Raw genomic sequence first — 57,671 nt, forward strand, 5'->3', positions numbered from 1 at the left:
TCAACGCGGGCAGTTCCTCGGCCACATAGTCCCACATGTTGAAATGTGGGACCCACGGGGTTTGCGTTGCGTTGACGTAGAAACCCGCGCCTTGGCCAAGATCATAGTCTTCGTGGTCCGCGACGCCTTCGCCGCGGGGCGATGTGTCGGGGAACACGATGGCGATGCCCTGTTCGGCGGCCCAGGCCTGTGCACCGGCCTTGGTCATCGCGTTTTCATGGGTGCAGGTCAGGCCAGACAGGTACCACAGGACCGGAACGGGGCCGTCCATGGCCTCGGCAGGCAGGAACAGGCCAAAGGTCATATCGCATTGGCAGGTGGTCGAGGCATGGCGGTAGACACCTTGCACACCACCAAAACAGGCATTTTCCGAAAGGGTTTCCATCTGGTCGAGTCCTTAGTCTATAGTCGCGCCATGGCTATCGCCCTATGGACGCGGCGTAAAGTGCGGCAGTCACCCTGTGCATGACTTTTTGGTGGGGTTGCACGCTCACAAAGCGGTAAGCCATCCGATGATCAGCGGAACCGTCAGAATACTGGCCGCCGTAGACAGCAGGATCGCCGCCGAGGCGCGATGAGGCGCGACCCCATAATGCGCCGCCAACATGTAGACGTTGCCCGCAACCGGTAGCGCAGCGGCGGCAATTGCAACCGTGGCTGAGAATGTATCGACTGGAACCAGCCACAGCAGGGCGACGGCGACACAGGCGGGGTGGACGATCAGCTTGCAAAAGCTCAGCCAGCCCGCGATTTGGACCCGTTCGGCCGATTTCCCAGCCAGCGAGGCGCCGATTGCGAACAGTGCTCCGGGCGTTGCGGCCCCACCCAGAATGGTCAGAAAATCATTCATCGGGCCGGGCACCGGAATCTGCAGCGCCGACCAGATCAATCCGGCCGAGATCGACACGATCATCGGATTCTTGAGCAACCCAAACCCGATCAGGCGCAGCGTTTTGACCGTTAGCTTTCCGTCCCGGCCGCCATTGATCAGGATCACGATGAGCGAGGAAAACACCACCAGATCCACCGCAAGGATCAGCATAACAGGCCCGATCGCGGCCTCGGACAGCAGCATGGCCAGCATGGGTAGGCCGAGAAACCCGACATTGCCTATTGCAGCACACTGTGCCTCAACCGCTGCGGTCGGGATGTCGAGGCCCCGTATCCAAGCCACCAGCGACGCCAGAGCATAGACCGCCAGTGTGCCGATCAGATAACCGACGATCAGCCGCCCATTGAAGATCTCGGCAAAGGGCAGTGTGGCGGCAAAGCGAAACAGCATGGCCGACAGGGCAAAGAAAAAGACGAATTTCGTCAGATAGGCGGTGGCTTCCTCTGTGAAAAACCGCGCGCGCCCGGCCCAGTAACCCAGGCCGATGATTACGAAGAAGGGAAGGGTGCGCAGAAAGATCTCGACCATATGTACCCTCCTAACATGGATTGCGCGACCTGCAAGTCACGGATCGAACGGCGTTTTGTGTGACGGCCCGTCAGAAAACACCAAGAATCCTTGTGTCTGAACAAATCGGTTTATAAATTCGTTCCACAACCCGCTGAAGGAGCCATCATGACCCAATCCGCCACCATCCTGCGCACCGGCCGAAAATTCGACCAGGTTCTGCGCGGGGCCCGAGAAGTTTTTCTCGCGGATGGGTTCGAGGGGGCCAGTGTGGATGACATCGCGCGGGCGGCGGGTGTCTCGAAGGCGACGCTATATAGCTATTTCCCCGACAAGCGCCTGCTGTTTATTGAGGTGGCGCAAACCGAATGCCGACGCATGGCCGAGCGTGTGATCTCGATGATCGACGAAACCAAACCCGTGCGTGAGGTTCTGACGATTACCGCGACGCAGTTGGTCAGCTTTTTCGTGTCGGATTTCAATCGCCAGATTTTCCGCGTTTGCGTGGCTGAACGGGATCGTTTCCCGGAACTTGGACGCGTCTTTTACGAAGCTGGGCCTCAGAACGGTCAGCGCAAGATGGTCGAGTATCTGGAAAAGGCCGTCGCCAAGGGCGAATTGGCAATCGAGGACGTGACGATCGCAGCAGAACAATTCGCCGAGCTGTGCAAAGTGCGACTATGGCTGCGCGCCGCCTTTGGCATTCAGGAAGAGTTCTCCCAGGCCGAGATCGACGAGGTTGCCCTGCAAGCTGTCGACATGTTCATGGCCCGCTACGGCGTTTGACAAAGTGAAATGGTCTGCAGCCCAATCTGCAGACCATTCCCACTGGTTAAAATTTTACTCGTTACCTGGGTACCCACTCACTCAATAAAGGTTTTGGCCAACCGGTCGCTGATGGGTTGTGACAGATAGGCGATCACGGCCCTCTCGCCGGTATTGACGAACAGATCAGCCGGCATACCGGGCACCAGATCCAGCGCTGCCACCGCTTCGGGCTGCTTGGCATCCAGTTTGACCCGCGCCTTGTAGTAGGGCTCGCCCGTGCGTTCGTCTTCTAAAGCGTCGGCCGATATGTCGAAGATCTTGCCGCTGGCCTCGGGGACGTCTGCCTGTGCAAATGCGGACAGGCGGATGCGGGTGGACTGGCCGATCCGCAGTTTGTCGATATCACCGGTTTTGACCCGCGCCTCGACAATCAGCGCCTGATCCGCCGGGACAATGTCCATGATGTGTTCGCCCGGACGAATGACGCCGCCCGTGGTTGAGGCCGCCAGATTGACCACGCGCCCGCTGGTCGGGGCCAACAGCTCGATCCGCTTGCGGCGCTCGGCGGTGCCTGCATATTGCGGGTGCACGAGATCAAGCTGCGCTTCGACCACTGCCAGCTCGCCCGCGATCACCTCATCCCGCAGCTTTTGCTGGCTGATCAGCGTCAGCTCCAATTCTCTGACCTGATTTTCGGCCTGCGCAATTTGGGTGCGCAGTGAGGCATCGACACCGTAGAGACGCTGCAGCTCAATCTGGCGTGAGCTGACGCGGGTAGCTGCCACCAGCCCTTTGTCCAGCAGGGTCTGCAGGTTGGTCAGTTCGATCAGAGTGATCTCGATCTGGTTTTGGGTTCTGACACGCTGTTCGGCCAGCCCCTGCGCCTCATCCTTCAGGCCCGAAATCCGCTGTTCGTTGATCCGGGTTTCTGTCTGGCGGGCGCGGGCTTCGGTGTCAAACAGCTGTTTCTGCGTCAGATAGGCGGATGCCCAGTGCAGCCGCTCCATGCCCGCCTGAAAACCAGCCATGGCCGAAGCCTCATCAAACCGGTCCTGACCGCTCATCTGTGCCAGCAGGCGGGCGCGGCGCACCGAAAGCTCACCCATCTGGCTGCCCAACACGTTCAGGTCGACGTCGATATCGGTGCTGTCCAGCCGGATCAGAGGTTGGCCTGCCTGAACGAAATCTCCGTCGGCAATCAGGATGTCGCGGATGATGCCACCGTCCAGATGCTCGACCGTTTTGCGATCGCCTTCGACCACGAATGAGGCAGGGGCAACCACCGCCCCGTCCAGTTTCGAGGCGAAAGCCCAGTAGGCGCTGCCTCCGACAAAGGCCATCAGGGTGATCACGCCGACCCAGACATAGCGTCCGATCCGGGGGGAGGCGTCCGAGATGTCGATGAACTCTGCCTCATTTAGCGACAGCGCATTGCGAGAGGCGTTGTGCGGGACAATCTGTGTCATTGGGCTGCTCCTGTGATTTGCGTTTCCGGGACGGGCTGAGGGGTCGGGCGAGTGCCCTTGCCCGAACTGTCCAGAACATTGCGGCGATTGACTTTCAGCACGTCATCCTTGTCGCCAAACTGGGTCTGGGACCCGTTGCGCATGACCATGACCTTGTTGGCGGCCTGCAAGGTTGCAGGGCGGTGGGTCATGACGATGGCGATGGAGCCGCGGGCCTGAGTGGCCAGGATGGCATCGCGCAAGGCCTGTTCCCCTTCGGCATCCAGATCCGAGTTCGGCTCATCCAGAACCAACACAAACGGGTCACCATAAAGCGCGCGGGCAAGGGCCAGACGTTGCCGCTGACCTCCGGACAGGAAGAACCCCTGACCGATGCGCGTTTCATAGCCTTCGGGCAGGGCGCTGATCATTTCGTGAATGCCAGCCTCCTGCGCGACGCGGAAAACCTCGGCGTCGTCGATGGCGACAGAAAAACGAGCGATGTTTTCGCGGATCGTGCCGTCGAACAGCTCGACATCCTGCGGCAGGTAGCCGATCTGTTTGCCCAGATCCTCGGCGTTCCATTTCGACATCGGGCTGCCATCCAGCAGAACCTCACCCCGTTGCGGGTGCCAGATCCCGGCCAGCATCTTGCCCAGCGTCGTCTTGCCCGAGCCGCTATGGCCGATGACAGCCAGAACGTCACCTGCAGACAGATTGAAGTCGATCCCCCGAATGGTGGCATTGATCGCGCGCGGCGGCCCGGCCTGAGCAATTTTCACGTCCAGCGTCTTGAAGGCGCGGGGCAGGTGCAGGTTGGGTGTTTCCTCGGCGAAATCCTCGGTCAGCGCTTTGATCTTGGCGTATGATCCGCGGGCGGCGAGAAAGCCACGCCATTGTCCGATGAGCTGATCAATCGGCGCCAACGCCCGCGCCAAGACGATGGTGGCGGCGATCATGACACCAGCGGTGGATTCGCCGGTAATGGCAAGGGCCGCGCCCAAACCCAGAATGGCCGATTGCAGCCCCATCCGGATGGTCTTGGACAGGACCGAAAAGCCAGCGATACGGTCAGCCGCGCGTGTTTTATGGGCGTGCGCGTCGATTTGCAGGGCGGTCCAGCGGCGCACCAGATCAGATTTCATGCCCAGCGCGTGGACCAGTTCGGCATTGCGATCCGAGGTCTTGAACAGCGCGTCCGAGCGCCCTCGGGCCTCGGCGGCGTTTCGCATCGGTTTTTGCGCGCGGGCGTTGTTTATCAGCGCCATGACGGTCAGGGTTACGGCTCCGGCCAGTCCTAGCAGGCCCAGCAGGGGATGCAGGACGTAGAGGACCAGCAGGTAGATCGGAATCCACGGCGCGTCGAAAAAGGCGGTCAGGGTCGAGCCCGAGATGAACTCACGAAATCCGTTGACGTCGTCGACCAGATTCTCGGCACTCCGCGCTTCGCCCTGAACCCGGCGGCGCATAGCGGCCCCCAGAACAGGCGCGCCGACGGCCATCTCGAACCGGGCGGCCAGGCGGCCCAGGATGCGCATCCGCATCAGGTCGAGGCAGGCGATCACGACAAAGACGCCACCCAGCAGAAGGGTCAGCGCGATCAGCGTGTCGACATTCTGGCTGGTCAGGACCCGGTCATAGACCTGCAGCATGTAGAGCGGCCCGGTCAGCATCAGCAGGTTGAGAAACAGGCTGAAGAAAGCGACGGCAACAAACCCTTTGCGCAACGAGGCCCATGCGGTTTGTACGGGGTTGGATTTCTGAAACATCGTCTTGCCCTTTTCCGGTTTGGCAAATGGGGCGGTGTGACCCGCCCCGTCCGTTTTCGATTAAGCGACGAAGTCGTCTTCGCTCAGGTCGGTTGTGTTGACGCCCGCCAGACGGACCGAACCTTCGGTTCCGAACGAGATCACAGCGTCGTTGCCATCCTGAGCAACATTCACCGCGCCGCCGAAATCGGGACCGAAATCGCCGAACTGCAGCTGGTCGAGGCCAACTTCGAAGTCCTGGATCACGTCGTTCCCGAAGTTCGCGCCGAAGGTGAAGGTATCCGCACCTGCACCGCCGATCAGGATGTCATTGCCACCCTCACCCGAGATCAGGTCGTCGCCGTCGCCGCCGCTGAGTTTGTTGTCCAGATCGCTGCCGATGATGATGTCACCATCGTCCGACCCGATCACATTCTCAATCGACTGCAGAACATCGACTTCGATCTGGTTGTCGATGACGTCCTGACCGATGACACCGGTGCCGCCTGTGGCGTTCACATCCAGCGTGGCGCCCGCATCCACCAGCGTATCCTGCACGACCGGGCCATTGTTGCCAGCCGGCGCGTTGTGCAGATGGATGGCCGAGACAACACCCGGGATCGGGGTGTTCAGGTCGGCCTCGCTCAGGCCCACAACGCTCAGCTCGCTGGAATAGGTCACTTCACCCGTGTGCAGGTTCTGCGTAATGACCAGAGAGGCCTCGCCGGTGGCTTCGCTGTCCGAGGTCGGCCCCGGTTCCTGCGCCGCGTCCAGACCGCCGCTGAGGGTGATAGTGCGGATGCCATGCTCGGTCTCGACACTGTCCACCAGAAGCTGCCCGCGGATTTCGCCGCCGGGGAAGTCCGATGTGTGGATGTTGTAGTACAGGTTGCCCTGAAGCGCCTGTTCCACAAAAGCCGCACCATTGGCGATGTTCGCGCCGAACTGACCGGGGGCAGAGACCACGGCGTCCTTGACCGAGACATTGAAGCCCGTATCGCGGGTTGCGGTGCCGTTGCCATTGGCGCCCAGGTGTACTACGACCGCGACATCCAGATCCGAGAAGTCGGCTGTGTCGATGCCGTCGCCACCGTCGATGAAGTCATTGCCCAGACCACCGGTCAGAACATTGTCCGCATCGCCAGCGATCAGAACGTCGTCGCCCGCGCCACCATCGATATTGCCGTTGGTGGTGCCCAGATCGACAAAGATGTCATCGCCAGCGCCCAGTAGAACGTTGCCGTTGATCACGCCTTCGTCGTCATTGACGATGGTCACGTCACCCGCATCTGAGGCGTCGATTGCATTGACCGTCCCGCGGATCTCACCTTCGTTCAGGATCGCCCCCAGAAGGTTCAGGCCACCGTCAACGCGGATACCTGCTGCTGCGTCCGAGGTCTCGGACCCTGCGATCAGGCCTTCATTGACGACCACCCCGGCAAATCCGGCCTCGGACTGGCTGGTGAACAGGCGCAGGCCATCGCCGACCTGATTGCCCTCAACCGCGTCGCCGCGACCTTGTAGGGTGCCTTCGTTCAGAATGGCTGCCGACACGATATCGCCTTCGACATCACCGGTTTGCAGCGAAACGGCCGAGCCGTTGTTGCCCAGACCCGCATCAACCAGACCGGTGTTGTTGAACGTGTAGTTGTCGGCAGTGCCATCGGCATAGACGGTGCCATTGCGCTGATCGCCGGAGCCGAGGATTTCGCCTTCGTTGACGACCTCAAGCCCCTCACCGTCGATATTCACCGCACGGCTGTCCGACGTGACTGTTCCACGGTTCACAAACGAGCCGCCGGTGTGATCGCCGGTGCCGAAGTAGACGCCGTTTTGCACCCCTGCGAATACGCCGCCTTCTTCGTTGACCAACTGGCCCTGGAAGTTGACGTTGTTCACCGCGCGAAACGCGCCAACGGTTCCGTTTGCACCTTCCGACAGGACGGTGCCCGCGTTGGTGATGGAGCCGGTGAACGTGCCAGCGTTGCCGACATTGCCGATGCGGATACCGTCGCCTGCGGCATTGGTGCCCGCTGCCGCGTTGCCGCGACCCTGGATCAGACCGTCATTGTTCAGCGTGAACGCGTTCTCGCCCGCGATCTCTGCGCCAAAGCCCGACCCTTCATTGCCTTCACCCGCATCGACGACGCCGGTTTCTTTGTTGTTGAAGGTGAAGTCTTGCGCGGTGCCATCGGCGTAGACGGTACCATTGCGCTGGCTGTCGGTGCCGACGATCTCGCCTGCGTTGTTCACTTCCAACCCGATGCCGTCGATATTGAACGCGCGGCTGTCGGACGAGATCACCCCGGTTTCGAGGTTGTTGAACACACCCCCGGTGTGATCCGCGCCTTCACCGGCGACCGGGTTGCCGAAATAGACACCGTTTTGAACGCCCGAAATCTGGCCCGAGTTGTTGAACTCACCCTGGAAGGACACACGGTTTACGAAACGGACACCCGCGACGGTGCCATTTGCGCCCTCGGAGTCGATAGTGCCCGAGTTGTTGATGACCGCATCGGTGACGCCGATGTTGCCCACATTGCCAACCCGGATACCGTCGCCTGCCGCGTTGGAGCCTGCCGCCGCATTGCCGCGACCCTGAATGGTGCCCGCATTGTCCAGCGTGAACGAAGATGCGCCATCCGCAGTTCCGCCGATCTCAACGCCAAAGCCCGACCCTTCATTGCCTTCACCGGCGTCGATCGTGCCTGTGACCAGGTTGTTGACTGCGAAATCATCAGCGGTGCCGTCGGCATAAACGGTGCCATTGCGCTGGCTGTCCGTACCAAGGATATCGCCGCCGTTCACAAGGTTTACACCCGTGCCGTCGATATTCACCGCGCGGCTGTCGGATTGGATCGTGCCGAAGTTCAGAACGTCCAGATCATGCGTGCCCTGACCGATGTAAAGCCCGTTTGCAGCACCCTCGATCACCCCGGTCGAGGTGTTCAGGATCTCGCCCTCGGCGCTTGCGCCATCCGCGATGCGGATACCGGCAGCTGTGCCTTGCGTGCTTTCCGATGTGATCAGCCCGCTGTTGAGGATCTCGGTCTCGAGGATTGTGCCCTCGGCCCCGTTGTTGATCCGGATACCGTCACCGGCCAGACCGGTGTTCGATGCCGCCTGACCACGGCCCTGAATGGTGCCGCCAAAACCGTTGAAGATATCGGTTTCCACACGGTCGCCGACCTCATCCCCGACCTGAAGCGAGACCCCGGCGCCCTGATTGCCTTCGCCAGCATCCACGGTTCCGCCCGTGAAGTTCGAGATCGAGATATCCTCGGCGGTGCTGTTGGTGTAGATCGTGCCGTTGCGCTGATCTCCGGTGCCAAGGATGTCGCCGAAGTTGCGCACATCAATGCCCTGGCCCTGAATGTCCACGGCACGACTGTCGGAGGAGATCACGCCGCCGCGGAAATTGTCCAGGCTGCCCGAGCTGTCGGGGCCTGCAAACTGAACACCGTTAAAGTCGCCCGAGATCTCACCGAAGTTGCGCACAGCGGCGCTGCCGGTGACCTGAACGCCGGTCGCCAGTGCATCAGGGCCGTTATTCGCCTCGATCACGCCCGTGCGGAAGTTGAACACGTCAACATCCTCGCCCTGCACTTGAACGGCGGCGACGGCATTGTTGGTGACGATCTCGCCAAAGTTCAGCAGGCGCGAAAAGTCGTTGGCCAGAACAAAGGCGGGCGTGTCATCCACGATCGTGTTCTGGAAGAAGTTGTTGAAAAGGGTTTGGCCGTCACGTGTGGTCTCTTGCGCCAGTGTTGACGTGGTCAAGAGACGGGCGCGCAGGCTTTCTACGAATTGGGACAGCATGGGTCACTCCGTCTGGTTTGTTGCGTGATGCAGGCGGCCCGTTCGATCGGGCAACCGACGCATCAAATCAGTAGGCCTGGCCCGTGGTCAGCGGAAATTCATGGTCCAAATTGGGGGTATAACCAACGCAAATACTCACGGGTTTCGTGAAGTCTTCGCTGGTCAGGGTCTTGATTCAAACGGCGATGCGATGGGAAAACGCAGGTCGCTCACTTATTTGATGACGAAGTTTCACCTATTTGTGACGAATTGTGGGGGTCAAATCCCCCTCAAACCGCTGTCCGGGCTTCTGAAACAGGGGGTCACCGCGTAGTGTCACAGGTATCTTGACCTATTTGATTGTTTGAATTGCCCCGCCATGAACCTCAGAGACTTGGAATACGTCATTGCCATCGCCAAACACGGTCAGTTCAGTCAGGCCGCATCGGCCTGCAACGTGTCTCAGCCTGCGATGTCCAACCAAATTAAGAAACTCGAACAGGAGCTGGGGGCCGAGCTGTTCCTGCGCCTGAACAATGAGGTCCGCCCAACCGCCTGCGGTGCGCGGATCGTCGACATCGCTACCCGGATGCTGAATGACGCGCAAAAGATCCGCGACACAGCGACCGAGTTCCGCGACCCCGAGGCTGTGCCTTTTACCATTGGTATGACGCCCACGCTGGCCCCTTATTTGACGCAGTACTTCTCAGAGCTGTTCAGCACTTTGTTCCCGCGCATGCGGGTGACGATGATCGAAGACCTGCCGCAAAACATGTTGCAGATGGTCGAAGACCACACGCTGGATCTGGCGCTCGTCGCCAAGATCAACAACAGCGACGCGCTGGATTTCACCTCGATCTGGTCCGAGCCTCTGTTTCTGGCGCTGCGCGAGGGGCATCCGCTGCATACTCTGCCTTCGATTTCTGCCGATGAGGTGCCAGTGCATGATTTCATCCGTTTGCCCCATAGCTTCGGCTATGCGCTGGAAGATCGGTTGCCCAAGCAGGATCCCTCCAGCCGTATCAGCAAACGCTTTGATCTGACCGCTTTGCGGTTCGAGACGATCTGCCGTCATATCTGCCATTCTGACGATTGTACGATTGTCTCTGCTCTGGCCGCAGAGCAGTTCAAGCGGGACAACTGGTCGCTTTGCTTTATTCCCTTCGAAGGGCCTGGCCATCTGCGCGATCTGGGGGCGGCGACGCGGCCCAATTGCCCGCGCAAACCGATGCTGGCGCGGATCGGAGAATACATCCGCGAAAAACCCCCGATCGGCGTGATCCCGACCTATCAACCCGAGCACGTTGATCCGCCGAAACAGCCTGTGACGGTCTGAGCGTTTTCGGCAAAGGGGTTAGTAGGTGGTCCGCATCTGATAACCTTGATGGAAGGTCATTCTGACGAATGTGACCGGTTTGCTTTGGAACCATGTCGTGCGTTCCAGTTGGAACAATGGTGTGCCCGGTGGCACTGACAGAAAGTCCTGCAACTGCCCGGTGGCCGGAACCGCCGAGAAGGCGATCTCGGCATTGGAAAAGGGAACCTCGGATAGCAGCCATTCATTGGGGCCGGTGGTCAGAAAGCTCTCGTTAACCACATGGGGTACGGCATCGACACTGATCCAGCGCTCTTCAAACTGAAAAGGGCGGTTGTCGGCGTGATGCATGCATTGAAGATGCAGGATTTGCACGCCTTCCTGCAGGCCCAGCTTGGCCTGCAGCCACGCTGGGCAGTCGATCTGCGTACGGCTGACAAGCGCATAGCGGTACTCGGCATTCATATCCTCGATCGTCTGGCGGACAACGGTGATCGGCAGTTTGGCCTGTTTGACTGGGGTCGTGACGACCCGGGTGCCGCCTTTGCGCTTGCGAGTGATGATGCCCTGTTCCGCCAATTCGCGCAGCGCGCGGTTCACGGTGGCGCGGGCGCAGCCGAACTCGGCGGCTAGTTCCAGCTCGGTCGGAAGCAAGCTGCCCTGAGGCCAGATGCGGCATTGGATACGGTTGATCACCTCGTCACGGATATCCTGAAAACCGATGTTCTTCTGTTCCGTCACGATCTGATCCTGTTTCCTCAATAAGCTTATTCATAATATGTATCGCAGGCGACCCTCGCGTAAAGAGGATGCCAAGCGTTACAAGTGAGGCAATATCTCGGCTATGGCTTTTCTGTACCGAGTCACGATCTTGTCGCGTGCTACGTGGCGCCCCTCCTTGACCTTATGCCGCCCGGCCGACCAGAGGTCGGTCACAACCCTGTCCTGTGCGGCAAACACAAGCCCGTCCAGCAATTGGTCCGGTTGCAAAGCGCACAGCGCCGGGTCACTGCTGTCGATGGCAACGAGGTCGGCCAAAGCGCCCTCCACGATCTGTCCTGCATTTCGACCCAGCGCTTGCGCTCCCCCCGTCGCGGCGCCGCAATAGAGAGTTTGTCCAACGGACCCTTCGCTGACCACCAGCACGTTGCGCGACAGGTCCCGCAGGCGTTGGGAGTATTCCAGCGTTCGAAGCTCCTCGGCAAGTGATATCCGGACATTGGAATCCGATCCCACGCCGAACGCACCGCCTGCAGTCAGGTAGACCGCGCCGTTGAATGGGCCGTCGCCCAGATTGGCCTCTGTGATTGGGCAAAGGCCAGCGACAGCGCCTGACGCCGCCAGTGCGCGCGTCTCTTCATCCGTCACGTGTGTGGCGTGGATCAGGCACCATTGTCTGTCCACCGGGGCGTTATCCAAAAGCCATTCGACCGGGCGCACGCCCAGGCCAGCCTGCACCTGCGCAACCTCTTTGGGCTGCTCGGCTATATGGATATGGACCAAACCAGTGTGATGGCTCAGCACTTCATTGAGATCCGAGGGTGAGGTCGCGCGCAGAGAATGTGGGGCAATACCGACCTGGATATCATCGGGAAGTGCCGCGCTGGCCGCTTTGGCCTCGTCTACCAGTCGGAGGAAACGGGTCACGTCGTTGCCGAACCGCTGTTGCCCGGGTTCCAAAGGCACTTCTCCGACCCCGGCATAGGAGTAGAGGACGGGCAGATGCGTCAGGCCGATGCCTGTTTCGACGGCGGCTTCCATGATGCGGTCGGACAGCTCGGCCAGCCGCTCATAGGGCGCGCCGCTGGGTTGATGGTGCAGATAGTGGAACTCTCCGACCGAGGCGAACCCGGCCTCCTGCATCTCCATATAGACTAGTGCCGTGATGGCCTGAATCTGATCGGGCGTCAGTTGGGCAGTGAAGCGATACATCACATCGCGCCACGTCCAGAAACTGTCGCACCCGGCGCGCCGGTATTCGGTCATCCCCGCCATGGCACGCTGAAAGGCATGGCTGTGCAGGTTGGCGAGCGCAGGCAACAGGGTGTCGACCGTGACATCTGCGTCCTGCGCTTTTGCGCCTGCGATCACAGTGGCGATATGCTCGTCTCTCAAATCCAGCCTGACATTTTCTGCCCAACCTGTTGGTAGCAATGCGCGCTTCGCGAAGATGGTCATGTAGCTCTCCATTTTATGGATAGACATAAAACATATTGGAATATACTAGAAAAGAGAGAATTGCATCCACTGTGAGAATCAAATGCCCACAACCCACATCCTGAAGGACTTGAGCGCCGCAACCATGGTGGAGAATGGCGCGCCTTATGGGGTGATCGAGTCAGCGGCAATTGTGATCGAGGGCGAAAAAATCGCATGGGTTGGGCCGCAGGCCGCCTTGCCCGAAGCCTATGCCGGGTTGTCTGAGAGGTCCTGTGCAGGCCGTCTGGTGACACCCGCTCTGATCGACTGCCACACGCATGTAATCCACGGCGGCCACCGCGCGGTCGAGTTCGAGATGCGCTTGAATGGGGCGAGCTATGAAGAGGTCGCGCGCGCCGGTGGCGGCATAATCTCAACGGTAACGGCCACGCGCGATGCCAGTTTTGATGACCTGATCGCTCAGGCGCTGCCGCGTGTGGATGCGATGCTGGCCGAAGGTGTCTCGGTAATCGAGGTGAAATCCGGTTACGGCTTGGATCGCAAGGCCGAATTGAACATGCTGCGCGCCGCGCGTGCTTTGCAAGACCACCGTCCGGTGCGGGTTGTGACCAGTTTTCTTGGCGCCCATGCCGTGCCGGTGGAGTACAAGGGCAATCCGGACGCATATATAACTGAGGTTTGCGTTCCAACCCTGCGCGCCGCCCATGCCGAGGGGCTGGTCGATGCGGTTGATGCCTTCTGCGAAGGGATTGCTTTTCTGCCCGACCAGCTCGTGCCGTTGTTTGATGTGGCGCGTGAGCTTGGCTTGACGATCAAACTGCACGCCGAACAGCTGTCCAATCTCGGCGGTGCAAAGCTGGCCGCCAGCTATGACGCGCTGTCAGCGGATCATATCGAGTATCTCGATGATGAGGGCGCAGCGGCGATGGCGCGCGCGGGCACGGTTGGTGTGATCCTGCCTGGTGCTTTCTATACACTGCGCGAAACGCAATCTCCGCCCATTGATCTGCTGCGCAAGCACAAGGTCCCGATGGCTTTGGCGACGGATTGTAATCCGGGTTCGGCCCCGATGACCTCACTGCTTTTGGCGATGAACATGGGCTGCACCCTGTTCCGCATGACGCCCGAAGAGGCGCTGAAAGGCGTGACCCTCAACGCGGCCCGCGCGCTGGGTTTGCACGATTGCGGCCAGATTGCACCCGGCATGCGCGCTGATCTGGCGATCTGGAACGTCACTCACCCGGCCGAGCTGTCCTATCGCATCGGCTTCAATTCGCTACACACTCGCATTATCGGAGGCGCAGTTTGACCACCCTGACCCTTACACCCGGCGCTGTTTCTCTGGCGCAGTTGGAGCAGGTGTTCTTAGACGAATGCGCCGTGCAGCTAAATCCGGTATGCCATCCCGGCATTCTGGCTGCCCACGCGCGCATCGCGGATGCCGCTGCGGGTGAGGCCGCAGTCTACGGTGTCAACACAGGCTTCGGCAAACTAGCCAGTGTCAAGATCGCGGCAGAGGATACGGCGACCTTGCAGCGCAATCTGATCCTGTCGCATTGCTGCGGCGTCGGCCCTGCGATCCCGCGGGCGCATGCACGGTTGATGATGGTCCTGAAGCTACTCAGCCTCGGTCGCGGAGCCTCGGGCGTGCGGCTGGAGTTGATCACGCTTCTCGAGGCTATGCTGGCCAAGGGCGTCACGCCTGTGATCCCAGCACAGGGCTCGGTCGGTGCCTCTGGTGATCTGGCGCCGCTGTCGCATATGGCGGCTGTCATGATGGGCGAGGGTGAGGCTGAATATGGCGGCGAGGTCTTGCCGGGTGCTGAGGCGTTGGCGGCAGCTGGCCTGACGCCGGTGGGGCTTGGCCCGAAAGAGGGTCTGGCGCTGATCAACGGCACCCAGTTTTCGACCGCTTTTGCTTTGGCGGGCCTGTTTGGCGCGTGGCAAGCGGCCCAGAGCGCGCTGGTTACTTCGGCGCTGACCACGGACGCTATCATGGGATCCACGGCACCGTTGCAGCCTGAAATCCACAGCCTCCGCGGCCATCGCGGCCAGATTGAAGCCGCAGCCACCATGCGCGCCCTGCTGGCCGGATCGGTGATCCGCGAAAGCCACCGCGACGGCGATACACGCGTGCAGGACCCGTATTGTATCCGCTGCCAACCGCAGGTCGTCGGTGCGGCAATGGACGTGATCCGACAAGCCGCTACGACGCTTGAGCTTGAGGCGAACGCCGCCACCGACAACCCTCTGGTCTTGTCAGAGGCCGGGCTGATCGTCTCGGGCGGTAACTTTCATGCCGAACCAGTTGGTTTCGCCGCCGACATGATCGCGCTGGCCGTGGCCGAGATTGGAGCCATCGCCCAACGTCGCATTGCGCTGATCGTCGATCCGGTGCTCAGTTTTGATCTGCCGCCGTTCCTGACGCCCAATCCGGGGCTGAACTCAGGCCTGATGATTGCCGAGGTCACGACGGCGGCTTTGATGAGCGAAAACAAGCATTTGGCCAATCCTTGCGTGACGGATTCGACGCCGACCTCTGCCAACCAGGAGGATCACGTCAGTATGGCCGCCCATGGCGCGCGGCGTTTGGGTCAGATGGTTACCAATCTGGAGCGCATTCTTGGGGTCGAACTGCTCTGCGCCACGCAAGGGATCGAATTCCGCGCGCCGTTGCCCACCAGTGAAACGTTGCAAGGCGTGATGGCCCAGTTGCGCGCTGTGGTGCCGCCTTTGGGGGACGACCGCTATACCGCGCCGGATATCGAGGCAGCCTCAATCCTGATTTCTGGTGGCGAGATAGCGCGAAACACAAGTGTTGCCATGCCAGAGCTGGGCGCGTGATGGATCCGTTTGAAGTCACCCGAGGCGACAGCCCCATCGTTCTGGGCCTGCCCCATTCGGGCACCTATGTACCGCCCGAGATTCAGGCCAAGCTGAACGCGCGGGGCAGGGCGCTGACGGATACGGATTGGCATATCCACACGCTCTACGACGGGTTGCTGCCCGGGGTGACGACGGTCCGCGCGAGTTTCCACCGATATGTGATTGATGCCAATCGTGATCCGTCGGGCGTATCGCTCTATCCCGGTCAGAACACTACAACACTGGTTCCGCTGACCGATTTCGATGGGAATGGGATCTGGGATCAGCCGCCATCCGATGCGGAAATCGCCGAACGCCTCGCTGCGTTTCATACGCCCTATCATGCCACGCTGATGGCCGAACTGGAGCGGGTCAGGGCGATCCACGGCATTGCGGTCCTCTATGACTGCCACTCGATCCGCAGCACCATTCCGTACCTCTTTGACGGAGTTTTGCCCGATATGAATCTGGGCACAAATAACGGCACGACCTGCGCGCCTGAAATCGAGACAGCGGCCCATGAGTTTGCCGCTTCATCACCCTATAGCACCGTCTTGAACGGAAGGTTCAAAGGCGGCTGGACGACGCGCCACTATGGCCGCCCGGCCGAGGGTCTCCACGCCATTCAGATGGAGCTGGCCCAATCCTCCTACCTGAAAACCGAGCGCCCGCCATGGTCCTATGACGACCGTAAAGCCGAACGTTTGCGCCGCTGGCTATTCGACAATCTGGACGCCGTCCAAGACACAGCATTGGAGCTTGCATCATGACCGACCCTCGCAAGAACACCCGTGATATCTATCCACCCACAGGCCCAGAGTTGAACACCAAAAGCTGGATGACCGAAGCGCCGCTCCGGATGTTGATGAATAACCTACATCCGGACGTGGCCGAAAACCCGCATGAGCTGGTTGTTTATGGCGGGATCGGGCGCGCGGCACGGACGTGGAGCGACTTTGATACGATCGTGGACAGTCTCAAGGATCTGGAAGAAGACGAGACACTGGTTGTGCAATCCGGCAAACCCGTGGCCATTGTGCGAACGCATGCTGATGCCCCTCGGGTGCTGATCGCGAATTCTAACCTCGTGCCGCATTGGGCCAACTGGGATCACTTTAACGAGCTCGATAAGAAGGGCCTGATGATGTACGGCCAGATGACCGCTGGCTCGTGGATCTATATCGGCACGCAAGGGATCGTGCAGGGCACCTACGAGACCTTTGCCGAGGCCGGGCGCCAGCACTATGGCGGCGACCTGACCGGCAAATGGATCCTGACCGGCGGCCTGGGGGGAATGGGCGGCGCGCAGCCCTTGGCGGCGGTTTTCGCCGGGGCCTGCTGTCTGGCGGTCGAGTGCAACCCGGACAGCATCGACTTCCGCCTGCGTACCAAATACCTGGACGAAAAGGCCGAAACGCTGGACGAAGCGCTTGAGATGATTGACCGCTGGACCAAGGCGGGTGAGGCGAAATCGGTCGGCCTGCTGGGCAATGCCGCCGATATCTTCCCCGAGATTTACGCCCGGATGCAGGCCGGTGGCATGCGTCCCGATATCGTCACTGACCAGACCAGCGCCCATGACCCGGTCAACGGCTATCTGCCGCTGGGCTGGACTATGGCGCAGTGGAAGGACAAACGCGAAAGCGATCCCAAAGCGGTTGAAACTGCCGCGCGCGACTCAATGAAGCAACATGTCGCTGCGATGGTCGATTTCTGGAACGCGGGCGTGCCAACGCTGGATTATGGCAACAACATTCGCCAGGTGGCGCAGGATGAAGGGCTGGAAAACGCCTTTGCTTTCCCCGGTTTCGTGCCAGCCTATATCCGCCCGCTGTTTTGCCGCGGGGTCGGCCCGTTCCGCTGGTGCGCCCTGTCCGGCGACCCTGAGGATATCTATAAAACTGACGCCAAGATGAAAGAGTTGTTCCCCGAGAACACCCATCTGCACAATTGGCTCGACATGGCGCAGGAGCGTATTGCCTTCCAGGGCCTGCCCGCGCGGATCTGCTGGATCGGTCTCGGGGATCGTCACAAGGCCGGGCTGGCCTTCAACGAAATGGTCCGCACCGGAGAGCTAAAGGCCCCGGTTGTCATTGGTCGGGATCACCTCGACAGCGGGTCTGTTGCGTCACCGAACCGTGAGACCGAGGCGATGAGGGATGGCTCGGACGCTGTTTCGGACTGGCCGTTGCTAAATGCCTTGGTGAACACGGCCTCGGGCGCCACATGGGTGTCTTTGCATCACGGCGGTGGGGTCGGCATGGGCTTTAGCCAACATGCGGGCGTGGTCATTTGCGCCGATGGTACCGATGCAGCGGCCAAACGGCTGGAGCGGGTTTTGTGGAACGACCCGGCCTCGGGCGTGTGGCGCCACGCAGATGCGGGGTACGAGGATGCCAAGGCCTGCGCCCGCGAACACGGGCTGCGGCTACCGGGTATTCTGGGATAGAGCTTCGGTCAGCGATCAGCGAATTGATGCGTCATATTGAACTTGTGATGCATGCCGGGTTGCGTCGTGACATTTTGTAGATAATAAACTCGACGCAATGCAAGCTGCCGAGAGTTTTATAGATAAAATGATCATCCCTCATTCCGGCTGGACCAAAAAATCCGCGCAAGCTGTTCATGATCTTCCGTTGATGGACCTGCTGTTCCGCGCGCAAACTGTCCATCGTGAGCATTTCGATCCCAACAAAATCCAGACCTCGAAACTGCTGTCGATCAAAACCGGAGGCTGCGCCGAGGATTGTGCCTATTGCTCGCAATCGGCGCGCAATGGCTCGACCCTACCTGCTTCCAAATTGATCGAGGTGCAGCGTGTTCTGACCGAGGCGAAGAAGGCCAAGGATGGCGGCGCGACGCGGTTCTGCATGGGCGCTGCCTGGCGTGAGCCCAAGGCGCGGGACATGGCAGCTTTGGTCGCGATGGTCGAAGGCGTCAAGGCCATGGGGATGGAGACTTGCATGACGTTGGGCATGCTGGACGACACACAGGTCGTGCAACTGCGCGATGCGGGGCTGGACTACTACAACCACAATATCGACACGTCCGAGCGCTACTACTCCGAGGTCATCACGACCCGCACCTTCGCCGACCGGATCGATACGATGAACCGAGTGCAGGAAGCGGGGATCAAGGTGTGTTCCGGCGGCATTCTGGGCATGGGTGAGCATACGGGCGACCGTATCGACATGCTGCTGACGCTGGCCACCATGCAGCCCGCGCCGGATTCGGTTCCGATCAACATGCTGATGCCGCAGGCCGACACACCTCTGGCCGACGCCGAGCCGATCGACCCGATCGACTTCGTGCGCATCATCGCGACGGCGCGTATCCTGATGCCAACCTCTTACGTTCGCCTGTCCGCTGGCCGCAGCGAAATGAGCGACGAGATGCAGGCGATGTGTTTCTTCGCTGGTGCGAACTCGATCTTCGTGGGCGAAACGCTGCTGACGGCCGAAAATCCCGAAGAGGATACCGATATGGTCCTGTTTGCCAAACTTGGTCTGCAGGCCGAGAAAGCCGGCGATCAGGCGGGCCGGGAAGCCGCTGAATGAAAGCTGCTGCTCGGCTCGAATCCATGCTCGACACCTTGCAGGCCCGGCATCGCCGCCGGGTCCTGACGCCCGCGTCGGGATTGGATTTCGCGTCGAATGACTATCTGGGCCTCGCCGGATCGCAGCTTCTGCAAGAGGCCGCGCAAGAGGCCTTGGCGCGCGGTGTTCCGGTTGGCTCTGGTGGCTCGCGGCTATTGCGCGGCAACCACACCGAGCATGAAGCGCTGGAGGCCGAGGCCGCCGCGTTCTTCGGGGCCGAGGCTGCCTTGTTCATGGGCGGCGGGTTTCAGGCCAATCAGGCGATTTTCGCAACCCTTCCTGCGGCTGAGGATCTGGTTCTCTATGACGCTCTGGTTCACGCCAGCGCGCATGAGGGCATGCGCTCTTGCCGGGCCGATCTGCGGTCGTTTCGGCACAATGATATCGAGGACGCGCGTGAAAAGGCGCAGGAGTGGCGGACCGAGGGCGGTCTGGGTCAAATTTGGATCGCGGTTGAAAGTGTCTATTCGATGGAGGGGGATCTTGCCCCTCTAGCCGATTTGGCGGGTTTGGCGCGGGAACAGGACGCCGTTTTGGTGGTCGACGAAGCCCATGCGACCGGCGTGTTCGGACCTCAGGGACGGGGGCTCGCACATGACCTCGACTGCCATCTGTTGACGCTGCACACCTGCGGCAAAGGTCTGGGCGTGGCCGGAGGGCTGATCTGCGGACCAAAAGTCATGATCGACACGCTGATCAACCGCGCACGCCCCTTCATCTTTGCCACCGCGCCGTCGCCTTTGAATGCCGCTTTGGTTCGCGCTGCTATTAGGGCGCTGGCCACTCAGACAGGTCTGGTCGACGCTGCCCAGCAGCGCATTGGCCATGCCCATGATGCGGCGCGCGCAATTGGAATTGCTGAGGCTGCGCTCAACAGCCAGATCATTCCTATCATTCTGGGCGACGACGCGCGCACGATGACGATGGCTCAGGGCTTGCAGACGCAAGGGTTCGACGTCAGGGGCATCCGCCCGCCAACCGTACCGCGTGGGACATCGCGGTTGCGGATTTCCATCACCGGCAATGTGGATTGCGCCGATATCTCGTCCCTGTTCAAAGCCTTAGCGGCACATCAATCGGAGGCCGCATGAGCGCGCTGATCATCACCGGAACCGACACGGGCGTCGGTAAGACTGTTTTCTCCGCCGGCCTGACCGCCGCCCTTGGAGCTACCTACTGGAAACCGGTGCAATCCGGGCTTGAGGATGCGACCGACACCGACATCGTGCGCGACCTGTCAGGGTCCTTGGTTCTGCCAGAGGCGTATCGCCTGAACATGCCCGCTTCGCCGCATCTGTCCGCCGAGGATATGGGCGTCGATATCGACCTTGCCCAACTGGCACTGCCGCAGGTCGATGGCCCTCTGGTCGTTGAAGGGGCAGGGGGGGTGATGGTCCCTCTGGACCGGCAGGTGTTCTATCTGGACCTCTTCCCGCAATGGAAAGCCCCGGTGGTTCTGGTTGCGCGCACCGCGCTTGGTACGATCAACCACACGGCGCTGTCCCTGATGGCGTTGCGCAATGCGGGGTGCGATGTCGTTGGCGTTGCATTTGTCGGCGACCCCGAGCCAGAGGTCGAACAAACCATCGCGCAGATGTGCAAGGTCCGGCATCTGGGGCGTTTGCCCTATCTCTCGGACCTGACCCGTGAAAACCTGGCCGATGCGTTCCAAAACATCGACCTTGATGCGATCCGGAGGGCTCTATGACCCCGCTGGAATTTGACGCCCGACACCTGTGGCACCCCTACACCCATGTGCTGGATCCGGGCCCGATGCATCTGATCACCGGCTCCGAGGGCGTCTGGTTGACGCGTGAGGACGGTGGGCAGATGATCGACGCCATGTCCTCCTGGTGGTGTACCGTTCACGGCCATCGTCACCCGGCTATTATAGAGGCGATGCAGGCCCAACTGGCGCAACTATCGCATGTCATGTTCGGAGGCCTGACTCACGCACCCGCCGTTGAGCTGGGTCGCAGGCTGATCGGACTGCTACCCGAGGGTCTGGATCGCATCTTCTACAGCGACAGCGGCTCGGTCGCCATCGAAGTCGCGTTGAAAATGGCGGTGCAGTACCAGATCGCAAAAGGCCGAAGCGCGCGGTCAGAGTTCGCCACCATTCGGGGCGGCTATCACGGTGATACGTGGAAAGCGATGAGCGTGTGCGACCCGGTCAATGGGATGCATGGGCTGTTCAAGGGGGCTCTGTCCATCCAGCATTTCCTGCCACGCCCGACCAACCGGTTCGATCAGGACTGGTCGGAGGATGCCGCCGAAAACGGGCTGATGGCACTTGAGCAGTTGTTGGACGAAAAAGGCGACAAGATCGCGGGACTGATCCTGGAGCCTGTCGTGCAGGGTGCGGGAGGGATGTATTTCTACCACCCGAATTGGCTGAAGGGAGCGCGGGCGCTGTGTGACGCGCATGACGTGCTGCTGATTTTCGATGAAATTGCCACCGGGTTTGGCCGCAGCGGAGAACTGTTTGCCATGGATCACGCAGGCGTGGTGCCCGACATACTGTGCCTCGGCAAGGCCCTGACCGGAGGACACATTACACTGGCCGCCACCATCGCGACCGAGGCAGTTGCGCAGGGCATAGGCGAAAGCGAGGCCGGGGTGCTGATGCATGGCCCAACCTATATGGCCAACCCTCTGGCCTGCGCTGCAGGTGTTGCCAGTCTCGATCAATTGGTCCAACGCGACTGGCGGGCGGAAGTCGCAGGGATTGCGCAACAGATGCAGGACGAACTCGCTCCGGCTCGTGAGTTGCCCGGTGTGGCGGATGTACGGGTTCTGGGCGCCATCGGCGTGATTGAGATGAAGGACCGTGTCAACCCTGCCGTGGCCCATGGCCTCGCCCCAAAAACCGGCGTCTGGTTGCGTCCGTTTGGGCATAATATTTACTGCATGCCGCCCTACATCATCTCGCCAGATGAGCTGAGCCGCGTCACCGCCGCCATGGTTGATCTCGCCGGAGGCGACGGATGAGACATCGCTGGCTGGCACGCTCGGATAGCCCCGATCTGATCCTCGTGTTCGGGGGGTGGGCGTTGGGTTCTGCGCCGTTTTCCTGCCTCACAGGTGGGGAAAATGTGCTGTTCGTTGAGGGTTATACCCAGCTGGATGACCCTCTGCCGGACTTTTCGCGGTTCGATCGCGTAGACTTACTGGCCTTCTCTTTCGGCGTCGCCACAGCTTCGCATTGGCTGAACCAAACGGGGATGCGTCCAGATCGCTTGGTTGCAGTCAGCGGCACGCTGAACCCTGCAAGTGCGGAGAATGGGATCGCACCCGACATGATCCGCGCAACGGCGGATCAATTGTCTCAGGCCAGCTTTGCCAAATTCTGCCGCCGCGCGGGCCTCAGCGGTGATGTTCCCGACTTGGATATCCCATCCGCTCGGGCCGAATTACACGCGGTGATCGACCGTGGCCCTGCTAAAGATCCGGGTTTTGATCGTATTTGGATCCCCACCCGCGACCGTATCGTTCCTACCAACGCACAACAGGCCGCTTGGGCCTCGCGCGCTGATAGGGTTCGGACTGTCAAAACCCCTCATGTCCCGTTCCGCGCGGGGCAAAGCTGGGCGGAGTGGCTGGCATGACAGTGCAACTCTCGGACCGGGTTCAGCGCAGCTTCAGCCGGAGCTTTCAGAGCTATCACGAGACCGCCTGCCAACAGGCCTGGGTGGCCGAGAAACTGATGGAAGAGATGCGCCGACACGGCGCTCCGGCGAAGTTTGAACGCGGATTTGAGCTGGGGTGCGGAACCGGGCATTTCACGCGGCTTCTGTGTCAGAACCATAGTTTCGCCAGCCTCACCCTGAATGATATCGCACCAGAGGCCCGCAAAACGGCAGATGAGCTTGGCGCGCAGTTCATTTGCGGCGATGCGCGGCAGGTGAGCTGGCCCGAGAAGACCGATCTCTTTGCCTCGGCGTCGATGATCCAGTGGATGGAAGACCCGCAGGCGCTTTTGGAACGAGCGGCGAGGTCTCTGGCGCCTGGCGGTTGGTTGGTGATTTCGGGCTTTGGGCCGCAACAATATAGGGAACTGAACCAAATCGGTACCTCGGCCCGTGCCCCCGGTTTGTGCGACCCTGACCAAATGGCCGCCGCCGTTAGGTCGCATCTGGAGGTGCTTTCGACAGGCGAGGCCCTTCGTCCCTCGTACTTCGCCACCCCGCGCCACGTTCTGCGCCATCTGCGTAAGACCGGCGTCAACGGGCGTGCGCAGAGCGTCTGGACAAAGTCCACACTCGCCCGGTTCGAGTCAGAGTACACGCGCCAGTTTCAGACCGAAAACGGCGTCTCTCTCAGCTATCATCCCGTCTGGATCGTCGCGCGCAAGCCGCTGGTCTGAGGCCGCGCAGCCTCCTCCTCGCGTTCGTGTTTTCAGTGTTTGCAGGCACTCAGGTGCAGATTGTGAAATCTCATACCGAAACGTCGCAATGATCTGTTGCGTTCGCGGTCACAGGTCGCCACGGTAGCATTTGAGATTTTGGCGTTGCTGTGGCCCGCCATCAGGAATTTGAAGGAGGGGGCAGAATGACCGCGACACTTACATTCGAACATCTCAAAACACAGGTATCAGCGGGTGAGGTAGACACCGTTCTGGTGTGCTTTGTCGACATGCAGGGCCGTCTGATGGGCAAGCGCTTTCACGCAGGTCATTTCGTTGCGGGCGCATGGGAAGAAACCCATTGCTGCAACTACTTGCTGGCCACTGATCTTGAGATGGGCACACCGGATGGCTACGCCTCGACCAGTTGGGAGCGGGGGTATGGCGACTACGTTATGAAGCCCGATCTTGCGACCCTGCGCCCGGTGCCGTGGCTTGAGGGCACTGTTATGGTGATGTGCGATATTCTCGATCATCACACGCATGAAGAGGTGCCGCATGCGCCTCGGGCGATGTTGAAGGCGCAGGTCAACCGCTTGAAGGCCATGGGCTACGAGGCGATGTGTGCGACAGAGCTGGAGTTTTTCCTTTTCGAGAAGAGTTTCGACGAAATCCGCAAAAACGGCTTTCGAGATCTGGAGCCGATTTCCGGTTACAACGAGGATTATCATATCCTCCAAACCACCAAGGAAGAGCATGTGATGCGCCCGATACGCAACCATTTGTGGGATGCGGGGATACCGGTTGAGAACTCGAAAGGTGAGGCCGAAACCGGGCAGGAAGAACTGAACATCAAATACGCGCCTGCTATGGACACGGCCGAGTACCACTCGATCGCCAAGAATGCGGTGAAAGAGATTGCCTGGCAGCATGGTCATGCGGCAACCTTCCTGCCGAAATGGCATCACGACAAGGTCGGCAGTTCCAGCCACGTGCATCAATCCCTGTGGAAGGACGGCGCGCCTGCTTTCTATGATGGAAGCGATCCACTTGGCATGTCGGATGTAATGAAAAGCTACTTGGCTGGCCTGCTGAAATATGCCCCGGATTATACGTATTTCATGGCCCCTTACATCAACAGTTACAAACGGTTCATAAAGGGTACCTTTGCGCCGACACGGATTATTTGGTCGGTGGATAATCGAACGGCTGGCTTCCGCCTGTGTGGAGATGGGACCAAGGCCATTCGGGTGGAATGTCGGATCCCCGGGTCAGACATGAACCCGTATCTGGTGATGGCTGGAATGCTGGCGGCGGGAATCGCCGGCATTGAAGAGAGACTAGAGTTGCGACCTGCGGCAACCGGTGACGTCTATCAGGGCGATACAGGGATGATCCCCGGCGACCTGGGCGCGGCATTGGGTGCTTTGCGTGGCTCAGCCATGTTGCGGGCCGCAATGGGTGATGAGGTGGTGGATCACTACGCTCGGGCCGCTGAGGTGGAGATCGAAGAGTTCGCGCGTGTGGTGACCGATTGGGAAGTTGCCCGTGGGTTTGAGCGGGCGTAAAGGACGGGAGTGAGGGGCCAGCCCCTCACGCTCCCCGGGATATTTTTTAGCCAGATGAAGCAGGGATCCTGTTTATTCGGAAATGGAGTGACTATGGGGCAGATGTTGAAGTGTGTCTCGCCGATTGATGGGTCGGTTTTTGCGGAGCGGGAGGTGCTATCTCGGAACGCGGCGTTTGAAGCGGCGGCTCGGGCGCGCGCCGCGCGGTCGACTTGGGCGGCGCGGTCCTTGCAGGAGCGGGTTGATCTGGTGATGGCCGGTGTGGCGGCTGTTGGTGCGATGAATGATGAGATCGTGCCGGAGCTTGCCCATATGATGGGTCGCCCTGTGCGCTATGGTGGTGAATTTGGTGGGTTTAATGAACGCGCCAGCCATATGTCGGGGATAGCCGAAAGCTCTCTCGCCGATATTGAGGTGGGTGAGGATGAGACATTTCGGCGGTACATCAAGCGCGTACCGCATGGGGTGGTCTTTGTGGTGGCCCCTTGGAACTATCCCTATATGACGGCGATCAACACGGTGGCTCCGGCGCTGATTGCCGGGAATACCGTGATCCTGAAACATGCCACCCAGACTTTGTTGGTGGGCGAGAGGATGGCGCAGGCGTTCCACGCGGCTGGTCTGCCCGAGGATGTGTTTCAGAATGTCTTCCTCAGCCACGATGTGACCAATGATCTGATTGCCGGAAATGCGTTGGATTTCGTGAACTTCACTGGCTCGGTCGGCGGCGGGCAGGCGATGGAACGTGCAGCCGCTGGCACCTTCACAGGCGTCGGGACCGAGCTTGGCGGAAAAGATCCGGGCTATGTGATGGAGGATGCCGATCTGGATGCCGCCGTGGATACTCTGATCGACGGGGCGATGTTCAATTCGGGTCAATGCTGTTGCGGGATTGAGCGGATTTATGTGCATGAGAGCCTGTATGACGATTTCGTTTCAAAGGCGGTTGAGATCGTGAAGGGCTACAAGCTGGGTAATCCTCTGGACCCTGAGACGACGCTGGGTCCGATGGCCAATGTGCGCTTTGCTGATGAGGTGCGCGCTCAGATTGCCGAGGCTGTAGCGGATGGCGCGATGGCCCATATTGAGACATTCCCCGAGGATGACGGTGGCGCCTATCTGACGCCTCAGATCCTCACCAATGTCACCCACGACATGCGCGTGATGCGGGATGAGAGTTTTGGGCCGGTCGTGGGAATTATGAAAGTGTCCTCGGATGCCGAGGCCATCGCGCTAATGAATGACAGCGAATTTGGCCTGACCGCCAGCCTGTGGACCCGTGACGTGGACCGGGCCGCGCGGGTGGGCGACCGGATCGAAACCGGCACTGTGTTCATGAACCGGGCTGACTATCTGGACCCGGGTCTATGCTGGACCGGCTGCAAGAATACAGGGCGAGGGGGTGGCCTGTCGGTCATTGGCTATCACAACCTGACCCGTCCAAAATCCTACCATTTGAAGAAGGTAACATCATGAGCCTTGTTGGAAACTGGTCCTACCCGACCGCGATCAAATTCGGTGCTGGCCGCATCAAGGAACTGCCTGAGGCCTGTGCGGCGGCAGGGATGAAGCGCCCTCTGCTGGTGACGGACAAGGGGTTGGCCGATTTGCCAATCACGACGGCGACGTTGGATATTCTTGAGGCCGCTGGTCTGGGCCGCGGTCTTTTCAGCGATGTGGACCCGAACCCGAATGAAAAGAACCTCGATGCAGGAGTCGCGGCCTACAATGCGGGCGGGCATGACGGGGTGATTGCCTTTGGTGGCGGCTCGGGGCTGGATCTGGGCAAGATGGTTGCCTTCATGGCGGGTCAAACGCGACCGGTTTGGGATTTTGAAGATATCGGCGATTGGTGGACCCGTGCGGATGCAGATGTCATCGCGCCGATCATCGCGGTGCCGACAACTGCCGGAACCGGGTCCGAAGTGGGGCGCGCAAGTGTCATTACCAATTCCGAGACCCACGCCAAGAAGATCATCTTTCACCCGAAGGTCCTGCCGACCGTGGTGATCTGCGACCCGGAACTGACCGTTGGCATGCCGAAATTCATCACCGCAGGCACCGGTCTTGACGCCTTTGCCCATTGTGTCGAGGCTTATTCCAGCCCGCATTACCACCCGATGAGCCAAGGCATCGCGCTTGAGGGGATGCGGTTGGTCAAGGACTATCTCCCGCGTGCTTATGCGGATGGCGCTGATCTTGAGGCGCGCGCGCAGATGATGAGCGCGGCTGCCATGGGGGCGACGGCGTTCCAAAAGGGGCTCGGCGCGATCCACGCCATGAGCCATCCGATTGGCGCAGTATTCAACACTCATCACGGCACGACCAACGCGGTTTGCATGCCCGCTGTGCTGGAATTCAACGCACCCGTCGTTGCGGATCGGTTCCAACAGGCTGCCGCTTATCTGGGGATCGAGGGCGGCTTCGACGGCTTCCGCGCCTTCGTGCAGGAGTTCAACGATGCGCTCGGCATCCCGCGTCAGCTGTCGGATTTGGGCGTGACCGAAGATCGGATTCCCGAGCTGGTCGAAGGCGCGATCATTGACCCCTCCTGTGGGGGCAATCCGATTGAGCTGACGAAAGAGAACCTGACGCAGCTGTTCCACGCCGCGCTTTAGGTAAGACGGCCCGGCGAGTTTCCTTGCCGGGCCTCTTAATTGTTACTCAGCCGCCATAGCGCTGATCTCGGCGCTCGCCATCGCGACCCATTCCAGATCCTTGGTGTAACGCCAGGCCAGATCGCCGTTTTCATCCATGGCAATCAGGTGCAGCCAGCGATTGTCGAACAGCTCTTTCACGGTTTCGTTGCGTCTGAGGATGTCATTCATCGCCTCTCGTGGGGCCTCAATGATGACCGACAGCCGCAGCGGGTCGTGCTGGAACGCCTCTCCGTCATGTATGGATTGCCAAGGCAAGCCGGGGCGCAGCGCGCCGCCGTTTCCCTCGACCACGCCGATGCCGCCGACCACGTTGTGCAGCAGCTTGTTGCCGCCGCCGAACAGGCCAGGCGCGACGGTCGAGCCGTAATATTGCAGGCTGATCCAGCTGGCGACCACGACCGGGGCGGTCATGATCAGTTCCAGCACGCCAAAGCCCTCATCCGCGCGCCAGTCATAGCTGTGCAGGAAGGACTGGCCCGCAAGACCCGTGCCATCGGTCCGGGACCGCGGCGCGGCAATGAAGGCGCGGCATCCGGCTAACCCCCATTCAGGGCGCAGCTCAGCCCAATCGGTGGCGCGGCGGGCGATATCATTAGCCCCTTTGGCACGCGGTAGACGCGCGGCGCGCTCAGACCGGGCCAGTTGTCCGGCCGAGGTCAGCCAGGTTTTCAATTGCGCGATCTGCGCGGCCCACTGACCCGTCGCCTGATCCTGATCGAACAGAGAGACCTTGTCGGTCGTAGTGTGGTGCATCGCCGCCAGAAACAGCGTGTCCGCAGGGATGTCGATCCCCTCGGCGCGTAGCCCTTCACGTACCGCATGATCGTTCAACAAACCGGCCAGAAGGCGGGCGCTGACGTCACCGGCATGACCGCCACAGGCGCCACATTGCAGGGCGCTTTCATGGGGGTTGTTGGTCACATCTGCCCCATGACCGGCCAGCATCACGATACGTGCGAAGTTGCTGGTCAGAGACATCGCCCCGAGGATGGCTTTGGCCGAGGCGACACGTGTAGGCAGGTCGATCCCGTCGTCAAGCTTCGGCGCGGGGTCGAACTTCGCAGACCCGTGGCCCTTGCCCAGAGCGTCACGCAGCAGTTTGCCCGCATAGACCGGACCTGTTGCCTCGACAAAGGCGAATGAGGAGACGGCGGCCAGTTTGAACCGGCCCCAGGCCCGTTTGGCCCGTGCGGTGTAGCGGCGGTTCAGGTCGGCCTGCGCGCCCTCGGCCGCGTGGGAGCACACGTTCGGGTTCAACAGGACTGGCCCCCGTATTTCGGTCACGTCGGAACCGGCAGCCTTGTGGGCGCTAGCGAGGCCGAAGAAGCCAGCAAAACCAATGGTCTCGATCCCGCTGTCCTGCGATTCCAGCGCGCGGCGGAAGACTTCGGAGCGGACGTCGATGCAAAATGCCGCTTGCACCTCGGGGCGGCCTTCGACCTTGCGCGGCTGACGTGCGCCGAGGGTTTGCGCCAATTTGCGTTGTTGCGCGCGCTCCGAGGCGTCCTGCAGCACCGCGTCGATCACCAGATCACGGGTCGGCGTGATGGGGGCCTCATGCTGGGCAATGGTTTCAGCCCAGCGATCGGCAATCTGTTCGTGGTATAGACCAAACAGAGCCTCTTCGAACACCATGCGAATGGCCAGCAGTTCGGTTGTGCTTGTATCCGTCTGCCCTTCCAATTCAGCCTGCCATAGCAGATAGCGGGCATATTGCGCCCAACCGCCCAGAGTCATCAGCCAGCGATGGAAGGCCGTGCTTGCCGCCTCAGGGGTAACGCCCAGTGCCTCAGAGGCGCGGCCAATCGCCCGCCATTGCGAGCGATTGGTGCCAGCCACGAAGGCTCCGAACCCTTTCAGGCCGTGGATTTCCGGGGTCAGATCGCGTGAGGCGAACTCGCGCCACGCGCTATAGGCACCGCCTGCGCGGTTGGGTTGCCACAGGGCCTGACCCTGATCGAAATGGCTGGCGGCCCAGGCCCCGATCCGTTCGTCAATCAGACCGGGCCAGTCGATGCCGGAAACCTCGGCAGCCAGATCGGCAACCGTGGGCAGAGGGGACAGCTTCGCGGTCTCGGACCCAAGCGCGGCTTGCAGATGTTCGAAACTGGGCGTGTCAAAGCGGCTTTCAACGCTGGCGAGGGCATCCCGCAAATCGGCTTCGGTGATTTCTCCGCTTGCCAGCTTCTGCGCAAATGCAGCCCGGTCCGGCGTGATCCGGGTGCCCGCAACCCGTGCCAACCGGGCCGAGGTCACGGCCAGTGTCTCTTGCGTTTGTCCCAGAAACGGGTTCACCGCGACGTTGGAGGCAAGCGGGAACAGCGGCGGGATTTGACGCACCGCGTCATTGGCCAGCGCAACCAGTTCTAGAAGGGCTGCGGGATAGCTTTCGTGCTTCATATACATCTTGAGAAACCCCTCTTACACGGTCTGGCGCTTGGACCATCCGTCCAGCAGCCGGTCAAAGATTGCGTTGGCATAAAGCCCGTTTGACAGATGCACCCGAGTACCAGCCGCCGCCGGGTGCGAGGCCCATAGCGGGAAGGTGGATTGCGCCAGGGCCACCGCGCCAAAGCTGATCAGGGCGAGAATGATCAACGTCCATTCCAACGGTCCGGGCGCAGGCGCTGCGGGCAAGGCGCCCTTGGTCAGATGCACGGCGATGATCTGCAAGACGAAGTAGCTGATTGAGGTTACGCCAGCATAGACAACAGTACGACGGGTCAACGCGCCGGGTGCGGCATCGGCAAAGCCCTGCGCCAGCAGATAGGCGACGCCGAAGATCAGGATCACGCCAAGGGCAATTGCCTGAACGGATTTGCCGTCTACTCCGAAGGACATGGCGACGATCCCGTAGATCAGGATGCCGGTGGCAAAGGCTAGCAACACGTTCCGCGCGCTTGGAACCGCTACTGGACCGGGCCGACGGATGGCTGCCACGTTGCGTACGGCCTCACCCGCGCTGAGGAAAGCGTGTGCTTTGTAGAGCGAATGCGCCACGATATGCAGCAGTGCCAGCGGGAACAGAGCCAGCCCGCATTGCATGATCATGAAAGCCATCTGAGCAATGGTCGACCACGCAAGCGAGGTCTTCACCGCCGGTTGCGTCAGCATCACCAGACCGCCAAACAGCGCGGTGAACCCGCCCAGCATAACCAGCAGCGCCATAATGCCCGGTGCTGCCAGCATCACGTCGGCAAAGCGGATCAGCAGGAACCCTCCAGCGTTGATGACGCCCGCATGCAGCAGGGCCGAGACGGGGGTCGGGGCCTCCATCACCTCGGTCAGCCACCCATGGACTGGGAACTGGGCCGAGGCCATGATGGCGGCCAGAGCGATCAGAAGGGCGGCGGCGATGGTCAGTCCGCTTGGTTCGGCCGAGGACAGGATCGAGGCAATGTCCGTGGTGCCATAGGTTGCGATCAACAGGACCACCGCAAGGGCCAGCGCGCCTTCGCTGATGCGCGCCACAACGGCCTTTTTCCGCGCTGCCCGCCGTGCGATGGTCCGCTCAGGGTAGAACAGCAGCAGTTGGTGCAGCAGCAGGCTGGTCGCAATCCACGCGGCCAGCAATTGGATCAGGTTGCCCGACATCACCAGCAACAGAACCGAGGCGAGTGTTGCCGACATCCAGCCGGTGAACGCGCCCTGCCGGGCCTCTCCATCCATATAGGTGGCCGAGTAGCGCAGGACGATCCATCCGATGAAGCTGACTAGAACCATCATGATGGCGCTGACCGCATCAAGTCGCACGGAGAGGCCAACACCCCAGAACCCGATCAACCCCGAGGTGCCGGGGCCGTGAAGAACCAGCATAAGTGCCGACAGTGCGGCGCCTCCGAAAGCCGCCAATGCAGCCCATTCCGACTGCCTGACGACGTGGTTTGGCCGCAGTCCCGGATTGCGGCTGGCATAGTAGGCCGATGCCAGCAGAATCAGCGGGCTGAGCAGGGGTAGAAACAGGTAGGTCATGATGCGCGTTCCTTGTGAGTCCAGCCTGTTTTGGCCGGTTGAGCAGGACATATTGCGCCTTCGTCAGTATGAAAAATACATTGTTATAGAGATTACGTTCTACTAATTAGAACGATATGCCTCTGAACTATCATCACCTGCGTTACTTCTGGGCGGTCGCCCATGATGGCAATCTGACCCGGACAGCCCAGCGGCTGAACCTGTCGCAATCCGCGCTCTCTGTTCAAATCAAGGAGCTTGAGGAGCGGCTGGGTCACCCCCTGTTTGAACGTCGTGGCCGCAAGCTGCATCTAACCGAGGCCGGGCGTATCGCGCTGGACCATGCGGACGCAATTTTTGCGACAGGGCAAGAACTTGTGGCCACTCTGCAGGATGAAGGCAACGCTCGTACTGCGCTGCGAGTTGGGGCGCAGGCGACCTTGTCACGGAACTTTCAGATCGGCTTTCTGCGCCCGATGCTAGCGCGCTCAGATGTCGAGGTGATCCTGCGATCAGGCAATCCCAGCGAGTTGCTTGAGGGGCTGGAGACGCTGAATTTCGACCTGGTTCTCATGAATCATGAGCCCGCCAGTGACAGCCTGACCAGTTTTGAAACGCACCATCTGGCGGAACAACCCGTCAGTATCGTCGGCACGCCGGCGCGATTGGATCCAAAGCGCCCGATCCGGGATCTGTTGGAAGAGCAGCCCTTTATCCTGCCAACCACCAATAACAGCGTCCGAACGGCGTTTGATTCGATGGCCAGCCGCATGTCCGTCCGTCCCCAAGTCGCGGCCGAAGTGGACGACATGGCCATGATGCGCCTGCTCGCGCGTGAGGATATCGGGCTTGCGTTGGTGGCCCCGATCGTTGTGCAGGATGAGCTGTCCTCGGGCCGTCTGGTCGAGGCTGAGGAGCATCCCCGCATCAAAGAGAGCTTTCACGCCGTTACCTTCAAACGCCGCTTTCCCAACCCGCTGGTGCGGGAGTTGCTGACCTATAGCCTGCCTCAGTAGAAGTGGGGCAGGTTTTTTGCGCGCGCGACGCGGACCCAATTGGGCACGAAGGGGATGATCTTGTCTTGTGAGGGCACCATCATCTCAATGAAATTCGCGCCGGGATTGGCGATGGCATCGGACAGGATGGGTTCGATATCGGCCTCGGAGGTGATCCGGGCGGTTTTGAAGCCGAACCCTTCGGCGACTTTACAATAGTCGACGCGTCCGAAATCTGTGGTCCAAGGCTCATCTACATCGTCGAGCAGGATTGCCTCACCTCTGATCCAGCCAAACGTGTCGTTGCGGGTCAGGACAACAGTGATGTTCTTGTCGCTGCGCTTGAGGGTCTCCATGTCGCCGATGACGAACGCAAACGATCCGTCTCCGGTGAAGGAAATGACCGGGCCGTCATGGGCATAGATCGCGCCGACTCCGGCAGGCACAGAATATCCCAGCGCCCCCATCGAGTAGTTGGTGATATAGCGCCGCCCCGGTTTGCGGAAGGTCAGCAGCGCCGAAGGATAGATCGCGCTGACGCCGGGCTCAGAAGTGACAAGCGCGTCATCGGGCATGATCCGGTCCAACACTTGAGACAGCTTGACCGGTGAGATCGTGCCTTCGGGCATCGGGATGTTCGAGTTGAAGACCTTGTCCAGCGCCGTTTGTTTTATCGGGTTCAAATCCAATGGCGTCCGTTGAAGGCCGGGATGCTCAGCCTTAAGAATTTCAACCATATATTCGATCGTAGCGCGGGCATCCCCTACAAGGCCAACCCTCAGCGGGAAGGTGTTTCCGACATGAGCCTCTGCAATATCAAGGTGCAGGAAGTTTTTGGTATAGGGATCGCCATAGAGTTTCCAGTGATCCGTTCCGGCGCTGTCGGTATTTGAGCCGACGAAGAAGATTGTGTCGGCCTCAAGCAGGTACTGGTTCGAATACTCCATACCTCCGCGGCCACCGATGACGCGCAGGGCCAGCGGGTGATCCTCTGGGATGGTGCCTTTGCCAGGTGTGGTGGTGCCGACCGGGATTTGCAGCCGTTCAGCCAGTTCAAGAATCGCGTCAGAGGCTTTTGAGATCAGCGCGCCCTGACCACAGACAATCGCAGGTTTTTGCGCCGCCAACAGGACGTCGATTGCAGCGCGGATCTTGCTGTGATCCGCGACCGGCCGGTGCGCGGGATAGGTGCTGTAGTCCGGTTCGGCATACAGGTCGGTGATCTCGGCCTCCTCGCCAAAAATGTTGATCGGCACGCGGATATGAACCGGCGCCGGACGGCCCGAGGTCGCCACGCGAAAGGCCCGTCGGATCAGGAACGGGATGTCGCGCGCATTGGTCAGCACGAAGCTTTCCTTGCAGATACTGTCATAGAGCCGAGTTTGATCGACGCCGGTCAGACCGTGCTTTTTGTCCTGATTGACCGGAATGTCTGAGCTGAAATAGATCACCGGCACCGAGCTGAGGAACGCCTCAGTAATGCCCGGGGTGCAATGGGTCACACCGGGGCTGGGCGCTTCAAGTACGGCGGGGCGACCTGTGATCTTTGCATAGGCCTCGGCCGCGAAAGCCGCAGTGCGTTCATCGCGGGTCAGCACGAACTCGATCCCGCTATTGGCGCGCCATTCCTTGTACCAGCCAATCGTTGTCTCACCAGGCAGACCGAAAACATGGGAAACGCCGTGAAGTTCCAGCATTTTCAGGATGATCTGCGCGCCATTCATGCGCGTCGTATGTGGCTGGTTCATCAGGTGGACCCTTGTTGGTGGCATGTTTCGGGCAAACTCTTGAGAGGGAGTGTGCGCACATCGCCACCATGTCTAGGCGAGGATCGGAAGTCCAGAATTTGCTTAGCCGACAGCGCCCTTGGTGTTCACGTGAACCGCGTAGACGCTGGTGGTTGCGGTGATGAACAGCATATTGCCGCGCGGGCCACCGAAACACAGGTTCGCGACGGTCTCGGGCGTCTTGACCTTGCCAAGCAGCTCGCCGTCGGGCGAGAACACGTGCACCCCGTCCGCCGCTGAGCACCAGACGTTGTCGTATTGATCCACGCGCAACCCGTCGGGTAGACCCTGATCAATCGAGGCGAAATCGCTGGGTTTGCCAAGCCCGCCGTCCGGCTCGACATCAAAGACTTTCAAAACAGATGGAACGTCCGATTCATGGCTGCTGCCGGATTCGGCGACATACAGGCGGTTTTCGTCTTTAGAGAATGCCAGCCCGTTCGGCTGCACGAAATCGCGTGAAACAATGGTGGGTTCTGGACTGTCCGGATCAAGGCGGAAGACAAAGCTGCCTTCCTGTTCGGGTTTGGCTTTGTGACCTTCTAGATCAGAGAGGATGCCGTAAGTCGGATCCGAGAACCAGATCGAGCCATCCGACCGGGTGATCACGTCGTTGGGCGAATTCAATCGGCGGCCATCATGGTGGTCAGTCATTGTTGTCAGTTGCCCGTCATGCTCGGTCCGCACCACTGAACGGGTTGCATGCTGGCAGGTCAGCAGCCGCCCATCGCGATCACGCGTGTTGCCGTTGGAATAGTTCGAGTTCTGGCGGAACAAGCTGGTGCCGCCATGCGGGGTCCAGCGATACATGTGGGCATTCGGGATGTCCGAGAACAGCAACGTTTCATGCGCGGGAAACCAGACTGGCCCCTCGGTCCAGACATGGCCCGTCGCGATCCGTGCCAGCGTGAGATTGGAGTGGATCAGATCCCGAAACACGGGACGAATGACCTCATATGTCTGTGAATGACTCATGCGCTATATCCTTTTCGGCTGGCCAGAGTGACCACACCCACAATCACGAGCCCGGTCAAAATCAGGCGAATTCCGGCGCCCAGACCGTATGAATTCAGCATCGATACGATCAGGAACATGAACAGCGCCGCCCCCCAGATGCCGGGTACGTTCGAATTGCCTCCGCCGATGGACGACCCGCCAATGACGACGACTGCAATGGACATCAGCATGTATTCGGTGCCCATGTTCAGGTTCGCCCCGCCCGAGAAGCTGGCCAGCAGAAACCCCGCCAAGGCGGCACAAACGGCTGAGTTGACATAGATGCCAAAGCGCACCGCGTTCACTGGAACTCCGCTGAGCCTTGCCGCGCGCAGGTTCTGCCCGATGGCCGAGATCCACCGCCCCGCAATGGCACGCTCAAGCAGCAGCCATGCGCAGACGGCCAGCGCGATGCCGACCCAAGCGACGTTCGGAACGCCGAACGTCCCACCCGAGGCGAACTCGGCCAGGGGTTCCGGTGGTTTGATACGCAGCCCCCGGTTCGACCAGATCGCCAGCGATTGGTACAGGAACGAGGCGGACAGGGTTGCTATGATGGGCGGGATACGCAGTATCAGGATCAGCGCAAAGTTCACTATACCGCAACCAATGCCTATCCCGATTGCGACCAGCAGGCCGGGCAAGATCAACGCGGTTTGTGTGTCCATGAATTTTAGCGCCAGCGTGGCGGCCAATGTCATCGTCGCCGGGACGGATAGGTCGATATTGCCCGGTCCAAGCGTGATCACGAGCATCTGCCCGATGCCGACAATGGCCGAGAAGGAGGCAAAGGTCAGCGCCGCATACAGCAGTGACCCCGCCCCGGATCCGGCCAGCAGACTGGTAGCGACAAAGGTAATCCCCGCAGCCAGATAAGCCCAGAGCCACGGTTTCTGAACGAGTTTCCGCAAGGGATTTGTGCCGGTGCCAGAGGTAGTTTGGTCACTCATGCCGAGACCTCCTTGCGGACAAAGAACAGGCGCACGGCCAGAACGAGGATCAGGATCGCGCCCTGTGCACCGATCTGCCAATCCGGCGAGAGGCGCAGAAACGACAGGAAACTGGCGGCAAGGGTCAGGGTCAGCGCCCCAACTACGGCCCCGAAGGGCGAGACGCGGCCACCGACAAATTCGCCTCCGCCAAGGATCACGCCCGCAATGGACAACAGTGTATAGCGCAACGCGATATTGGCATCTGCCGCCGTGGTCAGCCCGACGAGGCACATACCGGCCAGCACTCCGAACAGGCCCGCCAATCCGTAGGCAGAAGCCCGCAGGCGGGTGACGGACCAGCCAGCGCGCTCCATCGCGCGTTCATTGCCGCCAACGCCTTGAAGAACCACGCCCACCCAGGACCGTTTGATCAACAGATGCACGGCAAAGGCCACGACCAGCGGAGCAATCACGGCAACCGGCACCAGTGGGGTTTTGAAATTCATTAATGTTTTCAGCCATTCAGGTGATGCTCCGCCGGGTGAGGGCAGGATCAGAACCGCCAGCCCACCCCATACGAAAGACATGCCGAGGGTAACGACGATTGCGGGCAATCCGCGCAGTTGGATCAAGGCCCCCAGCGCTGCATAGGCCAAAACCGCCGCGGCCAGAATGCCATAGCCCAGCAAAGGCGTGTCGTGCACGAAGGTGGCTGTGACACAGGCGCAGAAACTGACGAAGGTGCCGATGGACAGGTCGATGTCGTTGACCATGATGATCATCATCTGCGCAATGGTTGCCAAGGCCACGGGGATCGCCAGATTGAACAGGAGGTTCAGGCCAAAGTAGCTCATCGCGCGGGGTTGCAGGTAGAACACGGCCCCTAACAAGACGGCCAGAGACAGAACGGGCAGCAATAGACGCAAACGGTCGCTGGTCATATCAGGCCTCCTGCATCTGGAAAGAGGCGTTCAGGATGTTCTCCTCGGTGATCTCGTCCCCTACCAACTCAGCGGCAATCTGACCGGCGCGGAATACGAAGACCCGGTCACATTCGAGGATTTCGTCGGTCTCGGTCGAGTACCACAGGAAGCTGCGGCCTCTTGCGGCTTCTGCCTGTATCATTTGATAGACGTCTTTCTTGGTGCCCACATCCACGCCGCGCATCGGGTCATCCATCACCACAATCGGCGCGGAGGAGGCCAGCGCGCGGGCAAACAGAACCTTCTGTTGGTTGCCGCCCGACAAGGACAGGATCGGGTTCATCAGGTTGCCAGTGCGAATGCCGATACGGTCTTTCCAGGTCTGAACCATGTCTGCCTCGCTGCTGCGATCCACCATCACTTTCCGGCTGAACTCGGGCAGGGTGGTCAGCGAGAGGTTTCGCAGGATCGACCAGAGCGGCATCAACCCGTCGCGGGCACGGTCGCCGGCGACAAAGACCACTTCGGGTTGGCGTGCGGATTTCCATTTTGGAGCGTGGTCGAAATAGATCTGCGCCAGTGCTTCGGCCTGTCCGTGGCCCGCAAGCCCGGCAAGACCGACAATCTCACCCGCACGGGCGTTCAGCCCATTTGGCGCCCCAACAACCTCGGCCCCAAGGGTCCGATCCGCCCGTCCGGCGCCCGAGGCGTCGTCATCAGGCGCGACATGCCCCATCGCATCCACAATCGAGGCGCGGGTGAACTGCCTGGCAGGTTGGTCATCAACGATCTGGCCATCTTTCATGACGATGATCCGAGTCGAGACTTCGAAAATCTCACCCATCATGTGCGAGATGAACAGCACAGCGCCGCCCTTGGCGCAGAACCTTTTGATATGGTCCAGCAATTGTTGCGCGATGGCGGCGTCAAGGGACGAGGTTGGCTCGTCCAGAATAACAAGGGTGGGTTCTCGGTCGCGGTCGGCAAAGGCGATGGCGATCTCGACCATCTGTCGTTCGGCTATGGTCAGGTTTCCGACCGTTACACGGGCGTGGATGCCATGGCCGGGAAAGACTAGATCCAAAGCGTCGAGCATCTTTTGTCGAGCAACCCGCCGCCAGCCTTTGCGCGGCATGTTGCGATAGGGAATGCGCAGGTTCTCCAACACGGTCAGGTTCGGGCAGAGCGACAGCTCCTGAAACACGCTGCGAATACCTGCATTCTGCGCGTTTTGACTATTGCGCAGGGCGGGATCTGCGTTCCGATGGTGGACGGCGCCCTGAGTTTGCGTCAGGCGGCCGTTTATCACATTCGCCAGCGTGGATTTCCCGGCCCCATTGTGGCCGACCAGTCCAACACATTCTCCTGCACTGATGCTCAACGTTGCATCACGCAGGGCAAGAACAGGCCCATAGGACAGATGGGCCTGCTCCAGAGAGACAACCGGAGCGGTAGTGGCTCCGGGTCCTGTATTCTCGTCAGTCTTCACGCGCTTACTGGGCCGACGCGATGACGTCTTTGGCCTGATCCTGCGTGTATTCCACGTTGGCGACCGAGCCCTTGGGCGTTGTTTTTAGGGCGTCCTTCAAATCTGCCTGATCGATTCTCAGGAAGGGTACGGTCAGGTCCTTCGGAACCTCTTGCCCATCCAGAATCTGCTGGGCGACCCAAAAGGCCAGCGTGCTGACGCCTGGAGCAATCGACAGAGAGGTTGTCTGATATCCGTTTGCGTCCTGCTCATCCGACCACCACTGAAGTTCGTCCTGACGGTTGCCCATCACGATGGTTGGCATTGGACGATCCGTGGCCCCGATGGCCTGCGCCGCCCCATAGCCGTCACCACCCTGGGTTACGACGCCCACGATCTCGGGCAGGCTGGGCAGGATACCGGCGACGGCCTTTTGCGCCACATCCTGCGCCCAATCCCCGTGGACCGAGCCAACGATCTCGAACTTGGTGTTCTTCACCTCGTCATGAATACCAGCGCTGATCTCGTCATCGACGAACACTCCGGCCAGACCGCGGATTTCCAGTAGGTTGCCGCCATCAGGATAGCGCTCGGCCAGGTATTTCACCTGCTCGCGCCCCATCTGCTGAAAGTCGACCGCGATGCGCCACGCGCAAGGTTCCTGAACGATGCCGTCGAAAGACACCACCGTGATACCTGCATCGCACGCAGCCTTGACCGCGCCATTGATTGCGGTGGGTGAGGCGGCGTTGATCACGATCGCATCATAGCCTTGCAGGATCATGTTCTGAATCTGAGCCGCCTGCTCGGTGGCCTGATTTTCCGAGGTCGTAAAGGCGTCAGCAGCGGCGACAACACCATCCGCGACGGCCTGATCTCCGTTTTTCTGCCAGCTTTCCAGCATGGCTTGCCGCCACGAATTGCCTGCATAGTTATTGGACAGAGCAATGCGTTTGTCGGATGTATCCGCTTCGGCAGCCGGGGCTGTCAGGGTGATGATCCCGGCCGCAGCGCCGAGCAATATGGCCTTTAGTGTCATGTTTTCCTCCCAAAGCGGCCCAAGCGCCGCACGATTTTGGTGTCAGCCTGACGGGGCCGACTTGCCTAAAATTCCTAAAGGACACGCGCAAAGTAAGAGTAGGACGCGCGCATTCCTTGCGGGTTCCCGCAAATAGGCTGCGGCGACCCGCATGACACTCGATCCGCTGGTCGATATACTCGCCCATGCCGGTTGCGGCAGGCTGGCGCTGCGAAAGAGAACACATGGCCGATCTTGCCTATTACTTGCGGATTTCGAACCATCTGGCGGGCAATCTGGATATCAAATCCGCATTGCGGTCGGTCAAATCCGAGATCGTGCGCATTCTGGAAATTGACCATCTGGATGTTTGCCTGATCGACGAGGAAGGGCGGCTTAACACAAGCTATGAGGTCGGCCTGCGCACCAGTTGGAGCCGCACCCGCGCCCCGGTCGAGGTCTCGCCCGTGCGCGATATCCTGCGGGGAGATTGCGACTACATGTTGACCGGAAACGCGCCGGAGGACCCGCGATATGTGTTCGAAGGAGGGGACTATGATCCCATCCTCAAACACAATATGCGCAGCCGGGTGAATGTGGCGATGAAGGTTCTGGGCCGCACGATCGGGTCGTTGAATTGTTCATCCCAAAAGCTTGATTTCTATGATGAACAGGCCGTCGAACAAGTTCGCAATATTGCCGACATTCTGGCCCCGTATTTCTACGCTCTGCGTGCGAATGAACAGGCTCGGCGCGAGGCGATCATGCGGACCGAGGTGCAGGCGCGGGAAGAGGGGCTGCGGCTTGGGGCCCTCAGCCTGACAGACGCGCTAGAATTGGAACGCCAACGGATTGGGATGGATCTGCACGATCAGACTCTGGCCGACATGACGCGGATCAGCCGGGATTTGGAGCGGTGCGAAACGCCTCAGGACTTGGATGGGCTGCGCAGCAGTATGAGGAACTGCATTCAGGGCCTGCGTGAAATCATCGACACCTCGATTCCATCCCTGCTGGAGCTGTTCGGCTTTCAGCATGCCGTACGGACCCATCTTGAACGCGCGATTGACCCGGATGAAGGGGTCGAGATTGACGTGCGTGACCTGTCCGGCGGGATGGTCGACCGGCTGCCGCAAACCAAGCGCATCGCCTTGTTCCGTATCGCACAAGAGGCCATCAACAACGCGGTCCGGCACGCCTCGGCCAGTCGGATCGAGGTCGAGATTGTATGTCAGGACGGGCTGCGCCTTCGCGTGCGGGACAATGGGCGCAGCATGGGAGCGATTGAAATCCGGCAGGCCTCGGGCGGGCTGACGCATATGCGCACCCGCGCCCGGCTGATCGCGGCGCAGTTTGAGATCCGCTACAATAGCGGGACCGAGATTACGGTCTGCCTACCGGCTTCTGAATGCCCGAAAACCGAGGTGTTGGCATGAAGGTTCTGCTGGTCGAAGACGACGCCATGCATGCGAATTACCTGCGAGAGTTGGTTCAGGATGCCTTGCCTGAGGTGACCGATCTGAGCCTCGCCTCGAACGGTCGGGAAGGGGAGGAACAAGCCCGACAGAATGGAGTTGAGGCCATTGTCATGGACCTGCGCATGAAAGAGCGCAATGGGATTGAGGCCGCGCGCACGATTTGGTCAGAACGCCCCGCGACCCGCATTCTGTTTTGGTCCAACTATTCTGACGAGGCCTATCTGCGCGGCATTGCGCGGATCGTTCCGAAGGAGGCCGCCTATGGTTATGTTTTGAAGACGGCCAGCCCCTCACGAATGCATCTGGCCCTGCGCGCCGTTCTGATCGAGGCGCAGATCATGGTGGACCGGGAAATCCACCAGATCCAACGCGAACAGAGCCGCTCGGGTGAGGCGCTGACGGAGGTTGAGTTGGCAATCCTATCCGATCTCGCCCTTGGTTTGCCCGATAAGACCATCGCGCTGCGTCGCAAGCTGGCCCTGAGGACGGTCCAGAACCGACTGCTGTCGATCTATGAAAAGCTGGATGTGGGTGATCTGCCGGTGGATGGCAGCGATATCGCAATCAACAAGCGTGTCCGGGCGGTCTCAAAGGCCATGACCTCTCAGATACTGAATCGTGAGAGCATCTTTTCGGCGGAAAAAGAGCTGGGGAGCTGGCTTGAACGTCGGCAAAACCTGGCATGAAAGCCCAGCTAGTCAGACCGTGAGGATTTGAACAGGTAGAGGAATACAAACAGCGACCCGATCGAGGTTGTGACGATCCCCACCGGCAGCTCCTGCGGGGCCAGAAGTAGCCGGGACAGAATGTCTGATAGTGTCAGCAGGATGGCCCCGACGACGGCGGATGTGATCAAGAGATTGCGGTGGAGCGTTCCGGCGATGCCTCGGGCGATATGCGGAACCATCAGGCCAACAAACCCGATCACGCCTGCCACCGATACAAAGCTGGCAGTGGCCAAGGCCGCGACCAGAAACATCCGGAATCGCAGGCCTTGTACTGGAATGCCCAGCGTCGAGGCCGTGAAATCCCCCGTCAGAAGCGCGTCGAGCCAGCGGCTGCGATAGAGGGAATAGCCTAGGATCAGGGTCAGCCCTAGCACGACAAGTGGAAAGGTCTCCCACCGGGCCAGACCAAGGCCGCCTAGCATCCAGAAAATGACGGAATGCGCGGCGCGGCTGTCGCCCGCGAAAATCAGATAGTTGGTGATGGCCGAAAACAGGAAAGATACAGCCAGGCCTGCAAGGATCAGCTTTTCCGGAGCGCTGGTGCGCAGGCTTTGAACCAGGGCCAGAACAATGCCGGAAGCGATCAGGCCTCCGCAAAAGGCCGCAAGTGGCAGGGTCCAGATGCCCAGAACATCGCCTGTCACAGTGATGACCAGAACGGCACCTGCAGCGGCCCCGGACGAGAGGCCAAACAAAAACGGGTCAGCCAGATCATTGCGCGTTGTCGTCTGTAAAACGACCCCGACAACACCCAGCCCGGCCCCAATCACAGCCGCAAACAACGCGCGGGGCAGGCGCAGGTCAAAGACGATCCGGTGCAGAGGGGACATGTCGCCCTCAGTCACGCCAGTACCCAGCCCAATCGCGGTGAAAACCTCGGCCAAGGGGATCGGGGTGGTGCCGTAGATCGTCGACAGCAGCAAAAGGGCGGTCAGAATGACCGCCCCCAGCAGGACCGCTTGGCCCGTTTTCGTCATCTCAACTGTTTCCCCGGTGCATCGCCGTTGCCATCTTCTCGATCGCTTCGATGTTTGCCGGTCCCGGTGTCAGCTCTTCGTAACGCAGGCCGATCCAGCGCTCGTTCTTGACTGCATCGGTCTGCGACATCACCGGGTGTTCCTGCAGGAACTTGAAGGTATCCGCCGCGCCGTTGCCGGTTTGATAGTCCAGCAGGACAAGGAATTCGGGGTTCGAGGCGGCGACAGCCTCCCACGAGGTGCGGCCCCAGCTAGTGTCCATGTCATGGGTAACGTTGACGCCGCCAGCCGCTGCGATCATCGCGTCGGGAATGGCATATTTGCCTGCGGTAAAGGGCGCATCGGCCGGGCCGTCCAGCAGGAAGACGCGGGGTTTTTCCAGATCGGCGGTTTTGGCCTCGATCGCGGCCAGTTGGTCTTTCCAGCCCGAGACCAGCGCGTTCGCCTTGTGTTCGACATGCATGACCGTGCCGAGACGCAGAACGTCATCAAACAGCAGGTCCATGCTGGCTTCGGGACGGTCTGTGTTCAGGTGAATGCAGCTTTCAGTCAGCACCATGGTCTTGATGCCAAAGGGCTCCAGCGTGTCGGGGGTGACGTCACCGCCGGGTTTCATGCCGTAGTACCAACCGGCGAAGAACATGTCGGGTTCGACCGCAACGAGGTTCTCGACCGTCGGGTATTTCGGAGCGAGCTCGGGAATGTCACCGCGCTGCGCGTCGAAATCTGGGCTAGTTTTGTACCAGCCGGTGATGCCGGTCAGGCCAACGATGCTGTCTTGAAGACCCAGCGCAAAGGCCATGTCGGTCATGTTCATGTCATGAACCACGATCCGCTCGGGCTTGCTGTCGAACACCAGAGGTTCACCGCAATTGTCGACGGTGACCTCTTGCGCGGCAGCGCCGCCCGCCAGCGCGCTTAGGACCGCAGCGGACAAGAGTTTCAGTTTCATCAATCTCTCCTGTTAAGACGAAAGCTTTCGTTTTCGGATGTCCAGCGCGGGGATCACGCGTCCTTCGTGCTGGAAACACAAATAGTCAACACCAAAAGTCTCGCGCACGCGGTCTGGGGTCAGAACCTCGGCGACCGGGCCGAAGGCCGTAAGCTGTGCGTTCTTCATCAGGGCGACGTGGCTGGCGAATTCGGGGATCATGACCAGATCGTGGACGATCATTACAACCGTCACACCCAACTCGGCCACCAGAGACAGCATGTGCCCTTTGGCATCCGGATCCAGGTGGTTGGTCGGTTCGTCCAAAAACAGCAGCGAGGGGTTCTGCGCCAACGCCCGTGCGATATGGGCGCGCTGGCGCTCTCCGCCCGACAGTTTTGCCATCTGTTTGCCAGCCAGATGGGACAGTTCGGTGGTGTCTAATACGCGCTGCAGGTCCGTCTCAAGAGCTTCGGCGGATTTGTCGGCCCTGATCGGGATTTGCCCAAGGGCCACATAGTCGCGCAGTTGCAGCCGCCCGTCGGGCATTTCTTGCTGGCCGACAACGGCAATCCGTCTGGCCCGCTCCAGTGATGACAGTTTCCGCAGGCTTTGGCCTTGAATGCGCACATCGCCTAAAGCCAGCTTTGCGACACCGCACAAGAGGTTGAGCAGCGTCGTTTTGCCCGCCCCGTTCGGGCCAGCGACGGCCAGGATCGCGCCTTCCTCAAGGGTAAACGAGGTGTCGCGGAGCAGAACATCGCCGTTCAGGGCGTAGTATTCCAGATTTTCAGCGACCAGAAAGCTCATGCCGTGTCCTCCGGTGGCAGGCAGGGCAAGCGCGACAGGGTTTTGGTGTAGAGCGCCAAAGGACGGGTCGAGGCGCTGGTCCAACCATCCTTGCTGTCCCGAAACTGATGGGCGAACTCGGCCAATGCGCTCAGATCGGCAGGGGATTGAATGTCGCCGAACAGGTATTGTGCCTTGCCCTTGGCCTGCAGCCCGACTGTCATCGGGCGGTCGCACCCGGCCATACAGTCGATCAGACGTGTCGAGAACCCCTCGGGCAGCTGGCCGTCCAGCGCTTCCTTCGCCTCGTGCGGAGGGATCGGCCCTTTGCAGGTGCCGCATATCAGGACGAAATGATCAGCCATGGCACGCGTCGCCGACTTGAACAAAAGCCGATTGAAGGCAAAAGCCATGAGTTGCATCAGCACGCAGATGTGCCATCGAGCCTCCTTCCGGGACACCCCGCCCCGGGTTGGTTAATCTGTGATGGCAGGTCTCCTGACTTGCGGGTCATTGCTCGGCCAACCTTCCCGACCTTAGGGGCCAGTGGTTTTGTGGCGTCGCTCTCCGCTTACAGTTGCGGGGGCAGTCACGGCATTGGCCTTTGGGCCGCACCGTATTCCCATTTTCATCCCTAAGGCACAGGCCGTCGGGAACCATCGAAAGCAGCTAGTCTGCTCACGCTCCTATTGTCAAGCGCAGGAATCGCGCTAAGGGACCACGCGTAAGGTCGGCCTGCGGGCGGGTTGGCCCGGTCCGGCGCCATTTGTTGGGAACTGGCTGGCTAGGGTCAAACCGGCCTGTATCAGGTGCGCGTCCGGGTAGCCTCCGGTCAATTCGTTCAAGGCATCGCGTGCCGCCGGGGTTTCGTCGCGGCGCATGTGATGCAGCATCCGCAGCAGGGCGTACTCGTCACATGTCAGCTCGTGCCGCGTCTCAACACTAAACGGGTCGTTGAAGGCTAGTCCCCTAGGCCGGATGTATAACGTGGCCTTGATGACTTTGAAGACCATCTGCGCCAGAACCAGCCCCTGATCGCGCCCCCAGCGTTCGGTTGCAACCGTGAAAGCATGTTGCCAAGCCTGCTTTTCCGGCTCGGTGAAGCTAAGGATGAAGTGCCGAATGACAGGCAGCAAACCGCGTTCGAAACCGTCAAAATCGGTGAATGGCAATGTGTGGTCGGATGCCGAGTGTTTCATGCGCGTTCCCTTTTGGGGTCTAGGGCTTTCGCAACCAATGGGTAGACGTTTAACGGAAGTGTGTTGGGATCAACCGGCGTTTCAGGGCGCGGTGATGCGGCGCGAGCTGGAAAAGTGAGATCAGCCTCGATCGCCTGCCTCAGTTTTGGTTTCAATGCGCAGCCATAGCGGCTGGCAACGGCGTCCATGGCCAACAGGTCGGCGAGGGATTTTCGCATGTCAGGTTATCTTTCGGTCGCAAAAATGGGACCGGGCGATGTTTCCAACGGAATCTGACTGGGTCGGCTGTTAATTGACAAAAATAATCAGAAAAGGCAAGCGTGAAATTCCAGATGAAGTCAGTAATCGGCAACCAACAGGAAATCCGGCGCTGCATCTTCTTCGATTGTTGCAAAGCGAGGGATAGGGTCTTCGAATACGTTGTCCGTGCGGTCGTCATTTACGGTTGAAACCTCGCCAATCAAGCAATCCCCGCGTTCTGCCCAGAAGGCGTGCCAGATGCCGGGCATCAAGGTCACGCTCTGACCTGGCTTCAGGCGCAGATGCTCTCCGGGCTGTATGGTGACAGGGCAGGCATCGCTTGGAACGGTGACCGCGTTATCGCGGTCGATACCGCCATCGGGGTCCGACGCATAGATTTCCATAACCAGATCGCCGCCCCCACGGTTGATGATGTCCTCGGCTTTGACGATATGGCGATGCATCGGCGACAGCTGTTTGTCGCGAGAGATCAGCAGCTTTTCGGCATAGAGCATACCTCGCCCTCGACTCAGATCGCTGACGTTGCCGTTGCGCAGGGTGAACAGGAACAACCCAAGCTCATCGAACTTGCCTTGACCGTAGTCGGTGATATCCCAGCCTAGCCCATGGGCACGGATGCTGTCGGCATCGTCGCTACGCATCTGCTCAGGCGTCCAATCTGCGAAAGGTGGCAGAACGGCACCAAATGAACTGATAAATGCCTGGGCTTCGGTCTTGATACGGTTGATTTCGGATCGTTTCATCTCGGACTCTTCGTAAGGCTATAATTCATGCGACCAGGGCGGGTTGGCTCCGGCACGCGAGACGGTTACGGCAGCCACCTCTGCGCCCAAGGTCAAAGCGTCGCTTAGCGCATCCGGGGACATTGCTTTCATGCCGGGCTTTGTCAGTTGGCCAGCCCGTTCCAGCGAGGCCAGAACCCCTGCATTGAACGTGTCCCCCGCGCCGACCGTATCAACAACTTGCACCGGTTTGACAGGGACTGAGACCACCGTGCCGTTGGCCAGATAACCCGAGGCACCCTCACTCCCACGGGTGACGATGACGGCGGAGGGGCCTGCTTGAAACAGCAAAGGGACTTTCTGATCGTGGCCTTCCGGGCCGGGGATGATCCAATCCAGATCCTCATCCGAGACTTTGACGATATCGGCCTGTTCGATCATCTGGTTCAAACGCGTGCGGTAGAGGGTCTGATCCTGTATGAAACCGGGTCGGATATTGGGGTCCAACATCACAGCACAATTCGCGCCATGTTGCGCCAGCATCGCGGCATAGGCATCCGCGCAAGGCTCACAGGCAAGGCTGATGCCACCAAAATACAGCGCTGAAACAGCGGCGAGTTGGCGCGGCATATCCTCGGCCCGTAGCATCCGACCCGCAGTGTTTTCATCGACAAACGTGTATGTGGCGTGACCGTCCTTCAGTTGAACGAAAGCCAGCGTGGTCGGCCTGTCCGAGGCAATCACATGTGTTGTGTCCACATGGCTGGCGCGCAGGTCACCGGCCAATTGCTGCCCGAACATATCCGAGGACAGGCCAGTCAGCAGCCCAACGGGCGCGCCCAACCTGCCCAAAGCGATAGAGGTATTAAATATAGCTCCGCCGGAATGGGGAACGAAACCGTCCCGCCCGGACAGGGTCGGTACGGCAATCATGTCGATCAGGGCTTCTCCGCAACACAGGATCATCCCACATCCTCTTCCAAAATACGCTCAGTTATCGCTGAAGCGCATTTTTACAGAAGTTGTTAGCGCCAACAATGCCAAATTCGGCCTGTTCCGAGATATAAAGGTTCATCGACTGCCGCAACTCGCTGAAACGTCCACCTGCATTGAACGCGTTGCGGAAGGCTTCGCCAAACATCCAGCGGTTTTTCTCGGCTACGCCACCAACAAGGAAGACGCCACCGGCAGGCATCACTGTGACGGCCATGTCACCCATCAACGCACCCAGATGGCTGATGAACAAATCTGCGGTGCGAACGGCGATCGGATCCTTGCCGTCGCGTGCGTCCTGCAGAATATCTCGGGCGGTGCGAACCGGAGGCTGAGCTTGCTCAGCCGCCATGCCTGCTGCCTGATACAGGATTGGCAAGCCAGTTCCGCTGAGGAACATCTCAGCCTCAAGCACGAGGCTGTTGTCGAAAAAGCACTCGGGTGCCAGATGGCGCGCGGCGTCGAAGATATCGACTTCATCCCGCGTGCGCGGGGACAGGCCCACATGGCCGCCTTCGCCTGACACGGTGTGGAAATGCCCTTCCGAATGGAGCAGCGCGCCGACACCCAAACCGGTTCCAGGCCCCACGACCAATCGCGTACCCATCGGCGGAGTGGCAGAGCCTTGCAGTACTGATACCTCAGCTTCTGTCACTTCGGCCACGGACCACGCTGCTGCGGTGAAGTCATTGATCACATAGGTGTTGGCGGCCCCTGTCGCCTTGGCCAGCGCCTCATCGGACAGGTCCAGATTCGCGTTGGTCAGTTGGATGCGCCCGTCGCGCACCGGTCCGGCCCCAGCCGCGACCACGGCTTGTGGCGCGGTGCCAATTTCATCGCGTATATGATGCAACGCGTCCAGCAGATCGGGCAGGGTGCCCGTCGGGTGTTTGTGCAATGCGGTCAGCTTACCATCAGAGACAATGCCCAGACGCGTATTCGTACCGCCTATATCGGCCACCAATGTCCAATGTGGTCGCAAAGAGCCAGACGGCTGGCGATAGGCCTGTCGTTCGGTAGAGCCCTTGGAAAGTGCGGCCTTTACAGCCGCGAAGGAGGCTTTGGGCCTACGGTTCAGCGTCTCAAAATCCACGTCTACCAATCCAAACCGTTTTTCATAGCCATAGGCCCATTCGTAGTTATCCAGCAAAGACCAGATGAAGTACCCCTTCACGGGAACATCCGCAGCCAAAGCCTGTTGCACCGCCGTCAAGTGATCGTCCAGATAGGCGATGCGCTCATCATCCTGCTGGCGCTCGGCGCTCGCCATGCCGTTCTCTGTAACATAGATCGGAAGATCACCGGTATAGTCTTCTGCGGTTCTTTTCAGGAAACGGGTCAGGGCGTCGGGGTCGATCTCCCAACCCATCTGGGTCTTGGGCAGAGGGCCGGGCACTTCGGTCAGGCTTGGCCATGCACTGTCTGCCGAGGTGATCAGCTTGCGGGTGTAGTAGTTCAAGCCGCACCAATCGACCGGTGCCCCGATTGTGTCGAAATCATCTTGCCAACCCTCGGGCAAATGAGGCTCCAGTCCCTCCAGCACGTTGTCGGGATAGGCTTTTTTGAACACGCCGCCCAAAAAGAACCGGTTATAGATCCCGTCATAGAGTGCGGCCGCTTGCTGTGCGGCGGCGCTGTCATCCGCAGGTTCAGCCCATTCAAGGTTGAAGACAGCGCCCAGATTGGACATGCCGAGGCTGCGCATTGTCTGAATGGCGCTGCCATGGGCCAGAAGAACATGATGCATCGCACGTGCAGCCGCGCGAATATCACGCAAACCCGGCGCGTGGTGGCCTTCGAAATGGCTGAGCCAACTGACGCACCACGGCTCGTTGATCGGCGCGACCGAATACATGCGGTCTCCGATCCGGCCCATGATCACTTGGGTGAAATCGGCGAACCACCCGGCGATATCCCGATTGCACCAGCCCCCCAGATCGGCCAGCGCCGAAGGTAGCTCCCAGTGGTAGAGCGTGGCACAAGGGCGGATGCCACGTTCAAGCAGCGCGTCCGCCAGGCGGTCGTAATAGTCGAGCCCAGCTTGGTTGATCGACCCACGACCTTCGGGCAGCACGCGCGCCCAACTGGTTGAAAAGCGGTAGCAATCAAACCCTGCATCCTGAACCAGATCAAAATCTTCCTCGAACCGATTCAGGTGATCGCAGGCGAGTGCGCCATTTTCCCCGCCAACGACATTGCCGGGTGTGGCCGCGAAACTGTCCCAATGCGTCCGACCCGCACCGCCCTGTGCATGGCCTTCAATCTGGTAGGCGGATGTAGCGACGCCGAATAGAAAATCGTCGGGGAAGTCTTTGCGTGTGTATTTCATCATCGAACCCCAGTAGGCGCAGGCCCGGTTGACCGCCCGACGACCAGCTCGGCCTCAAGCAACCTCATTTGCACTGGCGCAGCCGGAGATTTGATCCGCTGGATCAGCATCTCGGCGGCCATTTCGCCAGCGTCCCGAACCGAGGATCGGGTTGCAGTGAAGATCGGCACATCCTGTCCGTTTTTAAGATAGGAAAGATCATCGTCATGGGCGATGACCGAAATATCCCGCCCCATCTGCAGCCCGGCTTCTTCCAGCGCGCGACGCACACCAATGGCTGTGATCATCGACGAGGCCAGAATCGCGGTCGGAGGCTCCTCGATCTGCAGCATCTGATGGGTTTCCCGGTGGCCATAAACCTCAGTCATTTCGGCGCTGCGCATCAAGGCGGCATCCGGCGTCAAGCCGGCCTGCTTCAGAGCGTCCAAATATCCGGCGCGACGGCGTTGGGCAAAGTCCATATCCTCCAGCCCGTTGATCAGGGCGATGCGACGGTGGCCCAGATCAATCAGAAACTGCGTCGCGCGCTGGAACGAACTTTTGTTGTTCACATCAATCCAGTCATATTCGGCCTGCACGCCGGTTGAGCGGCCATGAACGATGAACGGCACCGCCATCCGCGTCAGAACCTCGATCCTTGGCTCGTTGACTTTGGGACCCTGCAGCACGACACCATCGACCGCCCCGCGTTGAAACAGATTTCGATAGGCCGCCTCGATCGAGGTGTCATCCGCGTTGGTGAACATCATGTCATAGCCATGCTCGGCATAGGTTTTTGACGCTCCGGCGACGAAATCGCCGAAGATCGGGTTCACCATTTCATGCCTTGATGAGCTGGGGATGACGTGACCGATGACCATGGACTTGCCGGTCGCCAACCCCTTAGCGCGACTGTTGGGGCGGTAGCCATGTTTGGCCGCTGCAGCCTCAACCCTCAGACGTGTTTCAGCGTTGACCTCAGGGTAGCCGTTCAGCGCCCGGCTGACCGTGGTTTGCGAAAGACCCAGTGTTTCAGAGAGCTGCTTGAGGTTCATAGGTAGTCAAAGCGCCTTCAAATCGAAGGCTTTACTGGTGAGGTCCTGTTTTGTGCGCCGGCCAACCTGTTGTGATAACAGACAAGCATGTTTTTCTGACTTATTCGAAAATACGACTCATTGACAGAGTAAAAATGTTAGCGGATAACAATAATCATTCAAAGCGCTTTGAAAAACGTGAAGCGAAGGCGCTGGAGAGTATTGGGAGGAGATTTCATGAAACGCACGCTGTACGCAGGTGTGGCCACGTTTGCCCTGACTGCCGGGGCTGTTCACGCACAGGGTCAAATGATCCACTCCGTTGGAGAGGGCGGCTTTGACTGGGATGGGTTCCAGGCCTTTGCAGACGCTCATGATCTGAGCGGTCAGGACCTGACCATTTTCGGCCCCTGGCTTGCGGGTGAGGGGCAATCCTTCGAAAACCTGGTCGCCTATTTCGATGAGGCAACAGGCGCAAACTCCAGCTATGTCGGCTCGGACTCGCTGGAACAGCAGATTTTAATCGACGCGGCGGCAGGATCAGCGCCGAACCTGACGGTTTTCCCGCAGCCCGGCCTTGCGGCGAACATGGCCAAGAACGGCTATCTGACGCCGCTTGCCGAAGGATCGGCAGACTGGATTAAGAACAATTTCGCCGCCGGTCAATCTTGGGTCGATCTGGGAACGTTTGAAAACGCAGACGGAGCCAAGGACTTCTACGGCTTCTTCTTCAACGTGAACGTCAAGTCTCTGGTCTGGTACATCCCCGAGAATTTCGAGGACTTCGGCTATGAGGTCCCGCAGACCATGGAAGAGTTCAAAGCGCTTATGGATCAGATGGTCGAAGATGGTGAGACGCCGCTCTGTGTCGGCCTCGCATCCGGTGGCGCGACCGGTTGGCCCGCAACGGATTGGGTTGAGGACCTGATGCTGCGCACGCAATCGCCAGAGGTTTACGACCAGTGGGTGTCGAATGAGATGAAGTTCGACGACCCGCGCGTGATTGCCGCGATCGAGGAATATGGCAGCTTTACCCGCAATGACGACTATGTGGTTGGGAACGCAGATGACACGGCTGCAATCGATTTCCGCGACAGCCCCAAGGGCCTGTTTGACAGCCCGCCTGCTTGCATGATGCACCGCCAGGCCTCATTCATTCCGGCCTATTTCCCGGAAGGGACAGAGCTGGGCGTGGATGCCGATTTCTTCTATTTCCCGGCCTATGCCGAGAAGGATTTGGGCACTCCCGTTTTGGGCGCGGGCACCCTGTTCACTATCACGAACCCGAGCCCTGCGACTGAAGTGTTCATGGAGTTCCTCAAGACCCCGTTTGCGCATGAGATCATGATGTCTCAGGACGGGTTCCTGACGCCGCATCTGGGGGCAAACCCGGAAAACTATGCCAATGACACACAGCGCGGTCAGGGTGAGATTCTGACCAACGCCACCACGTTCCGCTTTGACGGCTCAGACTTGATGCCGGGCGCAGTCGGTGCGGGCACGTTCTGGACAGGAATGGTCGACTATTCCTCGGGCGCGAAGGACGCGGCCACTGTTGCGGGCGAAATCCAGTCGTCATGGGATGCCGCGAAGTAACTGACGTTATGGGGCGGCTTTTTGGCCGCCCCGTTTCCAAACCGACGAGGGCATCATGACACCGGCACTTCAGGGCCTGCTGACCATCATCATCGGTGTGTCGGGTTGCGTGGGCTACTTCTATCTCTCGAACCAATTCCTGGACAAAGTCCTGTTCCCGCCGCGCGGGCCGAACGCAGGGCGCAATATTAACCGCGCGAACATGATCCGACCCTGGCTGTTCCTGTTCCCCGCGCTGGCGGCGCTTGGCCTCTATCTGGCCTATCCGGTGGTTGAGACTTTGCGCCTTTCACTCACGGAGCGCGTGCCTGGCGGCGGGTATAGATGGGTTGGTCTGGACAACTACACCCAGATGGCGGCTGAGCCGAAGTTCTGGGAAGCCATGCGCAACAATATGTTCTGGCTCATCGTGGTGCCCGCGATGTCGACCGGTTTTGGTCTGCTCGTGGCGCAGCTGACCGATCGCATCCGCTGGGGTAATTTCGCCAAATCGCTGATCTTCATGCCGATGGCGATTTCCTTCGTGGGGGCCTCGGTGATCTGGAAACTGGTTTATGACGCGCGCCCGGCGGAACAAGATCAGATCGGTATCCTAAACGCCCTCTATATCTTTTTCGGCGGGACTGAGCCGCAAACGTGGCTGACCGTTCCGTTTTGGAACAGTTTCTTCCTAATGATTGTTCTGGTTTGGATTCAGACCGGATTTGCCATGGTGATCCTGTCGGCTGCCTTGCGCGGCATCCCCGAGGAAACGGTCGAGGCCGCCATTCTGGACGGTGCCAACCCGTTCCAGATTTTCTTCAAGATCAAAGTGCCTCAAATCAAGACAACCATTCTGGTGGTTTGGACGACGATCACAATCACAGTTCTCAAGGTCTTCGACATCGTCTTTGCCATGACCAACGGTCAATGGGAGACGCAGGTGCTGGCCAACTACATGTACGACAAGCTGTTCCGCGCCAATGATTGGGGGGTAGGGTCGGCCTCGGCCATGGTGATCATGTTGCTGGTCACTCCGATCCTGATCTGGAACGTGCGCAATGCGCGCAAGGAAATGGAGTGAGGCCATGAGCGATATTGCAGGAACCAAACCGGCACTGCGCTGGGTCGTCCATGTCTCGGTTGTCTTTCTGGTGGCGCTTTGGGTGATTCCGACCCTCGGCCTGCTGATTTCATCTTTCCGGACTGCGGATCAGATCTCGGGAAGTGGCTGGTGGCGGTCGATCTTTCCGTCCGAGCAGAACCTGACCCTACGCAGCGCCGCACCTGAAACGCAGGTGCTGGAGAACGGCCTCTACGTGATCGAAGGCCGGCTTTTCGGGGACGACGAGCAGGTCAAGATCTCGAACTGGGGTATCAGTGCCCGTGAGGTTGACGCCTTTGTCCCCGGCGACACTGCCGAGCTGCGTCGAGGCGGCACGATCACCGTTGACGCTGACGGCGCATACAGGATGGAGAACAGCGAGGAGTTCACCGGAAACCGAGGCGCGCGCGTGTTCGTCACGGCCGAATTGCCGCCGGAATTCACCTTGGACAACTACAGAAAGGTCCTGCTGGATCAAAGCAGTTCCGACAGTATGGCCAAAGCGTTTTTCAACACGCTAACGGTGACGATCCCCGCGACAATCATCCCGATCCTCGTCGCGGCCTTCGCAGCTTATGCTCTGGCGTGGATGGAGTTTCCAGGCCGTGCACTGCTGATCGCGGCCGTCGTTGGACTGTTGGTTGTGCCCTTACAACTGGCGTTGATCCCGCTGTTGAAATTCCACCTGAATATCGGGATCGGGAAAGGCTATCTTGGCGTCTGGCTGGCCCATACTGGCTTTGGTATGCCACTGGCGATTTACCTGCTGCGCAACTACATGGCCGGGTTGCCGCGGGATTTGATCGAGAACGCCCGTGTCGATGGCGCGACGGAGTTTCAGATCTTCACCAAGCTGATCCTGCCACTCAGCTTCCCCGCGCTGGCCTCTTTCGCGATCTTTCAGTTTCTGTGGACATGGAACGACCTTCTGGTCGCTAAGGTCTTCCTGATCGACGCGACCGGCCAGACCACAGTGATGACCAACCGCATCGTCGAGCTTTTAGGCACACGAGGCGGCAACTGGGAAATCCTCGCGACGGCGGCCTTTGTGTCGATCTTTGTGCCGCTGGTCGTGTTCTTCGCAATGCAAAAATACCTGGTCCGGGGCCTGTTGGCCGGATCCGTCAAATAGAGGCGTCTGATGAACGTGCAAAACTCCGTAGACCTATCCAACTCAACCAAAGCACCGTCAGACTGGTGGCGGGGCGGAGTGATCTACCAGATCTATCCGCGCAGCTTTCAGGACAGCAATGGCGACGGGATTGGTGACCTGAAAGGGATCACCCAACGGCTCGACTATATCGCCTCGCTCGGCGTCGATGCGATCTGGATTTCGCCTTTCTTCAAGTCGCCGATGAAGGATTTCGGCTATGACGTGAGCGATTATCGTGATGTCGATCCGATGTTCGGCTCGCTTGAGGATTTCCAAGAGCTACTGGGTCAGGCCCACGCGAAGGGTCTGAAAGTGATGATTGATCTGGTGTTGTCTCATACTTCGGATCAACACCCGTGGTTTACCGAGAGCCGTGCTTCAACAGACAATCCGAAGTCCGATTGGTACGTCTGGGCCGACCCCAAACCCGATGGGACGCCGCCGAACAACTGGTTGTCGATCTTCGGAGGATCTGCCTGGCAGTGGGACCCGCGCCGACTGCAATACTACCTGCACAACTTCCTGACATCGCAGCCGGACCTGAACTTCCACTGTGAACAGGTGCAGGACGCGCTGCTGGACGTAGCCCGGTTCTGGCTCGAGATGGGGGTCGATGGTTTCCGCCTGGACACGATCAACTTCTATTTCCACGACAAGCAATTGCGCGATAACCCCGCGCTGCCGGTTGAGGAACGCAATGCCTCGATTGCGCCCGCAGTGAACCCGTATAACCACCAGAACCACCTCTATTCCAAAAGTCAGCCGGAAAACATCACCTTCCTTGAACGACTGAGGGCGCTGACAAACGAATTCGAAGGACGCGCCTGTCTGGGTGAGGTCGGTGACGCGCAGCGCGGGCTTGAGATAATGGGGGAATACACCTCGGGCGACGCGCGTATGCACATGTGTTACGCGTTCGAGTTCCTGGAAAAACGCGCGCTGACAGCAGCTTACGCGAAACAAGTGTTCGACCAGCTTCAGGCCAAGGCCGGAGATGCTTGGCCTTGTTGGGCGTTCTCGAACCATGATGTTCAACGCCATGCCTCCCGCTGGAACCTCAGCGATGCAGCAACGCGCCAACACGCGGTTCTGATGATGTGCCTACGCGGTTCGGCCTGTCTGTATCAAGGCGAGGAACTGGGCCTGCCCGAGGCCGACGTGCCTTTCGAACGCCTGCAAGACCCCTATGGCGTTGAGTTCTGGCCGGAGTTCAAAGGCCGCGACGGGTGTCGGACGCCGATGGTCTGGGCAACTCAGGCCGAACAATCGGGCTTTAGCACCGGCGAGCCATGGTTACCTGTCAGCGCCGAGCAGTCCGAACGTGCGGTTGATCGTATGGAGGCGGACGACCAATCCATGCTGCATCACTATCGCCGCGCGATTGCTCTGCGACATGCGCATCCGGCGCTGGCTGCGGGCGCGCAATCAGAGATGGTGCAAGTCGGCCCGATCCTGATGTTCCGCCGCGAAAACACCAGCGAGGAGGTGTTCTGCGCCTTTAATCTGGGACGCGACGCGGGGCAGGTCGATCTGCCCTCGGGCAGCTGGCAGGCAATTGGAGAGGACGTTGGCAGTGTAACGGGTGAAGGTCGCGTCATGCTGCAACCTGCCGAATTCTGCCTGATGTGCAGGGACAAGGGGTAAGTCATGTCAGAACTCAAACTCACAGATGTGGCGAAATCCTATGGACCAGTTGATGTCCTGAAACACATTGATCTGGATATCGAGCAGGGCGAGTTGATCGTCTTTGTCGGCCCGTCCGGATGCGGAAAATCCACTCTGCTCCGGATGATTGCTGGGCTGGAGAAGATCACCGGTGGCACGCTGGAGATCGAAGGTCAGGTCATGAATGACGTGCCGCCCGCGCAGCGCGGCATCGCGATGGTGTTCCAGTCCTATGCCCTCTATCCGCATTTGACCGTGCGCGAGAATATGTCTTTTGCGCTTAAGATCGCCAAACGGCCCGCCGCCGAGATCGACGCCGCTGTTGAGCGCGCGGCGCAAATTCTGCAACTGGACCCATATCTTGATCGTCTACCCAAGGCCCTTTCCGGTGGCCAACGCCAGCGGGTCGCAATCGGGCGGGCGATTGTGAGGGATCCTAAGGTTTATCTGTTTGATGAACCGCTCTCGAACCTCGATGCCGCGCTGCGCGTCGCCACGCGGATTGAGATTGCGCGCCTCAAAGAGGCGATGCCCGACAGCACCATGATCTATGTGACCCATGATCAGGTCGAAGCGATGACCTTGGCCAGCCGCATCGTTGTGCTGGCCAACAAAGGCATTGCCCAGGTTGGCACCCCGCTTGAGTTGTATGAAACTCCGGACAATGAGTTCGTGGCTCAGTTCATCGGCTCGCCTTCGATGAACCTGTTACCCGGAACAATCACGGGCACTGGGCAGATGACGACGATAGCCTTGGAGGGCGGAGGTTCAGCGATTTCCGCGATCCCGACCGGGCCCGAGGATGAAGGCAAGCAGGTAAACATCGGCGTCCGGCCCGAAGATTTCACTTTGACGGATAGCGACCCGATCCTGAGCGGTGAGGTTGATTTCACCGAAGCATTGGGTGAGGTGACTCTGCTATATTTTGCCAAATCCAACGACGCGGATCAAGTCATCGCCAAACTGCCCGGTATCCAACGGAACCTTCGCGGGCAGCAGGTTTCGGTTACAGCACG

47 protein-coding genes, 1 pseudogene and 1 riboswitch (2 of these 49 cut by a window edge) are annotated in these 57,671 nt (G+C 59.8%); of the genes and pseudogenes, 23 read left to right on the plus strand and 25 right to left on the minus strand.

Annotation, left to right across the window (positions count from 1 at the left end):
- Together fghA and ACP15L_RS18750 are read right to left on the minus strand one after the other, a co-directional pair.
- Positions 1-385, minus strand: the 5' portion of a protein-coding gene (fghA, locus tag ACP15L_RS18745) for an S-formylglutathione hydrolase (protein ID WP_419740751.1). Its footprint begins 449 nt before the window's first position; only the first 385 of its 834 coding nucleotides appear in the window; its start codon is at positions 383-385; the stop codon falls past the left edge of the window.
- Positions 386-490: 105 nt separating this feature from the next.
- The gene (locus tag ACP15L_RS18750) at positions 491-1,420 is read right to left on the minus strand and encodes an AEC family transporter (protein ID WP_425085334.1); all 930 of its coding nucleotides are present in this window, start codon (positions 1,418-1,420) and stop codon (positions 491-493) included.
- Between the two features lie 147 nt (positions 1,421-1,567).
- On the opposite strand from ACP15L_RS18750, the gene ACP15L_RS18755 reads away from it, so the two are divergent.
- Positions 1,568-2,185 carry a TetR/AcrR family transcriptional regulator gene (locus ACP15L_RS18755; protein WP_425085335.1) on the plus strand — a complete coding sequence of 206 codons (618 nt, stop codon included), beginning with the start codon at positions 1,568-1,570 and terminating at the stop codon, positions 2,183-2,185.
- 77 nt (positions 2,186-2,262) lie between these two features.
- Here ACP15L_RS18755 and ACP15L_RS18760 read toward each other — a convergent pair whose 3' ends face one another.
- Genes ACP15L_RS18760 through ACP15L_RS18770 form a run of 3 tightly spaced genes read right to left on the minus strand, consistent with a single transcriptional unit; the run spans position 2,263 to position 9,179 of the window.
- Positions 2,263-3,633, minus strand: coding sequence for an HlyD family type I secretion periplasmic adaptor subunit (locus tag ACP15L_RS18760; protein ID WP_425085336.1), 1,371 nt, complete (start codon positions 3,631-3,633; stop codon positions 2,263-2,265).
- Complete coding sequence (locus tag ACP15L_RS18765) at positions 3,630-5,381, minus strand: type I secretion system permease/ATPase (RefSeq protein ID WP_425085337.1); 1,752 nt, start codon at positions 5,379-5,381, stop codon at positions 3,630-3,632. The genes ACP15L_RS18760 and ACP15L_RS18765 overlap by 4 nt, the downstream gene beginning before the upstream one ends.
- Positions 5,382-5,441: 60 nt before the next feature.
- The gene (locus ACP15L_RS18770) at positions 5,442-9,179 is read right to left on the minus strand and encodes a beta strand repeat-containing protein (RefSeq protein ID WP_425085338.1); all 3,738 of its coding nucleotides are present in this window, start codon (positions 9,177-9,179) and stop codon (positions 5,442-5,444) included.
- A 358-nt stretch (positions 9,180-9,537) separates the two neighbouring features.
- Here ACP15L_RS18770 and ACP15L_RS18775 point away from each other — a divergent pair, with 358 nt between their 5' ends.
- Positions 9,538-10,494: a LysR family transcriptional regulator gene (locus tag ACP15L_RS18775; protein WP_425085339.1), complete on the plus strand. Its 957-nt coding sequence runs from the start codon at positions 9,538-9,540 to the stop codon at positions 10,492-10,494.
- An 18-nt stretch (positions 10,495-10,512) separates the two neighbouring features.
- On the opposite strand, the gene ACP15L_RS18780 is transcribed toward ACP15L_RS18775, so the two are convergent.
- Both ACP15L_RS18780 and ACP15L_RS18785 read right to left on the minus strand, forming a co-directional pair.
- A complete protein-coding gene (locus ACP15L_RS18780) occupies positions 10,513-11,214 on the minus strand; it encodes a GntR family transcriptional regulator (RefSeq protein WP_425085340.1) in 702 nt (233 codons plus the stop codon).
- A 78-nt stretch (positions 11,215-11,292) separates the two neighbouring features.
- A complete protein-coding gene (locus tag ACP15L_RS18785) occupies positions 11,293-12,651 on the minus strand; it encodes a formimidoylglutamate deiminase (protein WP_425085341.1) in 1,359 nt (452 codons plus the stop codon).
- An 82-nt stretch (positions 12,652-12,733) separates the two neighbouring features.
- On the opposite strand from ACP15L_RS18785, the gene hutI reads away from it, so the two are divergent.
- The 13 genes from hutI (at position 12,734) to ACP15L_RS18850 (ending at position 27,625) form a co-directional block, all read left to right on the plus strand.
- Positions 12,734-13,942: an imidazolonepropionase gene (gene hutI, locus ACP15L_RS18790; RefSeq protein ID WP_425085342.1), complete on the plus strand. Its 1,209-nt coding sequence runs from the start codon at positions 12,734-12,736 to the stop codon at positions 13,940-13,942.
- Positions 13,939-15,477, plus strand: coding sequence for a histidine ammonia-lyase (hutH, locus tag ACP15L_RS18795; RefSeq protein WP_425085343.1), 1,539 nt, complete (start codon positions 13,939-13,941; stop codon positions 15,475-15,477). The genes hutI and hutH overlap by 4 nt, the downstream gene beginning before the upstream one ends.
- Positions 15,477-16,268, plus strand: a complete 792-nt coding sequence (gene hutG / locus ACP15L_RS18800; RefSeq protein ID WP_425085396.1) for an N-formylglutamate deformylase — start codon at positions 15,477-15,479, stop codon at positions 16,266-16,268. Before hutH ends, hutG begins: the two co-directional genes overlap by 1 nt.
- Entirely contained in the window at positions 16,265-17,947 is a 1,683-nt protein-coding gene (hutU, locus tag ACP15L_RS18805; RefSeq protein ID WP_425085344.1) for a urocanate hydratase, read from the plus strand. Before hutG ends, hutU begins: the two co-directional genes overlap by 4 nt.
- 127 nt (positions 17,948-18,074) lie before the next feature.
- On the plus strand, positions 18,075-19,055 hold the full coding sequence (gene bioB / locus ACP15L_RS18810) for a biotin synthase BioB (protein WP_425085345.1): 981 nt from the start codon (positions 18,075-18,077) through the stop codon (positions 19,053-19,055).
- Positions 19,052-20,185 (plus strand): 8-amino-7-oxononanoate synthase, encoded by a 1,134-nt coding sequence (locus ACP15L_RS18815; protein ID WP_425085346.1) that lies wholly within the window; start codon positions 19,052-19,054, stop codon positions 20,183-20,185. Before bioB ends, ACP15L_RS18815 begins: the two co-directional genes overlap by 4 nt.
- Complete coding sequence (gene bioD / locus ACP15L_RS18820; protein WP_425085347.1) at positions 20,182-20,802, plus strand: dethiobiotin synthase; 621 nt, start codon at positions 20,182-20,184, stop codon at positions 20,800-20,802. The genes ACP15L_RS18815 and bioD overlap by 4 nt, the downstream gene beginning before the upstream one ends.
- On the plus strand, positions 20,799-22,085 hold the full coding sequence (gene bioA, locus ACP15L_RS18825) for an adenosylmethionine--8-amino-7-oxononanoate transaminase (RefSeq protein ID WP_425085348.1): 1,287 nt from the start codon (positions 20,799-20,801) through the stop codon (positions 22,083-22,085). The genes bioD and bioA overlap by 4 nt, the downstream gene beginning before the upstream one ends.
- Positions 22,082-22,702: a pimeloyl-ACP methyl esterase BioG family protein gene (locus ACP15L_RS18830; protein ID WP_425085349.1), complete on the plus strand. Its 621-nt coding sequence runs from the start codon at positions 22,082-22,084 to the stop codon at positions 22,700-22,702. The genes bioA and ACP15L_RS18830 overlap by 4 nt, the downstream gene beginning before the upstream one ends.
- The gene (locus tag ACP15L_RS18835) at positions 22,699-23,460 is read left to right on the plus strand and encodes a methyltransferase domain-containing protein (protein WP_425085350.1); all 762 of its coding nucleotides are present in this window, start codon (positions 22,699-22,701) and stop codon (positions 23,458-23,460) included. The genes ACP15L_RS18830 and ACP15L_RS18835 overlap by 4 nt, the downstream gene beginning before the upstream one ends.
- A 185-nt stretch (positions 23,461-23,645) precedes the next feature.
- The gene (locus ACP15L_RS18840) at positions 23,646-25,007 is read left to right on the plus strand and encodes a glutamine synthetase family protein (protein ID WP_425085351.1); all 1,362 of its coding nucleotides are present in this window, start codon (positions 23,646-23,648) and stop codon (positions 25,005-25,007) included.
- Between the two features lie 93 nt (positions 25,008-25,100).
- A complete protein-coding gene (locus ACP15L_RS18845; protein WP_425085352.1) occupies positions 25,101-26,483 on the plus strand; it encodes an aldehyde dehydrogenase family protein in 1,383 nt (460 codons plus the stop codon).
- Positions 26,480-27,625 carry an iron-containing alcohol dehydrogenase gene (locus ACP15L_RS18850; protein WP_425085353.1) on the plus strand — a complete coding sequence of 382 codons (1,146 nt, stop codon included), beginning with the start codon at positions 26,480-26,482 and terminating at the stop codon, positions 27,623-27,625. Before ACP15L_RS18845 ends, ACP15L_RS18850 begins: the two co-directional genes overlap by 4 nt.
- Positions 27,626-27,667: 42 nt before the next feature.
- On the opposite strand, the gene ACP15L_RS18855 is transcribed toward ACP15L_RS18850, so the two are convergent.
- Both ACP15L_RS18855 and ACP15L_RS18860 read right to left on the minus strand, forming a co-directional pair.
- Positions 27,668-30,073, minus strand: a complete 2,406-nt coding sequence (locus ACP15L_RS18855; protein ID WP_425085354.1) for a YbcC family protein — start codon at positions 30,071-30,073, stop codon at positions 27,668-27,670.
- Positions 30,074-30,088: 15 nt separating this feature from the next.
- Complete coding sequence (locus ACP15L_RS18860; RefSeq protein WP_425085355.1) at positions 30,089-31,639, minus strand: proton-conducting transporter membrane subunit; 1,551 nt, start codon at positions 31,637-31,639, stop codon at positions 30,089-30,091.
- A gap of 116 nt (positions 31,640-31,755) precedes the next feature.
- On the opposite strand from ACP15L_RS18860, the gene ACP15L_RS18865 reads away from it, so the two are divergent.
- On the plus strand, positions 31,756-32,634 hold the full coding sequence (locus tag ACP15L_RS18865) for a LysR family transcriptional regulator (RefSeq protein WP_170718492.1): 879 nt from the start codon (positions 31,756-31,758) through the stop codon (positions 32,632-32,634).
- Here ACP15L_RS18865 and ACP15L_RS18870 read toward each other — a convergent pair.
- From ACP15L_RS18870 to ACP15L_RS18895, 6 genes are all read right to left on the minus strand, one after another.
- Complete coding sequence (locus ACP15L_RS18870) at positions 32,628-34,361, minus strand: thiamine pyrophosphate-binding protein (RefSeq protein WP_425085356.1); 1,734 nt, start codon at positions 34,359-34,361, stop codon at positions 32,628-32,630. The genes ACP15L_RS18865 and ACP15L_RS18870 overlap by 7 nt on opposite strands.
- Before the next feature lie 102 nt (positions 34,362-34,463).
- Positions 34,464-35,375, minus strand: coding sequence for an SMP-30/gluconolactonase/LRE family protein (locus ACP15L_RS18875; RefSeq protein WP_425085357.1), 912 nt, complete (start codon positions 35,373-35,375; stop codon positions 34,464-34,466).
- Positions 35,372-36,346, minus strand: coding sequence for an ABC transporter permease (locus ACP15L_RS18880; protein WP_425085358.1), 975 nt, complete (start codon positions 36,344-36,346; stop codon positions 35,372-35,374). The genes ACP15L_RS18875 and ACP15L_RS18880 overlap by 4 nt, the downstream gene beginning before the upstream one ends.
- A complete protein-coding gene (locus ACP15L_RS18885) occupies positions 36,343-37,269 on the minus strand; it encodes an ABC transporter permease (RefSeq protein ID WP_425085359.1) in 927 nt (308 codons plus the stop codon). The genes ACP15L_RS18880 and ACP15L_RS18885 overlap by 4 nt, the downstream gene beginning before the upstream one ends.
- Before the next feature lies 1 nt (position 37,270).
- Positions 37,271-38,740 carry a sugar ABC transporter ATP-binding protein gene (locus tag ACP15L_RS18890; protein WP_425085360.1) on the minus strand — a complete coding sequence of 490 codons (1,470 nt, stop codon included), beginning with the start codon at positions 38,738-38,740 and terminating at the stop codon, positions 37,271-37,273.
- 4 nt (positions 38,741-38,744) lie between these two features.
- Entirely contained in the window at positions 38,745-39,758 is a 1,014-nt protein-coding gene (locus tag ACP15L_RS18895; protein ID WP_170555064.1) for a substrate-binding domain-containing protein, read from the minus strand.
- A 224-nt stretch (positions 39,759-39,982) separates the two neighbouring features.
- On the opposite strand from ACP15L_RS18895, the gene ACP15L_RS18900 reads away from it, so the two are divergent.
- Together ACP15L_RS18900 and ACP15L_RS18905 are read left to right on the plus strand one after the other, a co-directional pair.
- Positions 39,983-41,173 (plus strand): ATP-binding protein, encoded by a 1,191-nt coding sequence (locus tag ACP15L_RS18900; RefSeq protein WP_425085361.1) that lies wholly within the window; start codon positions 39,983-39,985, stop codon positions 41,171-41,173.
- Positions 41,170-41,901, plus strand: coding sequence for a response regulator transcription factor (locus ACP15L_RS18905; protein WP_170641397.1), 732 nt, complete (start codon positions 41,170-41,172; stop codon positions 41,899-41,901). The genes ACP15L_RS18900 and ACP15L_RS18905 overlap by 4 nt, the downstream gene beginning before the upstream one ends.
- Positions 41,902-41,909: 8 nt before the next feature.
- On the opposite strand, the gene ACP15L_RS18910 is transcribed toward ACP15L_RS18905, so the two are convergent.
- The 10 genes and pseudogenes from ACP15L_RS18910 to ACP15L_RS18955 all read right to left on the minus strand — a co-directional run bounded on the left by ACP15L_RS18910 (position 41,910) and on the right by ACP15L_RS18955 (position 51,178).
- A complete protein-coding gene (locus tag ACP15L_RS18910; protein ID WP_170641305.1) occupies positions 41,910-42,920 on the minus strand; it encodes an iron ABC transporter permease in 1,011 nt (336 codons plus the stop codon).
- Between the two features lies 1 nt (position 42,921).
- Complete coding sequence (locus tag ACP15L_RS18915) at positions 42,922-43,872, minus strand: ABC transporter substrate-binding protein (protein ID WP_425085362.1); 951 nt, start codon at positions 43,870-43,872, stop codon at positions 42,922-42,924.
- 12 nt (positions 43,873-43,884) lie between these two features.
- Positions 43,885-44,661: an ABC transporter ATP-binding protein gene (locus ACP15L_RS18920; RefSeq protein WP_425085363.1), complete on the minus strand. Its 777-nt coding sequence runs from the start codon at positions 44,659-44,661 to the stop codon at positions 43,885-43,887.
- On the minus strand, positions 44,658-45,005 hold the full coding sequence (locus tag ACP15L_RS18925) for a DUF1636 family protein (RefSeq protein WP_425085364.1): 348 nt from the start codon (positions 45,003-45,005) through the stop codon (positions 44,658-44,660). Before ACP15L_RS18925 ends, ACP15L_RS18920 begins: the two co-directional genes overlap by 4 nt.
- A 106-nt stretch (positions 45,006-45,111) precedes the next feature.
- A riboswitch (cobalamin riboswitch) is annotated at positions 45,112-45,316 on the minus strand.
- Between the two features lie 34 nt (positions 45,317-45,350).
- A complete protein-coding gene (locus ACP15L_RS18930) occupies positions 45,351-45,839 on the minus strand; it encodes a hypothetical protein (protein ID WP_425085365.1) in 489 nt (162 codons plus the stop codon).
- A 338-nt stretch (positions 45,840-46,177) separates the two neighbouring features.
- Positions 46,178-46,843, minus strand: a complete 666-nt coding sequence (locus tag ACP15L_RS18935; protein ID WP_170708620.1) for a D-lyxose/D-mannose family sugar isomerase — start codon at positions 46,841-46,843, stop codon at positions 46,178-46,180.
- A gap of 18 nt (positions 46,844-46,861) precedes the next feature.
- Entirely contained in the window at positions 46,862-47,788 is a 927-nt protein-coding gene (locus tag ACP15L_RS18940) for a carbohydrate kinase family protein (RefSeq protein WP_425085366.1), read from the minus strand.
- Positions 47,789-47,816: 28 nt separating this feature from the next.
- Complete coding sequence (locus ACP15L_RS18945) at positions 47,817-48,776, minus strand: glucokinase (protein WP_425085397.1); 960 nt, start codon at positions 48,774-48,776, stop codon at positions 47,817-47,819.
- A gap of 63 nt (positions 48,777-48,839) precedes the next feature.
- A pseudogene (locus ACP15L_RS18950) lies at positions 48,840-50,144 on the minus strand (GH1 family beta-glucosidase); the annotation flags it as partial.
- A complete protein-coding gene (locus ACP15L_RS18955; protein ID WP_425085367.1) occupies positions 50,144-51,178 on the minus strand; it encodes a LacI family DNA-binding transcriptional regulator in 1,035 nt (344 codons plus the stop codon). The gene ACP15L_RS18955 and the pseudogene ACP15L_RS18950, both read right to left, overlap by 1 nt.
- 216 nt (positions 51,179-51,394) lie before the next feature.
- On the opposite strand from ACP15L_RS18955, the gene ACP15L_RS18960 reads away from it, so the two are divergent.
- The 5 genes in view from ACP15L_RS18960 to ACP15L_RS18980 are tightly spaced (at most 55 nt apart) and all read left to right on the plus strand, a layout consistent with a single transcriptional unit that may run on beyond the window.
- Complete coding sequence (locus ACP15L_RS18960) at positions 51,395-52,753, plus strand: ABC transporter substrate-binding protein (protein ID WP_425085368.1); 1,359 nt, start codon at positions 51,395-51,397, stop codon at positions 52,751-52,753.
- 55 nt (positions 52,754-52,808) lie between these two features.
- Positions 52,809-53,816: a carbohydrate ABC transporter permease gene (locus tag ACP15L_RS18965; protein ID WP_170377422.1), complete on the plus strand. Its 1,008-nt coding sequence runs from the start codon at positions 52,809-52,811 to the stop codon at positions 53,814-53,816.
- Positions 53,817-53,820: 4 nt separating this feature from the next.
- Complete coding sequence (locus ACP15L_RS18970; RefSeq protein ID WP_425085369.1) at positions 53,821-54,969, plus strand: carbohydrate ABC transporter permease; 1,149 nt, start codon at positions 53,821-53,823, stop codon at positions 54,967-54,969.
- A gap of 9 nt (positions 54,970-54,978) precedes the next feature.
- Positions 54,979-56,634, plus strand: a complete 1,656-nt coding sequence (locus ACP15L_RS18975) for an alpha-glucosidase (protein WP_425085370.1) — start codon at positions 54,979-54,981, stop codon at positions 56,632-56,634.
- Positions 56,635-56,637: 3 nt separating this feature from the next.
- On the plus strand, positions 56,638-57,671 hold the 5' portion of the coding sequence (locus tag ACP15L_RS18980) for a sn-glycerol-3-phosphate ABC transporter ATP-binding protein UgpC (protein ID WP_170472581.1). 49 nt of this gene lie beyond the right edge of the window; 1,034 of the gene's 1,083 nt are visible here — the first part of the coding sequence; its start codon is at positions 56,638-56,640; the stop codon falls past the right edge of the window.

Source organism: Ruegeria profundi (assembly GCF_049800715.1).
Taxonomy (GTDB): domain Bacteria; phylum Pseudomonadota; class Alphaproteobacteria; order Rhodobacterales; family Rhodobacteraceae; genus Ruegeria; species Ruegeria profundi_A.

Bases quoted from the DNA above. Each gene is read 5' to 3' on its own strand.
- ACP15L_RS18860 (WP_425085355.1), bottom strand. From the start codon at position 31,639: ATGACCTACCTGTTTCTACCCCTGCTCAGCCCGCTGATTCTGCTGGCA.
- ACP15L_RS18965 (WP_170377422.1), top strand. From the start codon at position 52,809: ATGACACCGGCACTTCAGGGCCTGCTGACCATCATCATCGGTGTGTCG.
- ACP15L_RS18815 (WP_425085346.1), top strand. From the start codon at position 19,052: ATGAAAGCTGCTGCTCGGCTCGAATCCATGCTCGACACCTTGCAGGCC.
- ACP15L_RS18925 (WP_425085364.1), bottom strand. From the start codon at position 45,005: ATGGCTGATCATTTCGTCCTGATATGCGGCACCTGCAAAGGGCCGATC.
- ACP15L_RS18940 (WP_425085366.1), bottom strand. From the start codon at position 47,788: ATGATCCTGTGTTGCGGAGAAGCCCTGATCGACATGATTGCCGTACCG.
- ACP15L_RS18835 (WP_425085350.1), top strand. From the start codon at position 22,699: ATGACAGTGCAACTCTCGGACCGGGTTCAGCGCAGCTTCAGCCGGAGC.
- ACP15L_RS18960 (WP_425085368.1), top strand. From the start codon at position 51,395: ATGAAACGCACGCTGTACGCAGGTGTGGCCACGTTTGCCCTGACTGCC.
- ACP15L_RS18870 (WP_425085356.1), bottom strand. From the start codon at position 34,361: ATGAACCAGCCACATACGACGCGCATGAATGGCGCGCAGATCATCCTG.
- ACP15L_RS18865 (WP_170718492.1), top strand. From the start codon at position 31,756: ATGCCTCTGAACTATCATCACCTGCGTTACTTCTGGGCGGTCGCCCAT.
- ACP15L_RS18905 (WP_170641397.1), top strand. From the start codon at position 41,170: ATGAAGGTTCTGCTGGTCGAAGACGACGCCATGCATGCGAATTACCTG.
- bioB (WP_425085345.1), top strand. From the start codon at position 18,075: ATGATCATCCCTCATTCCGGCTGGACCAAAAAATCCGCGCAAGCTGTT.
- ACP15L_RS18855 (WP_425085354.1), bottom strand. From the start codon at position 30,073: ATGTATATGAAGCACGAAAGCTATCCCGCAGCCCTTCTAGAACTGGTT.
- ACP15L_RS18920 (WP_425085363.1), bottom strand. From the start codon at position 44,661: ATGAGCTTTCTGGTCGCTGAAAATCTGGAATACTACGCCCTGAACGGC.
- ACP15L_RS18930 (WP_425085365.1), bottom strand. From the start codon at position 45,839: ATGAAACACTCGGCATCCGACCACACATTGCCATTCACCGATTTTGAC.
- ACP15L_RS18885 (WP_425085359.1), bottom strand. From the start codon at position 37,269: ATGACCAGCGACCGTTTGCGTCTATTGCTGCCCGTTCTGTCTCTGGCC.
- ACP15L_RS18875 (WP_425085357.1), bottom strand. From the start codon at position 35,375: ATGAGTCATTCACAGACATATGAGGTCATTCGTCCCGTGTTTCGGGAT.
- bioD (WP_425085347.1), top strand. From the start codon at position 20,182: ATGAGCGCGCTGATCATCACCGGAACCGACACGGGCGTCGGTAAGACT.
- hutG (WP_425085396.1), top strand. From the start codon at position 15,477: ATGGATCCGTTTGAAGTCACCCGAGGCGACAGCCCCATCGTTCTGGGC.
- ACP15L_RS18935 (WP_170708620.1), bottom strand. From the start codon at position 46,843: ATGAAACGATCCGAAATCAACCGTATCAAGACCGAAGCCCAGGCATTT.
- ACP15L_RS18895 (WP_170555064.1), bottom strand. From the start codon at position 39,758: ATGACACTAAAGGCCATATTGCTCGGCGCTGCGGCCGGGATCATCACC.
- hutU (WP_425085344.1), top strand. From the start codon at position 16,265: ATGACCGACCCTCGCAAGAACACCCGTGATATCTATCCACCCACAGGC.
- ACP15L_RS18850 (WP_425085353.1), top strand. From the start codon at position 26,480: ATGAGCCTTGTTGGAAACTGGTCCTACCCGACCGCGATCAAATTCGGT.
- ACP15L_RS18910 (WP_170641305.1), bottom strand. From the start codon at position 42,920: ATGACGAAAACGGGCCAAGCGGTCCTGCTGGGGGCGGTCATTCTGACC.
- ACP15L_RS18955 (WP_425085367.1), bottom strand. From the start codon at position 51,178: ATGAACCTCAAGCAGCTCTCTGAAACACTGGGTCTTTCGCAAACCACG.
- ACP15L_RS18770 (WP_425085338.1), bottom strand. From the start codon at position 9,179: ATGCTGTCCCAATTCGTAGAAAGCCTGCGCGCCCGTCTCTTGACCACG.
- ACP15L_RS18970 (WP_425085369.1), top strand. From the start codon at position 53,821: ATGAGCGATATTGCAGGAACCAAACCGGCACTGCGCTGGGTCGTCCAT.
- ACP15L_RS18750 (WP_425085334.1), bottom strand. From the start codon at position 1,420: ATGGTCGAGATCTTTCTGCGCACCCTTCCCTTCTTCGTAATCATCGGC.
- ACP15L_RS18880 (WP_425085358.1), bottom strand. From the start codon at position 36,346: ATGAGTGACCAAACTACCTCTGGCACCGGCACAAATCCCTTGCGGAAA.
- ACP15L_RS18785 (WP_425085341.1), bottom strand. From the start codon at position 12,651: ATGACCATCTTCGCGAAGCGCGCATTGCTACCAACAGGTTGGGCAGAA.
- ACP15L_RS18840 (WP_425085351.1), top strand. From the start codon at position 23,646: ATGACCGCGACACTTACATTCGAACATCTCAAAACACAGGTATCAGCG.
- ACP15L_RS18760 (WP_425085336.1), bottom strand. From the start codon at position 3,633: ATGACACAGATTGTCCCGCACAACGCCTCTCGCAATGCGCTGTCGCTA.
- bioA (WP_425085348.1), top strand. From the start codon at position 20,799: ATGACCCCGCTGGAATTTGACGCCCGACACCTGTGGCACCCCTACACC.
- ACP15L_RS18775 (WP_425085339.1), top strand. From the start codon at position 9,538: ATGAACCTCAGAGACTTGGAATACGTCATTGCCATCGCCAAACACGGT.
- ACP15L_RS18900 (WP_425085361.1), top strand. From the start codon at position 39,983: ATGGCCGATCTTGCCTATTACTTGCGGATTTCGAACCATCTGGCGGGC.
- ACP15L_RS18755 (WP_425085335.1), top strand. From the start codon at position 1,568: ATGACCCAATCCGCCACCATCCTGCGCACCGGCCGAAAATTCGACCAG.
- ACP15L_RS18915 (WP_425085362.1), bottom strand. From the start codon at position 43,872: ATGAAACTGAAACTCTTGTCCGCTGCGGTCCTAAGCGCGCTGGCGGGC.
- ACP15L_RS18765 (WP_425085337.1), bottom strand. From the start codon at position 5,381: ATGTTTCAGAAATCCAACCCCGTACAAACCGCATGGGCCTCGTTGCGC.
- ACP15L_RS18975 (WP_425085370.1), top strand. From the start codon at position 54,979: ATGAACGTGCAAAACTCCGTAGACCTATCCAACTCAACCAAAGCACCG.
- ACP15L_RS18830 (WP_425085349.1), top strand. From the start codon at position 22,082: ATGAGACATCGCTGGCTGGCACGCTCGGATAGCCCCGATCTGATCCTC.
- ACP15L_RS18845 (WP_425085352.1), top strand. From the start codon at position 25,101: ATGGGGCAGATGTTGAAGTGTGTCTCGCCGATTGATGGGTCGGTTTTT.
- hutI (WP_425085342.1), top strand. From the start codon at position 12,734: ATGCCCACAACCCACATCCTGAAGGACTTGAGCGCCGCAACCATGGTG.